The following is a 57,671-nucleotide window of genomic DNA, read 5'->3' on the forward strand; positions in this document are numbered from 1 at the left end:
ACTATCCACTTCTTTGAGCCAAACAAGCTCTTTCTTCATGGCAGGTAGTTTGGCAGAGCATGTACCATAGGTCAAGCCTTTTCCTGTCTCTTTGTATGCTTGATCCCATAAGGATAGGAAATGATTGAATACAAAGCGAGAACACCCAATCGTTTTATTGATTAAAATTGCTTGTGCCTGATTTGGATAGATACGAAACTTATAGGCTTTATTCATCATTATTTGATTCACCTCCATTTCGGTATATGACTATTATATACCAAACGTACATTCGATAGGTAGTGGAGTAACACTTTCTGTATGTCGAACAATTAAGATGGCTTCCTGCCATCCCTTGTTCGAAGCCAATTCATCTCCCACCTACTCACTGGGCTGTGCCCCTTCACGCTCCTTGAGGAAGGAGTCTTCTTGGCTAAAATGATAAATCCAGTTAAACAGTCCCACAAAGCATCTGCATTTTCCTGAAGCTACCCCTATAGGGGTTCAGCCGAGATACGTGTAAAAATGGGTCGCAGATACAATATTTACCAAACGGTGGTTATTGAGGGCTTTTGTAGCATCACCCGAAGTCACTCTGGCTCCAGCATCGAAATAGGTTAGATTGCTAAAGGTACCTCTATTGTTTCTCGTAGACGAAGCATACACTTCTCAAACATGCCCTTGTTGCCAAAGAAGAAAGTGCGGACACGTAACTACGTTTGTGTGTGCGGCTACGAAGAACACTGGGACATTCACGGTGCCCGCAACATTTTGGTAAAAGAACTGTACGGAAAGATGTGTCATATCCCGGAAGAAACGAAGAGAAAGTATTTGTGGATTGCGTAAGCAAAAAGTAGTAGACGGTGTGGTCCCACCCTTCTGCATGTGCAGAAGTTGCTTAGTCAAATGAAGAAAAGGAGTCCCTGCATAGGTGCAGAGAGGAGATGGAAAATCCGCTTCTCATGGGACCTTGTCTTTGTTGATGCTAAGAAATCCCCACTTCAAGCGGAAGCGAGTAAGTGGGGGAGGTTCATAGTGAATTATTTTTGTACTTAAATTACTTAATCTCTAAAATCATTGCTAGATCGATTGCATAATTCGTGCGAGTTCTTTTTCTAAAGCAGCGGGCTCGTTTGCATAATTGTAAATCCCTAAAAACTTCTCTATAGCCTCTGGATGGGAACTGATTAGCTTGTTGACAGCATCCTGTTGTTCAGATATGCGTTCATTCTTCGAAATTTGGCATCCCATGTGAAACCGAACCATAAACTCATCTTCTATTGCCTTTTGATATTCTTCAGACATTTGATTTGATTGATCGGATTGTCCCTTATATTTTGATAGAATATTGGATAATATACGTGCTCCACATATAGCATCATGGATACCCTGCGCCATGCCAGGATCTTTAAAACAAACTGCATCTCCAACCAACGCCCATCCTTTTCCCATTCCTTTATACCAGTAATTATCATATCCGAGAATGCCTTTGACCGGTTCTACTAGTTCTGCATTTTTCAAGCGCGCCCCAATTGTTGTATTCGGAAAGTTATCTGTAAAGAAATTGCGTAGACAGCTTTCCGGATTTAATTTCAACCGTTCTATCAATTCCTTATTTTCTAATGGGAAAATGCCGACAATTACATATAAATCATCATTCGTCGGAAAGAGAATGGCTGTGTTATCTTTTATCTTGTATACTTCAAATTTAGGGACATTATCGTGGCGAAATCCAGAGAAATACCCGAAATAGATGCCGACTGTTGCCGGAATACTTATTTTGAGTTCACTTTTTACCAGCTTGCGAATAATAGAGGATCGGCCGTCTGCCCCGACTACCAGGCGAGCTAAAAATTCTTGTTTCTCGTTGTCGCCGTCTAAACCTCTCACGCCTATCACTGTTTCGTCATCACGGATGACATCCGTCACACGAAATCCTTCTAAAACAGTTACATTCATTTGGGATTTGGCTTGTTCAAGTAGAATATGATCGAGATAAGTTCTTCTAATACAATAACAACTTTCCTCTCCGTAAACCTCAGGGATGAGACCTTCTATCACGGTATCCTCAAATTGAAATTTAATATCCCGTACCGGCGGTGCTTTTGTTTCCAATAACTTGTCCAGGACACCGGTTTCTCGAAGAAGAGCGACAGTATTATTGAAAAAGGTATGGGTTGATAATGTGTCCCTTGGAAAATTCGCTCGGTCCACTAACAACACATGGAAACCTGCCTTAGCAAGATAAATTGCAAGGGTAGAGCCAGCACATCTTGCACCGGTAATGATGACATCATACGTCCTATTCATCGTATCACTCCATTTTCAAGTATAATTATTAACTTGCTTATCCATTAGTAGAGTTCTAAAGTTAATGCCCCTACGAGTTAAAGTAATGGGGAAAATTGATAAGAATGCACTACATACATAAAGTATGGAAGCTAAAACGAAATAAGTACAGAAAATTCTCACCTGCTATACAATTAAAAAGAATTTGTGGTAAAAATCGGAATGATAATTTAAGTATTAAACAAAGGTCCGTTTACTTGTCTCGTGAAGAGTTAATAGATGTATATTCACAAAAATGGTTGTTAAAACATCGACTCCAAACTCCTTGTATAAAGTTATGGAAATCAAGTCCATTTGCTATGTTAAATGCGCTATAATTTTTGGGTAGTCGTCCTTATCATATGTTGAATGAATTATATCCAAATCGTTTTAAAGAGTGGGAATTTAAAAAAAACGTCTACAGGATTCTGGACAAAAGAGAAGGGACTCCATTTAGCAGATGAGTTCAACATAAGATTCAATGTAGACTATTGATTATGTATCTTGTTTTTTATTAAATATCAAGGTACGTGAAATTTTAAATATCTTTACTAAAAAAGCCCCTTGAAAGGAGCACTTATTTTACAAGATACTTTTCTATTTCTTTTATTAATAGTTCTGCACCTTCTGGGCTTAATGTGATCTTACCATTTGCTAATGCTATGTTACGATTTGACACTTCTCCTGTTAATACACAAACAGCACCAGGCTGATACTTCTGTAAAATGATGTCTTCCCCTTCTACAAAAATCTCTAATGGTGATTTTTCTTTAATCCCAAGCGTATTTCTAAGTTCCTTTGGAATTACTATACGCCCTAATTCATCCACTTTTCTAGTTACTCCGGTTGCTTTCATCCAGCATATTTCCCCATTTCATTATCAATTTGTAACCAAGTTATTCTTTACTATTGTAACAGGCTTTCACCATACATGAGAAACATAATGAATCAAAAACAGAGCATCATTATAAGAAATTCTTTAAACCCTTGCCGAAAGGAAATACGACCTTCTTCCATTTAATGTGCATTCTTTTTTATTAGGCGTACGGCCAACATTTTAAAGAAAACGTACGCAACAAAAGGTGCACTTTTAGATATAGTATATTCTATGCAGCTTAAACTACTTCAAAAGGTATCAAAATGTACTTAAGACACACTTCATAAGTACACACACTTTTTGAGATGTGTTTGTTGAATGATTTTATGCTTATTGGATGTCCCTATCAGTTGGATACACCACAGAGAATCCCCTTGTTGTGCTGTTTATTGTTTTTAATATGTAATATGGTACATGAAATTTTACGATTAAGTTGTTCCTTTGTTTTTCTTTTAAAACTCTTATAGCATTCTATATAAATATTATGGTATTATATAGATAGAAAATTTGTTTCCATTGTTTATACTCTATTGTACGTAGCGTGAAGGACAAACCTTACGCCCTGTTAACTCGGGCGAGGTTTGTCCTTTTTTATTTTAAGGAGGAATTTACTATGAAAAAAGTCTATAAAATCGGAGCCGTTATCACAACTTTATGTGTTGCTTGTATTGCGATTTTTACTTTAACTAAGAATGAATCAGTCCAAACAGAAACTATAACACCAGAAAAAACAATTGTATATGCTGCAGACGCAAAAGTATCACCTGAGATTATAAAAGATATTTCAAAAGATGAATTAAAGCAAAAAATACAATCCCATGAAGAATTCATTGCGTATTACTATCAACCAACCTGTCATTATTGTAAAAAGGCTGCGCCAGACATCAATAGTATGTCGAAAAAGCATGATAGAACCATTTATCGTATTGATATCTCTACACCAGAAAATCAAAGTGCCTTTCAAGAGTTCGACATTCCAGGTACTCCAGTTGTTGTAGCTTATAACAGAGGTGAAGAAGTTGAACGTCTAGAAGGAGCCGTTTCAGCTGCTACATATGATGGATTCTTTGCAAGACGTAATTCGAGCGCTAGCTAGTATAGTGCTCGTTTTTCTTTGTAAGAAAGGAGAATTAACATGCAACAAAACGCCCGTATTCATTCTTTAGACATAATAAGAGGTATCGCCATACTATGTATCCTATTTGCGAATCTACCAACTATGACGGGACTAGATCCCTTTAATCAGGCAGGTTACACCGGTACAGATAAAACGATTCGTTTTTTAGTAGATTTGTTTATACAAGCAAAGTTCTACACTATTTTCGCATTCTTATTTGGAGTAGGATTTTATATCTTTATGAAAAATACAGAAGCAAAAGGATATCCTATGTATAAGCTATTTACCCGGAGACTATGTATTTTACTAGTCTTCGGTTTACTCCACTTCACCTTTCTATGGTATGGAGATATTCTACATGCGTATGCTATAGCTGGATTTATTCTATTGTTCTTTTATAAGCGATCTACTAAGCTTATTTTTATAGCTGGTTGTAGTTTCCTAACGGTTAGTTATGTATTACATATTATTGTATTTTTACGAGCAAGTTCTTCTATTACTGAAGTACCAAATTACTATCAATATATGTTTACAGGTAACACTACCAATCACACTGTAAATCTATTTATACATTATTCTCATCAAGTAAAAGCACGTCTTTTCTTTCTAATGACTCAGGAATTCCAGCAACTACTAATAGGAATTCCTGAATATATAGGCTTATTTTTAATAGGGTTATGGGCTGGTAAGAAAAAGATTTTTAAAAGGGTACCGGAATTAATAAAAAAAATTAGATTTTTACAGTGGAGTTCGTTATGTATCTCATGCCTTCTCTCTTGTCCTATTCTCTACTACTTTATAAAAACAGATGTCTATTACTCTCAGGATGTACAACTATGGATTCTATTTGGAGGGAAAATGCTAGCTATATTCTATATTTGTACTCTACTGAGAGTTTGTGAGAATAAAAAATATATAGAATGCCTGCACCCCTTTATGAACGTTGGCCAGTATGCTTTAACGAATTACATCACTCAAAGCATAATTACGCTTGTCATTCTTTCGTGGTGCTTTAAAGATGTCTCACACGTATATTACTGGCAACTATGTATCTTTGGGCTTGTAATTATTTTTGTACAAATCATATTCAGCAAGATTTGGAGTAAATATTTCCGTTATGGTCCTATTGAGTGGGTATGGAGAAAAGGAGTTTACAAGAAATAGACTGTTTTTTACCAGTTACATGCAATTAACTGAAAAAAATGTTAAAATATTATATGAAAGATTAAAGATATATTTGTGGTTGTAAAATGGTGTTATTAAAATTAAAGTGGTTCAAGTCAGAGAAAGGCACCTTGTGGTGTCTTTTCTTTATGCATAAAAAAGCCTTATCTTCCTATAAAAAAGATAAGACCTTTATATACTACCTATTATCCGATTCATCAATTTTATTATAAACACATTTAGCTTCTCCAAAAAGACCGCCAGTGTCCCATTCGCCACCATAATGAGCACATCCTAAAGGATCACGATCGTCTCGTATACTTGGATGTGTATTTGGTTCATTGTCATTATTTATAATACTACCAACAATAAATACCCCTCCGATTATAAATACCACAGCAATGATTAAGAGTGTTTTCCCATTAGGACCGGTAATAATGTCATTTACAACTTCTTTTGCTTCTTGCTGAGTTTCACCTTTTGAAAATAATGAAAGAATAATAGAGATTATAAATATGAAAAATAACACTATTATAAATACCATTACTTATGTACCTCCCTAATGCGTGCTATTAATTTCCTTATACGTTTTAAGCTAAGATATCTGAAATCATAATGATAATAAATATATCCCCCCGATTAAAAGTGCCGCAGCAACGATTAATATTATTATTCCATCAGGACTATTAAGAATTTCTTTTATATGTTTTTTTGCTATTTGCTTAGTTTCTCCACTTGAAAAGAGATAAACAATGGAATGGATAATTAGTAAGAAAAATGCCGTAACTAACTCTATCATGGTTTATGTACCTCCTAATATATATGAACTATTAATTAACCAATAATTTCCTTATACATTATATCAGCTAGGGTACACGGAAGTATAACAAATTATTTTTATAATTTAATGTATTAATCGATACGGCATTAATACAGGATAGTTCAAGTCAGAGAAAGGCACCCTAGGGTGTTTTTTTTATTTCATTTCGACATAACATGACAAAATAGTTGTGATTATATTTGTTATGATAGTTCAGGTAAATCTTACATTTTAAACGCTGGGGGATACATACTATGGACAAAAAACTATTAACAACACTTACTTGTTTCGCTTTATTTATGGGATTAGCAGCATGTTCATCTAACGAGACAGCAAGTACTTCCAAAGAATCTAAAGCTGAGCAAGAAGCACAAAAGGAAGCTGAGAAAGCGAAGAAAGCTGAAGAAAAAGGGACTTTTAAAAAGGAGAATGCAGAAAAAGAGACGGCTGAAAAGCAACGCAAACAGCAAGAAGAGGCTACAAAAAAGGAACAACCAACAACTACTTCTGGTAACACTATTAAAGGCTTAAAAGACGAACTATCCATTGGTATGCCATTTAAAGATTATCTTGCTAAAAAGAAATCATTAAATGTAGAGAATCCCTTCAGTATTTCACTCGGAAAAGGTAATGTAGGTAGTGTTCTTCAAGCTCAAGATGGAGTATTAGTTGTATGTATTGATGGAGAAAAGATATTCGATTTAAAAACATTTAAAAATGTTGATGAAGCTAAAGAATACGAAAAGAGCTTAAAAGTAAAACAATAGATTCAATTCATATTTCTCAATCACCAATATCACTTAATATTGTAAAATATTATTTGGATGAAAGTCCAAATGCATATTATTAAAAGTAAAGTGGTTCGAGTCGGAGGAAGGCACCTTAGGATGTCTTTTCTTCTGTACATTATATCCATTACGTGCTCATTGATTTTTTATGTACGTTTGATATAATTAGTGTAATAGTATTACATTAATACCTTGTGTATATAATAAAAGAAGAGATGCGCTAACATCTCTTCAAGTAACTGCTACCGCAAGGTGGTCGGTTGCTTAAACTTATTTTTTGCGTTTAGAACCGCCCTTTCGCTTGCCGGCATTTGGGGCGGTTCTTTTATTTCGTTTACTGCTAATCTTTTTCGCTAGCTCATTCGCATAAGCTGTTGCAAATACTGTAAGGAATACCTTAGCAGCGTCATACAATAAATTAAATAAAGAATCCATTCGGTCACCTCCTTTCTCTCTAGAATCAGAGAAAGGATAGCAACCTCCCGCCCTCACAATATACAGTTACATACAGTCTATCACACAATTTTATTAGAGGAAATATCATCGGGATAATCTCAAATTATATCGAGCTAAAAATAGAATATAGATTTGAACCATATTTATCAATGTGCGAAACAACTTAACATGGCAAAATTAATATTTGGATGGGAGTCCAATACATAGTATTAAAATTAAAGTGGTTCAAGTTGGAGGAAGGCACCTTAGGGTGTCTTTTCTTTATGCATAAAAAAGCCTCATCTTCCTATGGAAAAGATAAGGTCTATATATTATTTATTATCCGATTCATCAATTAACATATTTGGCTCCTCCAAAAAGACCACCTGTGTCCCATTCTCCACCATAATACGCATACTTCCTAGATGAACCATTGTCTCGTATACTTGGATATGATTTTAGTTTATAGTCATAAACCGAAACCATAAAAAGATAAATATATCCCCCCGATTAAAAGTGCCGCAGCAACGATTAATATTATTACTCCATCAGGACTATTAAAAATTTCTTTTATATTTTTTTTTGCTATTTGCTTAGTTTCTCCACTTGAAAAGAGATAAACAATGGAATAGAGAATTAATAAGAAAAATGCCGAAACTACCTCTAACATGGCTTATGTACCTCCTAATATATATGTACCTTTAATTATCCAGTAATTTTCTTGCACCTTGTATCAGCCTGAGTAACTGGAATGCTTAATTTAATAGAAGCCAAATGACAAAAATTACTCCTGTAACTGCTGCAGATCCAAAAAAACCTACCAACATTTTCCCCTCAGGACCATTAATAAGCTCTTTTAAAACTTCTTTTGCTATTCGCTGACCTTTACCACTTAAAACTATCGAAAGAATAAAGAATATTACCACTAATACAAATGAAGAAATTATTAGCTCCATGAATTATGTACCTCCCTAATATATGTGTGCTATTAATTAACCAATAATTGCCTTATATATTATATCAGCTAGGGTACACGGAAGTATAACAAATTATCTTTATAATTTAATGTATTAATCGATATGTTAAAAAAAGACACCGAATAATCCCTTAGCGTACGAAATTCGCGTTTTGTTTGCAAGACCCCTTATAGAACTAATTGGGTTAAAGATGAAAGAAATGAAAGTAAACTTTAATTTTGCTAGTTACAGTATTTTTATTATGTGATTTACGCTTTTTCTATTCTAAAACCAAATACTCCATCTTTTACTTTTACTAAATGTTTTCCAGACCAAAAAGTATGTACTTTAAAATAGTACCAATCTCCATTTTTTCTTAAATATTCTTTAATCTCATAACCTTCTTGTATAAGGTATTCTTTAATTTCATTTTCTTTATTCCCAATCACACTAATTTCCCCCTTTCAAATAATTAAATTAAACCTATTAAACAATAAATAAAAAAGTGCAAAATCCATCAACAGATTTCGCACCAAAAACAGATAAAAAATACAATCACTAGAAACATAGGAGAGTGTTTCACCACCATTATAAACCATATCCTCACATTTTTGATTGGTATTTTAAAAATTTGTAAATATTTATCATTTTATTTTGAACTTTCTTTTCATTTAAGTTATATGCAGAATGACAATAAAGTTGTTTAATTCACAACATAGTCATTAAAAAAATAATAAAGTTATTTGAAAATCTTTCTATCAAGTGGTCAAAAGGTATTTTCAACTTAGTACAGAACTATATCCTAATAGGTAGACATAAAATAGGTTGGATAAAATTGATATGAATAGGGAGAAAAATTCTAATGAATTGCTTAGTTGCAAAGGGTAGTATTTATTATGAAATCATAGGTAATGGCTTTCCGATATTAATAATGCATTCAATGGGTACAGACCATAAATCTATGAAAACTTGGATAGAGCCAATATTTGATAAGATTCAGGGTTTTCAGAGGATATATATAGATTTACCTGCTCACGGTCGAAGTTTAATTGACGAAAATTTCAACTCTTCAGATGATATGCTTTTAAATATTTTGAACTTTATTGATATGACAATTCCTAACCAAGCATTTTCCCTTATCGGTTTTTCATATGGAGGATATTTGGCACAAGGTGTTTTGCACCATAGGCATAAAAATATAAAGAGCATTTGTTTGCTGGCTACTTCACTTCATTTGAAAGATAGGAATCTTCCTAAAAAAATAGTTATTACAAAAGATGAAGATTTATTAACAGAATTGGATTCTGATATAAGAATAGCTTTTGAAACATTAATGAATTATCAAAATAAAGAGAACCTTAATTACTTTTTAAACGAAATCCAACCTGGACGATTATTAGCTAATAAAAATTTTTTAATGTCAAATTGGAGAGAAAAAGGGTATTTTCTTTCTGAAGAACCGCTTAATGATGTAGGTACACTTACACAACCTGTACTCATCATTCTAGGGAAACAAGATTCAATCTGTGGTTATAAAGATCACTTTTTTCTTCTAGAAAAATTTCCGAATGCTACGTTTTCCATTTTAGATGGTGCTGGTCATATGCTTCAAATAGAAAAACGTAAAATAGTACAAGAACTAATCAAAGACTGGCTAATTAGGAGCAATTCGGTTTGCAAATCAAGCAAGTAAATACAATCGATATCTTTTTCAACCCAATTTCCATATCTGTTTCCTGTCAGTTCATTTTGTTATTCTTCAACTAACAGGTGCTTTAGTTCAATAAGGATTAAATAACTTTATTATGAATTTTTGAGTGCAAATACAACTAAATGGATAGAAATTAAACAACTTTAAAGAGCCTTAGTACAATAAAATGTGCAAATCTTATATATTTCATAACAAAATTCAATAACTTTATTATCTCTTTACATTATACTAAACTACAAAGAAACAACTCTCCTTTAGGCTGTCAATAATTATGCTAACAAAACACACACCAAAAAAACCAATTCCCGTGTAATAGAATTGGTTTTTTTGTGTAATTCAGTCAATACAGCAACTTGAACCCACATTTTCAAATGAAGTCTTATTAAGACTACCATAATTTTAAAATTCATAAACAAAAAAACAAACCACTAGTAAGTTGGCGAATCCACTGCATTTTCATCAAGAAATCTGGAGTATAACAACAATTAAGTTCATACTAGTATGAACAACAAATGATACTAGTAACTTATTAGTACGCACATATACTACAGCAAGTACAAGCCCAATTAGAAAATATCCAAATATAAATGGAAAGTCAAAATGTATAATAGAAAAGAAAAATGAGCTTATTAGTATACCCCAGGTTTGTTTAAACCTTCGAGTTAAGATATTTATGGCCGCATAACGAAAAATAAATTCTTCTACTAAAGGTGCAAGAAGAATAATTGAAATAAGTGCCACAGGGAATATTGCTGCAGCAGAAACTGTACTAGACGTATGTGCTGATGGTGTAGTTAACTGAAATAAACTCTTATCTAGCAAACTACTAACCATCTGCGTAACAAATACTAATATAATCCCAACTAAAATCCATACGAATGAATTTCTTGATAATTTAGTCGATAACTTTGGATCTTTCATTAATTATACATTATATATAAGAAAAATGATTATCAATGTAAGTGAAAATTCAATTAGTTCCCAATACACTAGAAGTTGTTGGATTGCTTGCTGTTGGTGTCCCTGAATATCATACCAGCCTGTCTTCGCTAGCAATTGTACCTACAAATTGTGCCATTATAAAATCAATCAAAATGATGAAACCCGATTTATATCTGGTATCACTACTCATATTCTGATTTCCATCCTTCACTTTCTTTATGCTATTTTTATACGCTACCCAAACAACATTTTTAATATTTATTTCTCAATATCTAGCACCTAGAATTAAGTCACCTTCATTGATACTATATTAGTAGACATTGTTTTCCTCTTATGCATTTTTGTAAAAGGGCCTGTTCTCTATTTTAGGTCCTCTTATTTTTTACTAGTAGACCATATTTCAAACACAAGGTATTTCAGTTTTATATTTAGTTATAAGAAATTTTAAGAACTATTATAAATTCTTTATGAATAGAGCAATCTGTAATTAAAACTGAATTTGGACACAAATTAACCAGTTCCCAATACGTTAAGGAACTGGTTTTTTAGTTTAATTTGTCTTATCAAATGGTTTATATTGAGTGGTTTTTGTCTATTCCCTTGAAAAGGGGAATAAGGAGTTGATCCAATGCCGAGCGAAACCCTCAGCGGATGGATAAGGAAATCCTAAAAGAGAACCTACATTGTCTATTCCTTTTGTCAAAAATTACTCATTGAAATAATTAGGAATGCATTATTTTTATTTAATAATTCTTAACTAATTTTCTTGAAGTACGAGTTCATTCTTATACCACTTAGCTTGAGTATTAAATAGTTCTGCATATTCACCTTTTAAATTTAATAATTCATTATGTGTCCCTTTTTCAATAAGTTTTCCATCTTTTAGTACTAAGACTAAATCAGCATTTACACAACTTCCTAAGCGATGCGTGACAAAAATTGCAGTTTTCCCTTCAGATATTTCATAAAATTTATCAATAACTTTTGCTTCACTAAGAGGATCTAAAGCTGCAGTAGGTTCATCCATAATAATAATCTCGCTCTCTTTATACATAGCCCTACTTAATGCTATTTTTTGCCACTCTCCTCCCGAAAGTTCTTTTCCATATAAAGTTGATCCAATTAAAGAATCGTATTCTATTTTATGTTTTTGTAATATAGAGTTAGCATTTGATAAATGAGTAACTTCTTGCAATTTATTTAGTTTTGTATTTTGTATATTAGTAAAAGAAATGTTTTCTAAGAAAGACATTTCATATTTATGGAAATCTTGAAATATTGCACTAACTGTTTTTAATCTTGCTTCATTGGTAACTGGCATATCATTATATAAAACTTCCCCCTCTGAAACATCGTATAGTCCAGTTAAACATTTAATTAATGTACTTTTTCCAGCACCATTTCTTCCAACTACAGCCACTTTACTCCCTGGTTTAATTTCAAAAGAAATATCATTAATTACATAAAAGTCTTGATGAGGATACTTGAAAGAAATATTGTTTACACTAATTTTAATATCTTTATATACATTAGAATTTTGATCTATATTATATTTTTTACTTTGCATTTCAAAATTCTTTTCTTTGAACTTAAAATACTCTGATATAAAAAGGGACTCACTATAGACACCGCTAACACCTGTTACTAATTGATTTGTAACACCTACTGATGTATTAAACATTTGTGTTAAAGCAACAAATTGCCCGATGTTAATTTTTTTATATATAACGTAAAAAATAAGCATACCAATAAATAAAGTATTACAAGTAAGTTGAAATACTGTCGATCCATACAGCCTATAATTTGATTTTTTTTCAAGTTTATACTGCTCGTTTGCACATTCCCAATAAAGCTTTTTCCATTCTTTTATAAGGTATGTACCATGATTGAAAATTTTGATTTCCTTTTGCACTTCTTTTGTTTTAAATAATCGTTCTAGGTACTCTAATTTCCGTATTTTTTGGATTTGCTGAAGAAATTGGTTATAACTTTTTTTGGCTACGTTTGTATTTACTGCAATTAATAATATTATAATTCCTAACATACATAAAACGAGAATCCAATGGAAATAAAGTAGTGATATCAAAAAACCTATAATTGTTACGCTAGACTGTACAACTTGTAATAAATTTCTAATCAGTTCACAACTCCGTTTTCCCATATGTAAAGTGGATTTCATCAATGTATTATAATTCTCAGAATCATCAAAGAAAATTAAGGATAGCTTAATTATCTTTTCAAAGTTGATATTATTAAAGTAATATTCAACTTGCTGTAACATGCGATAATTATATATCTTTTCAAAATGAAATATAGTTTTTTCAAGAAAAAAATACATGAGTTGTATACCTAAATATACAAATGGTTCTATAGGGAATCTTTCACCTTGAATACTATTAACTATGGAGTTAATTAAATTTTGCGAAATATAAATGTAAATTACTGGGGAAATCCCTGCGAAGATTGTAAAAGATACTATAGTGAATAAATATAGAGGGGCAATTTTATAAATTATTTTCACTATCTCTTTACAAATGAAAACTATTCTTGAAAATTTTTTGTAGGTTTTTAGAAACATTTTAATTCCCCCGTATTTCAAATCTTTATGTGCTAGCTATATCATTTATTTGGTGTATAATGGTTAATATTATTTATCGTTTTCCGACAGAAAACTCCTTCCTCAAAAATGTGAAGGTGTGAAACACCAATTTTAGGTGGGAGATGAATGTCGGTTGGCATAAGCCAACATATTTGCTATCATTTACTTGTACAGATTGCTCTTCGAAAACTGAAGATATGAGGTTGGTTGCAGAAAAACGTTGCAACCGTAAAATCTTCAACGTTCTATCGCCCCACGCTTCTCAAAATTGCGAAAACCAAGCTAAAGTAGGTAGTGTGTTGAGTTAGCGTACAAGATACTTATGTTCTCACCGTAGGGACTGCGGGTAGAGCCTGCTAAGATAACTGATGGATACATCGGTGTTCGCAGGAATCTCCCACTTCAAACAGTCCGTTAGGACGTTAAGTGGTGAGTAGTTCAAATAAAACTACTTCCCTATCAATAAAAATTGATAGGGAAGTAAATAATTAGCAACATCCTACATAAACATCTTTATTTCCATCATCACACACATACTTTTTCCACTTTAACTGTCTTCCATTACCACAATCACCAGCACAAAACTCGAAAAGATATTGACATGGTGCCATCTTTTTCACCTCCTTTCAAAATTTAGTTTTTCATTTTCTGCAAACTACTGAATTATAAAATTACTAAATGTATTTTTCCTTATAATGACTGTTTACATTACACTTACCAGTAAAATCTATGGAAGTAAACTATTAACAACATCCTACATAAACATCTTTATTTCCATTATCACACGCATACTTTTTCCACTTTAACTGTTTTCCATTACCACAATCACCAGCACAAAACTCGAAAAGGTATTGACATGGCGCCATCTTTTTCACCTCCTTTCATAATTAAGTTTGTTATTTTCTGTAAAATAACAAACTATAAAAATACTAAGTATATTTTCCCTTATAATTAATGTTTAATTTGCACTTCCCGTTACAATCTATGGAAATAACCATTAACAACATCCTACTTGAACATCTTTATTTCCATCATCACACACATACTTTTTCCATTTTAATTGTCTTCCATTACCACAATCACCAGCACAAAACTCGAAAAGGTATTGACATGGCGCCATCTTTTTCACCTCCTTTCATAATTAAGTTTGTTATTTTCTGCAAACTACTGAATTATAAAACTACTAAATGTATTTTTCCTTGTAATCAATTTTTACATTACACATATTATTACAATCTATTTTTTATATAATTCCATGTCCTTCTCTTCTATTTGAATAACATCAATAAAAAGTGGATATGTAAAAATCTTTTGATTATTGCTATAGACCACATATTCGTATTTGCCACTCTCCATAACTGGAAATCTTATTTCTATTACGCCATCAATACCAGGAGTCATTCTGCTATCTCGAAGATTTTTTAATTTTGGTAGTTGACCACTATAAACAATTTCCTCGTTAGAATTATATACAAGGATTTTGTTATTAATTTCCTCCAATCCATCTTCTTCAGAAAATTGAAATTTGAATAAAACTGATGTAATAACAGAAGCCGGAAGTATAGGAACAGTAATTTTATTTAGGATATTATAAGCAGTATGCTTTTTTTCCTTTGGATCAAACATTATATTTTCTGCTATTAAAATTTGACATGAAATATTATTCTTCATACTTTTCTCTCCTTATTCATACAAACTATCGAAAAGTAAGCGCTATCATTTTTGGATAATTTTTTACTATCTTTCTGATAATGTACATATTCATACTTTTTAAAATAACCTATACTGCTTTTCACATCTGTACTATCGCTTACCATATGATTTCTCCAGTGCTTAACTTTTCTTTTGTATAGCCAAATCGGTGCTGTTAATATAACAACATATTTTTCATCAATTATTTCTAGAAGTTTATCGATATTCTTAAAGTAATAATTATCATAGCTCAAAAAAAGAATATGATATTCCTCCATCTCGGGTATGTGCAAACTATCAATTAAATTATCTATTTCAGATTTTTCTTGCACATGTAGCCGTTTGTTATAATAATGTGCATAAACAATAAGTATACATGCTATTAAACCACTAATTACTAACATCAGATTTATAGCCATAGTTTAATCTTTCCCTATCATTATTTTTTAAAGATATGAGATTGTACAATAGCACAGTATATACAATAAGTAGCCCTAAGAATAAACTTATTTCTAATGTTCGAAAAGAGAAAGGTAACAACACCTTTATTATTAATAATATTACGATGATTGAATTCCTTACAATTGGAGACCTATTCATAAACTGCATCTTACCAAAACAGCTACAACTTGTTTTCTCTAACTTATATAAATATTTTTTTCTGAGAATTAACAATATAAAACCGATCATTAAAGCAATAGTACCTAATTCCTTATATGGATAATATATATTTAATACAAACATGATAAAAATACAAAATTCTAAAATTAGTACCATATAACTAAAAAATAGTATGGATTTTAATGGTAAAATATTATATAAAATTAAATCACATTTTAAACCATGGATAGAATAACTTTTCATGTAGAAAGATGCAAAAAATATAAATGCTAAACTCAAGTCGATACACGACGATAGAATATTAATTTGACTCACCTTCTAGGATAGAAAGAAATTCAACTGCATTTTCTATATCATCAATTACTCTCATAGCAGTTATCCTGTTATTTTCATCTATTAGACAAAAACTTGGCGTTTCCTGAAAGCCACCTTCATCAATCAATTCATCACCATAGGAGATTATATTAAATGCAAACCCAAAGTAATCTTTTATCTCTTCAATATCTTCAATAGATCCATCAGTTACTAATACAAACTCTCCTTTGTATGAATTTGCTATCTCTGATATTTTCGGAAGTAAATCAATACATTTCATACAACTTAAAGAAATTGCCCCTAGTAGCCAAGGACTCTTATTTGAAATATTCATTAAATTCTCAGGTAATATTTTACCCACTGTTAAATAATTCGTATTAGATTGAGGTGGCACTCTATGTTTTTGAAACATTTCTTTAAATCCCTTTATCATTCTGGAGTCCTCCTTAATATCATATAATACATTTAAATTTAGTTATAATATCTTCAAACATATTATCTTGATAGCCTATTTCTGCATATAACACTTGTCCTAGTTCATTGACAAAATACGTTCTAGGGACACCACTGACTTTAAATTCTTTCTTCATCTTATCTTTATTACATAAAGATACTAAAGCCCTACCTTCAAATATAGATTTGATATATTCAAAGTTTTCTAGGCTTGTATCGATTAAAATAAGAACATTTAATGATGAATCTTTAGTTAAGAATTTATTAAGCGCTTCCATTGAAGGTAAGCATCCTTCACATGACGTACTATAAAATAGAATTAAGAGATGTTTTTTCAGAATATCATGTAATTTGCACGTATTCATTGTATCTATATAAACATTTTCTATATATTCTCCTACATCTAAACTTTTAGGAAACCTAAAAAATTTCCTATGCCCTTCTAGAATTGAATCCATAATATCCTCCTTGTTTTTTATTTTCCATACAATTATTAAGCCCTTAAATTTCTGCTCTTTTCTACAATAATCCTTAAAATTTTTATCATATCTAACTAAGAAAAACTTTAACATATATTGCTTTTAATTGGAATATTTGTAAATTTTATAAAGTTTTTATGGAATATTCAGGGAATTGATCTATTTTTAAAGCTATACATTTTTAATAGCTGATACTGAGTACCTTATGGTTAATTCTGGGTTTTACTAACAAAAACCATTTAAATAATGATTTCCAAATAATAACAACAAAAAAGAATGCCTTTCTATTTAAAGAAAATGGCATTCTTTTTTAATTTTTGTTAAGAATATAAATCTATCATCTATTATTTTCTCAAGATATATCTCATTACAAAAATACTATATAGTAGATCAAAATCATACTTGCATAATATGAATCATCAATACAATAAAATTCATCATAGCATGTACTATATAAGAAACTAATAATTGTTTTGATTGTTTATATACAAAGGCCAATACACAACCAATAAAAAAATAACCAAATATAAATGGGAAGTCAAAATGCATTATTGCAAAAAACAATGCACTAATTACAATACTCCCTACTTCTTTAAATTTCTTCATTAAAATATTCATAGTAGCATATCGGAATACCAGTTCCTCTACCAATGGAGCAAGAATTACAATTGATATAATTGCAATAGGTGAAATTGATGCAGCTACAACTGTACTAGATGTGTTTTCTGATTGCGTAGAAATTTGAAATAAACTTTTATCTAAAAAACTACCAATTATCTGTGCAAGGAAAACTAAAACAATTCCAACTAGAATCCATCCACATGAGGTTTTTGATAATTTAATTGATAACATAGATTTATAAACCCATTCCTTCTTATATATGGTAAAAATGATAATCAATATAAGTAGAAACCCAATTAGCTCCCAATGTACTAAAATCTGTTGAATCGCCTGCTCTTGATTCCCCTGAATATCATACCAACCAGTCTTAGCCAATAACTGCACACCTATTATTCCTATAAATTGATTCATAATAAAATAAATAAGAATAACATAAGCTGATTTATATATATTAGTAGCATTCAAATTATTATATTCATCCTTCTTCTTTTAGACATTTACCATCACCTAGAAATTCTTTTTCAAATTTGTACAATTATAAAGACATATATACAATATCATGTGGACCTTTTTAAATTATGAAAGCATCATATTTTTTATTACACTTCGAAAAGGTTTCTTTACGCTAAAGTAATTCTTTCCTTCACAGGAATTATCTCACAATCTACTTTTACTAATTTTCTACTAACAAATATCCATTACCCAAACAAAAACAAAACTTCTTTAAATTTTATAAAGGGTTGTGCTTTACATCCACAACCCTCGCTTTTCTCTTAATCCACAGGCACTTCTTCTTGACCATGTGGAATTTGTGCAATTGGTGTTACAATTTGTGCATATTTGTTTACCTGCACTTTAAATTGTCGTGGTTCTAAGAAGTTTACCTGTTGAATTAAAACTTCAATATGAAACGTATCTACTTTTTTCCCACGATCAATTTTGGTAATACGTGCATTGTAAAACTGATCCCCATTTAGGAAGTATCGTTGTACAGCTTCTGTAGCCAGCATACGCTCATTACTTGTCATTTTCATTGGTTCAATACCAAATCCATCCTTTGTAAACAAATACGGGACATCATAACTACTATTAGATATTTTTCGTAGTAAGTCCTCTACTGTTTTTGTTTTCGCGATATATTCCTCTTCTTTTGTATCAAATCCCTTTGGCTTATCTCCAAATATCTCTATTTCATCTTGGTTTACTTGCTCTTCCTCCTGTACTTGTAATTTCATCATATAACGATGAATAGTATTATAGGTAGCAACACCTACTACTATTACGATAATTCCTAATATGACCAAGTACTTACGAGGCATATTGGATAAAATCCTGATTATCTTCTTCATCTACTCTCATCCCTTATCAGTCTATAACATTACGTATTTGCGTCATATGTTGTCCTCTAGCAGTATAGTTTAGACCTGTAATTTGTACACCTTTATTATCACCAATATGAATCATTTTCTGATTTCCTAAATAAATTGATACATGGTTCGGATTTTCATAGAAAATTAAATCTCCTGGTTGTGCACGAACGATATCTGGCACCTGTTTTCCTTGACCAATTTGAGCACCTGTCCAATCTCCTAGCTGGACACCTATACTGGTTTTAAATACATATTGTGTGAATCCAGAACAATCTGCACTACCTACAGCTGGATTTCTAGCACCGGATACATAGCTCACTTTCCCTTGCCCAAGCCATTTTTTTGCTTCTTCTAATACTTTTTGTCGTTTAGCATTTGTCATTGTAGGAGCACCACCTGATGATAACCCTGGATCATCATTTTTCTTAAAGAATTTCATTGGATCCGTTGGCTGGTCATTAATACGAATTTGGAAATCTAAATGGACAGCGTATCCAAACATATTAAGAATACCACCGACATAGTTAGATCCCCCCATTTCCCCAATAATCTGTCCTTTTGTTACCATAGTTCCTGGTGCAACTAAGATTTTACTCAAATGTAAGTAACGAGATACAATGCCATTTCCATGGTCAACATAGACTCCTAAACCACCGTTGTTTACATTTCCTGTTTTATCCGTAACCATACCAGCTTCCATCGACCATACGGGGTCTCCTGGTTTTCCGGCGGTCATGGCCCCAATATCTACAGCATTATGCGGTTTGCTAGCATGAATTTCATCAAATGTACCTGTAATACGCCCGCTTTTCGTTGGCCATTTCCAACCTTTATCAGATATCCATTCGCCAGATACATCTGCTACACAACCTAAATCTTTGTAATATTTCAAAACTTTAGAAACGTAAGTGTAGAGTAAACATCCAGCGCCTTATTACATTCCTGTGATCGGTTTCCAAATGTTCCTCCCCGAACCGGACTTACATCTCTCAATGTATCCGGCTCTCCATCTGTCTTCTGCATTTTATATCTCGCCCTTGTGTCTTTTCATATGACACTCTTTACAGAGTGCGATAGTCTTTCGATTTCTCGCTATCATTTGTTGTTCAAGATATGATTTATTTGACTTTGCTCGTAGATTCTTTAATCTCTTAATGTGATGCATATGTATCACAACATTGCTAGCTCCGCATAGTTCACATGTTTCCGCCTTGATTCTATCTGACAATTTAGTCGTACTCATTACATGCCGAGTATTTGGTAAGATATCTGTTCCCTCTAGCGATAAATTTCTTGTCATTGGAAACTTTCTTTCAATGAAATGAACTTTATTAATTCCCTTCTTTGTCTCATACTGTACAGTGAATTGTCCGTATTTTTCGTATTTCTTTCGAATTTGTTTCGTACGTGTTCTGTATTTTGACGCAAAAGTTTTTAACATTGAATAATACATGAAATATGCAAAGCGGTGCATGTGATTGCTCACATTTTCAGCTAGTCGATAGTAATTATATAACCCTCGAATTTCACTATTATATTGCGTGATAATCTCTAAATCTTCGTTGTGTTGGAAATATCCTCTTGGCTGAGGTTTCCAAGTGCCATCGGCACACATTTTAATGGCTTGATACTTTTGAAGTTTCTTTACCCATGCCTCATGTGGCATTTTTAATTGAATTTTACCGTTAAGAACCCTAGAAGCTCTTCCAAGACTGTTAATACGTGTTGCTTCACTTTTAAACACTTTAATTTCAAATCCCAGAAATTTAGCGTGTTTCTTGAAGGCATTTGTTATCAGAGTCTTTTCCATAGATAATTCTAGTTTTAGCTCTTCTTTCAAAAATGAAGCTATCTCATTTTTAATAAGAGTTGCATCCTCTTTAGAACCTATTACTCCAATAAGAAAGTCATCCGCATATCTTACATATTTGAGCCTTCTATAATTTTCATCCATTGGATTATTATAAGGTGTTTGTAACAACTTCCTTTTCAAAACTTTTTGTTGTTCTTTTAGTTCCGTAATTCGTGTTACTTCTCCATTTAGATGGGCAGTATCGATTTTCTCTTGAATCTTTCGCACTTTATACTGTAAATTTCTATACTCTTTATTTATTTGTCGCTTTTTCCCTGATTCAAATCTATCCTGATACTTTTTCATATAAGCATCTAATTCGTTTAGATAAATATTAGAAAGTATGGGACTAATGATTCCACCTTGAGGTGCTCCACTATAGGTATTATGAAATTTCCATTCTTCTAAATATCCAGCTCGTAAGAATTTCCAGATCAACTCTATAAATGCCTCATCCTTTATTCTTCTTTTAAGAATTGTAATTAGAGTATGATGTTCAATGTTGTCGAAAAATCCTTTAATATCTCCTTCGATAAACCATTTACTACCTGTAAATGTGCGCTTTATCTCTAATAACGCACTATGGCATCCCTTGCCTTTTCGGTATCCATGTGATGAATTAGAAAAGCTTGAATCGTATATTGCTTCTAGTATCATACGTATAACTTCTTGGACTAATTTATCATAAAAGCTAGGAATTCCTAATGGTCTTTTCTTACCATTTTTCTTTTCAATATAGGTTCTTCTAGATGGATATGGTTGATAGCTTTTGCTTTTTAAAATACTTATTAAACCTTCCACTTCCTTCATAGAAAAACCATCAATAGACCTTTGGTCTACTCCTATTGTTAATGCGCCATCATTTTTACTTAGATTATCGTATGCTAATAAAAAGAAATCTGGGTTATATAAATTACGATAAAGTCTTGTATATTGATATTCCTTATTAAGACTCTTCGTTCGCAGATTGCTTAGTACTATTTTTGGACATTGCATAGTGCCTTTCGCACCTCCCCAATTTTGTATTAAGCTAACAGACTGCCTTCCTTCGCCTTGTACTAGGCTTTCCCTAGCTCTAACTACTACGAAGGCTCCGTTGTCATATTAGATATTCATGAGCCATACTTCTTGATTTCTATATCTTGAAGTTATCCTCAATAGCCCAATGGGCGTTCTAACTTAGACAATCCCCATTTAGTAAACAAAGAACTTGCACGTATAGTTTCGGATGCGACGTTCACACGTTTCTTCCATATAGAAGTGGGCAACAGATAACCCTACTCATATAGGATGACTACTACTACCCTTATGATATCTGTTGAGTCTCGTCTGTAAGCATCTTCCGAGTCCAGTTACGGTGGCCTCCCTTGTGCTATCGTTCAAGCAGTTTAGCCTTCGTCCTTATCTATACTTTATATCTTGCCGTTCAGTCTTGACTCGATGCTTAGTCAACTTACGGCTTTCTTGGCATGCTGTTGTCCCCCTTCAGTTTCCCTCCAAGGTTAGCCAAGTGATACTAGGTCTTTTAGGGTTGACCTAACAGTTTGCAATCACTGTGTTTCTTTGCTCCCTTATGGGCGCACATAATCCCCATAGCACGCTCCGACTTTAGTTCTAAAATTGTTTGGATCTTTGCACCCAGCTCTATTTTCATCAGCATGCTCCCTAGAAAACGCAATAGCTGTTTCTTCTGAATATCCACCTCTTGCTAATGCATAACTAATAAATCCAGGACCGTAATTATAACTCTGTAAGGCAAGTGCTATATCTCCATTTGCCTTTCCTAACACATCTTTAAATTCTTGTACGCCTGCTTCAATGGAAATATTCGGGTCTTTAATACACCCTATACGGGCACTTCCTTTTAGACCTACACAATATGAACTTAAGTTTCCATGACTCCCTTCTGCCGCTTGCATCGGGTCATTTCCCTCTCCTTGTGACTCCTGCATCATTTGAGCAGCCAAAATACCAACATATTGAGCAACACCATGTTTTTCTGCCATTTCTTTAATCTTAGGAAGATATCCTGTAACTTTTGCATTAAGGTTAACAGGCTCTCCGCCAGGACTCACATTACCTACACACATACCACCAATAAATCCACCAGTAGTAGGAGCAAGATGTCCATACATACCTTCTAACATCCCGGCTTCTAATATCTCACGCGCACGCTCTTTTTGACTTTTACTAAACTTTGCGAGTTCCATCGCTTTCTCTAGCCCATGAGAAGATGTTGTCACTTTTTTACTTCCACTCGCATTAATCTCATCTATTTTTTTCTTAAAATCTGTATCTCCTAATATCTTTTTTACATCTGGTCCGGAGTAATTTTCAGATTTTGTTTTTTGCATCTCCTTTTTCTTTTTTTCGCAAGGACCATTCGGTCCTGCCTCGCATACCTCTTTTTCCGTATATTCTTCATATTGGATATCCAAGAAATATGATATAGCATCGTGCGGATCTTTACCAGTCAAATCATTATCGTATCGCGCCATATCAAATGCGACAACCTCTTTCCAATCCACATTCAATGCCATTGAAACTTCCATATATTTTTTTACTTGTTCCTCTGTCTTACCTTCATCATCGGTAAAAGGTACAAAAGAGACTAAAATCACACACACAGCAATAATTACTCCCATAATTAAAGCGGCAGGTACTCCAACCGCTGCCACAACAGCACCCACAATTTTTAATATACCTGCTTTTAGCATTTTGGCAGCAGCTTTCGCTGCCGCCCTTCCTGCTTTTCCTGCCAATTTTGCCATCTTCCCGCGCGCTTGCATCCCTTTTTTCTTAATAAAGTGGGAAGCTACATCTTTTAAAGGATTACTTTTTTTCTGTTCATTTGGATCGTTAGGATTTTGACTCATAGACTTATCACACCATATTTTCCATTTTGAGAATTTCTTCCTCTTCGCTGTGCTAAGCGAGGGTTTGGCGCAAATGGAATCAGATTTTGTGGGTCATGTTCTGATAAATTTAAATGCGTCTCTGTACGAACAACTTCGTCCTGTTTATGTGTTACTAGGATTTCTTCTCTTGGCTTAATACTACTGTCCTTCACTTCACAGACTCTTTCAATCCTTTGGTTTGCTTGTAAGCGCGTATCTCCTTTTCCGAACGGCGAAATACGTGACACTGTACCGTCTGTTGTTGTCGCAACCATGTAACTACGATCTCTTTCTACAACCATTTGTACATTCTTATAGCCACCTTGGTCTAAATCAGACATATAGAAGTGACCATTGTCTACTTTGTGATTGACCGTAAGTGGTGGTTCATTAAATACCGGTTTCTGTTGTAACGGTCTTTGATTTTGGTTTCCTACTAATTGATTTGGATTTACATTGATTGAGCGATTGATATTGATTTTTCCACCACTTGAATCTTGTATATAAGCCGGAGATGCTTTCGCACCATTACGATACTGCGTTAATTGTCCATCTGAAATATTTAAGTCCTGATATACGACTTGTCCAGATCGTATACTGCTATCTCCACTACCATAACGAGATACAACTTGCGTCATACCACTAGCGTCTTTTGCTTCAATCCAAGATTTATTATTTGTCGTCACAAGACGTACGGCACCTTTTACAATCGATTGCGCGCCTGTATGATCTGTTGTTGTCGGTACCATCTGTTGAATTTCCTGAATCTCTTTTGCTTCTGTACGGACTGCACTGTTATACGGATTATGTTTACTTACCATACGTGCAGTTGCTTGATAAGCGCCCGCACCACCAATCACACCTGCAGCGTAACTTAAGCCTTTTGTCACATTATAGTGACGCTCTGCTGCATTCCCACCTAATGATGTATTAACAGCAGCAGTAGTCCCACTTATCACTCTTTGTACTGCATTCCCTCCGGATTGTTGTACAGCACTCGCGGCACTTAAGTATGCATTTGATACTGTATCAATGCGATCCGCAAGCATAAGGTGTTTCGCACCTTCCATTACACTCATGCCGAGTTTTGTACTTTGCTGTGTCATACGTCCCACTGCGGAAGTTGGGATAGACATTTTACCAGCACTTTGTGCAATGTTCGCTACACTTGTTGATGCATCTGCATAAGAGCGTTCAATTTCCGCAACGGAAAAACCTCCTGCACGTGCTATACTCGCTTGCGTTTGTGTCGCTGCATATACAGCTTTATTGATTGCGCCACCTGTCTCAACACCATGTGAACGAACACCTTGAATCGCACTAGTAATTCCAGAACCTACTTGTTGGCTTACCTTTCCAAGACTTGCATGGCTTTGTAAACCTTTTGTTAATTGCGAAGTAAAGGCATCTTTATTAATATAGGATTGATTATGTAGACTCTTACCACTCGTATCTTTTGCCTGTACGGGCATCGCTCCCGCTTGTACTGCCGCTTGTTGTGCAACTGCTTTAAATTCATTTCCTTTTTCATTTAGGTGCGACTGCCAAGCTTGCTCTTTTTGTGGTTGAGACATAGTTGGAGACAACTTTTTCATAAAGCTTGCCTGTTGTTCTGCTGCATAGCCCTGTTTAAAGGATTCTGTAGAGGCTTGTACTAGGTTCCCAACATTACTTACTTGTTTTGCTTGCTGACTTCCATTTCCACTTGTCAAACCGTGTGTTTTCACACCATTAACTGCCTTCTGAATACCTGCCGAACTGGATATACCCATAGCATTTAAACCAGGATCTTTTTGTAACTGTTGTGATAAATGAGAAGCGAAAGCTTCTTTATTCGCATAGTTTGTACCGTCTTTTTGCTGTACAATACCAGCTGATTCCGCCGCTTGTTGTGCATAATTTTTGAAGCCTTGTACTTTTTGATCTAAATGCTTATTCCATGCTGCTTCTTTTTCTTGTTGCGGCATATCTGCAGGGAATTGTTTCATAAATCCAGCCTTATGGTCTGCACTATACGCTTTCTTAAATGCAGCAGTAGAAGCACCGACAAGAGCACCGACTTGTCCCATATTTTGATGGCCACTTTCCAACGTTTCTCCTTTTACATCCTCGACTGCTTTTCCGACTTTTCCTAATGCAAGTCGGGAAGCAAACGCATCTTTATTCACATAGGACTTATCAAACAGATTATTTCCTTGTTTGTCCTTCGCATCAACTGGCATGGCTCCTGCTTTTGTTGCAGCTTGTTCTGCGTGGTTTCTAAATCCTTGTACTTTTGTGTTCAGATGGTCGTTCCAATGGTTCTCTTTCTCTTCTGCTGACATATTTTCTGGTAACTGACTCATAAACGTATCTTTATGGTCTGCCTCATACCCCTTTTGGAATGCATTCGTTGCAGCCTTTACTAAATCTCTAGCATTTCCATATGGTGTAGCGGCTTTCTTCATATTTTGTAAATCCTGTTTCCGCTGATTTGAGAAACGAGACATTTGATCACTATTTGTTTTCGCTACTTTTTTAGCAATCTCCGCATCGGACGCACCAGGGAATGCTTGTTTCAAGCGACTTGCCACTGCAGAATCCGGATTATCTGCTTTCCAATTTTCAAAGTCTTTTGTAGCTAAATCCTGTGCGATATCTTCATCGGTTAGTTCCGGATAAGATTTGCCATTTAGATTTGAATACGTGTCCGCACCCTTCTTTACACTGGAACCAATATGTTTTCCTAAGGCTACAGCCCCTTCGCCAACTGCAGCAGCAGATCTTCCAGTAACTGCACCAGTAAATCCGCCCGCTTTACTGCCAGCGAATGTCCCTATTGCCATTCCTTCTGGTCCAAGACCAGCTCCTGCTGTCATACCTGCAAGTCCACCAGCCGCTTTACCAATTGAACTTCCAATTTGACCAGCTTTTAACATACGAGCTGCACGAGATGTTGTACCAACATCTGTCCCTAAATTCGCTCCTAATGCATCTTTCGGGTTATCAGCATCTTCTTTTGTCTTTTCTTTATCCCCTTTATCATCAGGTTTTGCTTTTGAATTACGATAGTCATCACGAACACCTTTAACCAGTCCAGCCACACTTGCTAAAGCACCCATACCCATCATCGTACCTGCTCTATGAATACCACCTGATGCATTGGTACTAAGGCCAATAAAACTTTTCACAATCTCACCTATTGGGATAAACATAGCAAGTAAAATTAATTTGATTAACGGACTATTTGCTGCTCCAATTAAAGAAATAATGAGCCATAAGGTAATCGCATGAATTGCTTGTATGAACACCGCTCCTATAAATTCACGTATCCAATATAATGTCTGTTGTTTCTTTTGTGGAAATAGCCACATACCTACCATTAACGGACCAATTAACATTAAAACGTATAGTGACACCGCTCGCATTAAGTAGTAAAAGTTTGCCCAGACGATGAGACCAGCTTCTATAAACAAACCAAATATAATAAACATATAGTCATTTTCATGACCTTTCAAACCCAGCTCAGTAATGGTAAGTCCAGCCCCACCAAATCCAGGTTGTAGAAATTTAGTACCCTTATCTGGATCAAAATTCCCCCCACTTGCTACATTAACAGCGTCTCTAAACTCTATTATTATCCAAGAATTGATTTCAAATATGAGTGTATAGAAGTAATCGAGGTGCCAAAGAAAAATTGAAATGATCATCAAATCCTTCGCATACTCTATTAATGCTGTTCTATTATTAGGATTAATAGCTGTTGCCGAATATTTTGCCGCCGTAATAACTACACTGACAAGGACACAAAAAGCAACAAGCTTGAACATGACAGGCATGCCTGTGTCTAATACTTTGGTTAAAGAATTACCTGAAAATAAGAAATCTAAGTTTGTCCCCTTTCCTTCTGTTCCCTCTCCTCCAAACACTAAAACTGGCAGCGGATCCAAAGTTGCATACACCGGACTAAGAAAAGCCTTTACTATAGCAATAATTAAGCCTCCGACCCACTCTACTATTTTCTCAAGCATAATTTCACCTTCCTTTTTAAGAGTACGCTATTATCCTGCGTACCCTTGTACTTTCTTCATATTGTTTAAAAGCTCTTGTAGTACCGCTTCATTCGATTCAATGAACATCATTTCTTTGTCAGATGGATCAGTTTGAATCCAAACCGAACTATCTCCTACTCGGAAAATCCCTTCTCCTTTTCCAGGGTTGTTGAGAATAATATCAAGCTCCCCAGCAGTTAAGTTAAAGTTCTCCTGGATCTTTTTCTTATCTATCTTATTTTGTTCTAAGAAGAAATAGGAGAAAGTAGATTGCAAGATACCACGAGCTTTTACATTTTCTAAAATACGAACGAAGTCCTGACTCGCCCAACACATACCAGCATTTCTTTTACGTGAACGACGTGCTACTTTTTCCAAGAAGTTAACCGTTTGTTCATAGTCGATAAACTGCCACATCTCATCCACATATAATACTTTTCGCTTGATAGCGTGTTCTGGACTCTTAATCCAATGCTCCCAAATATAGTTCAAGATAACGTGGAAAGCGATTGGTTTTAAGAATCCTTCTTCTAAATGACTAATATTAAAATTAACAACACGAGATTCATTTAACTGTGTTTCTACACCACGGCCAAAATGACTTTGTCCATCAAATAATGGTTTTGAACCATCGCGTAAGAATGGACGAATCGCAGCAATTAACTCTTCTGCTTTCACATCGTCTCCATGATGTTCTACTATGACATCGTAGATTTCTTTTAACTCTGGTTCTGGCTTTCTCACTTGAGACTGAATTAATTGTCCATCCACCTTCTTCACTTCATCCATATATAAAGATGAAGGGTGTGAGGTAATACCATGTTTATCAAACACTTCACGAATTGCATCTTCTAGCATTGTACGCTGGAATACATTTAATCCTGGTTGATCAAAGTCTTGTCCGCGAATAATAATGTCAAAGAATCCAAGTATTTCATTGATTTTCTCTAAAATCGGTACAAACCTTACATACTTCACGCCATCACGCTCTACAAGTTCTTTCTTATCATATTGTTCAAGTGCTTCTAGCTCTTCATCTTTATCCGTAATCTGAAGTTCTGTTACAGCAATTGCACAAGGGTTGATAATGATATTACTTTCAGGTGAAATATTTAAATTAATGCCACCTAGACGTTTTGTAATTTTTACGAATTCTCCTTCTGGATCGATAATCATTGCATGTGTATCTGCAAGTGACGTTTCACGGGCTAACTTCATTTTTAAAAGTAAACTTTTTCCGGAACCTGAGATCCCTGTTACACCAATGTTATAGTTTGGAGGACGATAATCTGCATTCCCGAATGAATTTAAAAATTCTACTTGCCCAGTAATTTTGTTCTTTCCTATTGGTATCCCACCATTAAACCTTCCAGAACCTGACACAAAAGGTGCAAATGTACATAACGCACGTCTATCGATATTTCGATAGGTATCTTGTAACGTATTTAGTGCTCCTAGCGGCATAACAGCTTTCAAACCACTCTTCACACGATTCCAAGTACTTGCTATCTTAAAGTGAGATGCTTGCATTTCATCTTCAATATACTCACATAAAACGTCCAATTCTTTCTTTGATTCTGCGTAAGCAACACCCATTGTACTCACCATATAGGAGTCGTTTTCATTGAACTGGATTTCATCCATTAAATTGTTTGTATCTTGAATTTTTGCATCTAAGTCTTTTTCTTGGTCAATGTTTCCTCGTGTACGTTGGAAAGAAAGATTGGAACGTAACATCGTCAGCTGCATATCTAATGATCGCATTGCTTTAGCTTTTGGTTCTTTATGAATATCGATCATGACATCCACTTCCCCAGCCGAAGTTAACATGTTGAGCCAATTGGTTTGCATCATACGCGGGTACCCATCACGTGGAATATAAAACGGACGAAAGAACGTATTACTTCCTAAAGATTGTTTAATGACCCCATAATCTTCTGCATCAATTTTCATTCCTTCTGGAGCAATAACATCAAACACTGTTGTTTGATTGTCTAATTGCGTCGGTATTTCCTCTTCTTCCAACTCTTCCTCCTCTAGCTCCAATTCGTCCCTCTCTTCTGCTTCTATTTTTTTCTTTTCCTTTTTCTTTTTTCCGAACAACTTCATGTTTACGCCACCCCGTTATTTGATTTTTCTGCCTTTTCTTCCGCTAGCACTTTCTTCATTAACTCTAGTTTTCTTTCATTCGTTTCCCCTGTTGAATAGAGGGAGAAATTCTCGTTTTCAATTAAATCCTGGAAACGAGCTTTTATAGCTTTACGACGGTTAAATGCTACATATAAAAGTTCTATTAATTTATCTTTCGTTAACATTTCTACATTAATTTTTGCTTTCGATAGTAGATTTCGAGATGCATTATAACGACGATATAGTTCGTTAAATGCCTTATCTACAATCTTTTCTTCTAACTCGTCCTCTGTATCAGCCGTAATCGTACTAATATCAACCTTGTATGGATAAATTAAATAACGTTTTTGTTCATATCGAGGTTGCGAACGTTGCCAGTACTCTAAATTATCAATAACTTCTTGACCATATAGAACCGTCTCTGGTGTAAGGTCCTTCGCACCTTTCATCGTTTCTGTCATTTTTCGTACAGGATCTGTTAAATCTACAAACTTACTTTGAATATATACTTTCGTATTAAACTCTAATGTGGTTAACCATGATTCAATTTTGATATCAATCGCTTCTTGTTCCATATTGGAAAGTAAATAATAGTTAACTGGATGTGCTTCCGCAATCAGGACAAATGTGTCATCATGATACCGAATCATATGATTATCAATTTCCTTAATGTCTTCTACAAAAATACGAAAGAAGTCAACATTATCCTCATCAATTTCCGATTCAGCAGACATATTTTTTTTATTTTTCTTTCCAGCTTTTTCAGTAGTGTGTTTCTCTACTCCACCTTGCTTTTTCCCTTTTTTCTTAGAACCAAACAGCGGTTTTCCATTCATTTTCCGATAAAAGAAAAATCCTACAATGGCTATCGCCGCAAAATATATCATTTCTAACATTTACAGATTCTCCTTTGCCCATGTAGTTGGCTCGTACCCTTTTCTCCACTTACCTTTTTCGGAGCGGCTACGCATTTTAATAATTAAATACTTATCTAGATACATGTGTTGTTTTTCTTTATATATAAACGCAAACGCTATTACACTTACTACCGTTGGTAATGCTAAAATTAAGCAAATAAAAAATGCTACTACTGCATCAATAGGTGCAAATAGTCGCCATAAAAATGGTACATATAAATAAAGGGATGCTCCGCCACCCAATAGATAAATCAATTGGCGCTTGCTCAGCACACCTAGTAGTGTTTTTTGTTCCGAAGTCATATCAACAGGAACGGTTACTTTTCTCATTCTTTTTCCTCCCTTGTATAAGAGAAGCTCTCCCCAAATCGAGGAGAGCTTGTACAAACTCTTATGTTAGATTGTCGTAACCCAAGCAGCGATATCGTACGCTTTGATCATTACAAAGCCTCCAATTGCTGCGCAAGCTAAACCAATCATAGCTTGTGTACGGTTTTCAGGATTCTTCCCTTGTGCACCAGATAGTTTAATAGCTGCAAATACAACGCAAGCTGCCACCCAAATTCCCCCAAAACCAATTAAGGTTTTCACCAAAGTGTTCATGCTTTTTTGAACGGTTTCAGCATTGGCACCACTACCACTACCACCAAGACCCTTCGTAAAGCTACTTTTTGCCAATAGGAAATCTCCTACTGATGTTGTCATAAGTTTTGCAGACAACCAATTCAACATAATTCCTGCACCTCCAGGTGTGTTTTTGCTCGCAAAACGCAAAAAGACCTCAATACACGCACACGTCCCCTAAGGACATGGCGCATATTGAGGTCTTCTCTTATATGCGAACTGATTAATTTTATATTTTTATTGTAAAATCTTATTACCTTTATATTATAGCAATACGATTTTAAAAAAACAAGTCCTTGTTTACACCTTTATTTCTACCCTCTTTGTTAGGATCGTACCATACTATAAGAATTTTAAAAATATTACCGTCCTTAAGACCTAGAGCATTCATTTCTTCTTTCAGTGAGCAACATAATTCTATTTTATCCATTTTGGAATTTTATCTCTAAGGGTATGCGCTTCTTTTTTCTTATTCATTTTAATCTCTCCAACAACTTATTATGCTCCTTAATAAGAGTATACTACCTATTAAGGAGTGTCTAAGCCTTGTGTTTATCAAACTATTCATTAGAAACAAAAAACAGGTAATTGTGCGTTTTTCACAAGTACCTGTTTTTCACTACTTCTATCTACTCTTTGTTTCTTAAAATTTCATTAACCTTTTCGACACTTAATTCAGTGGCTTCCGCTATCTTCTCTATAGGTACACCTACTTTAATTAAATTATGAATCATTTCTATTCTAGCTTCTTTTGCAGCTTTTTCTTCTGCCGTCTCTATTTCTGATATTCTATCTTTTATTGCCTTCTCTCTCGCCTCATATAAGCGTAAAAAGTCCTTATCACTACTTAAACGCTCCCAATCCTCTATTGCCTTTTTCAAAACTGGATCTTTTTCCATCGCGATTCCCTCCAGGATTGTAGTTAAATTCTCATCTTCATATGCAGGAAATAATAATAGCCAACGTGCTAATATATCCTCCCATGGATCCATTCGATCTTCTTGCCATTCTCGAATAACCTTTGGAATCTCAAGAAAGTGCAATTGCATATTCTCTGAAATTATGTGCACCGATTTTTTGTTCATGACTACACCGACATTATGAAAGTCCTCTTCTCCTGGAAACAGAATGAAATCCACTATATTAATACAAATAGTTGGTCTTAATTCTGTATACTTCATCCCCTGAGTCATTTGAGAATAATACATGCCAGCCCAGTAGAACAAAGATCGCTCGATCATGTCTTTTTTGTCGCGAACCTGTATCTCTATATTTAATTTTATACCACTATTAAGGGTAGCTCGCAAATCTAAAATAGACAATTTATCATCCTTTTGTTCCCTTGGAAGATGTGGATCATCTAAATGCAAAGAAATAATTTCCTCATCTAAAGAGGATTGTAATACCGCATTAAGAAAACCAATGAGTATATCCTCGTTTCCTTCTACTCCAAACAAGCGCTTGAAAGCAAAATCAACTCGTAAATTTACTAGACTTTTTTTCATAGATGTATTCATATTCTCTTCTACCTTTCTTTTAGTGAATTTTTATCCTTTGTGGTAATTGGATATAAGAAAAAGATAGAATTAAAAATTCTATCTTTTTCAATCTACCTATTTATGAAAATACCAACCTACTTTTTTGTTTAATTACAACAAACCCTTGTACTAATATGCTTTTAAAACATTATATTTAAGGCCCTTAAGAGAAAATAATTACAAGAAAGTTTTACACTAATGTATTTCCTTTAGGAATGCATACTATCTTAATTATTACAAGAAAGTTATGGACTATCCTACTAAAATAAATTATTAAAAATTTATACACTCCCACTTAATACTTGAGCATAAATAAAGAGTGTATTCTGAAAAAGATCAAAACACACTCTTTATATTTTTTTTGTAAAACAAAAGTTCAGAACAAAATGGGTTAACTTTCTATCTATATCCCTTTGTTTGTTTATAAATTCGATATTAATTTTCTTCTTTTCTTATTTATTCATCATGCTCACTATATCTCAATAAAAAAGCCGAAATCATAGATAGATTTCAGTTTATCCTTTTTATAAAAGAGTTATATTTATTTTAAACTCACGAATGAATTTTTTTGTTTTAAAAACGATGATTTATAATCCTTAGCCCACACTATCTTTTAGTTTGTTTGATTATGAGCATTGATCAATTTTTCAACGTATTCTTTTATATCCCCTTCGCCTTCCCTTACAGCCACCTTTATACTTGCAGCCTCTTTTATTTTAGATAAAGTAACTACTTTATCTTTGAATTTTGTATTTAATAAATATCGAACTCTTCTTTTTTGAAAATCTTGTAAAGATTCTTCAACTGTGACAATGTAACTTTGTAATAAAGAATGATTTTTCTTTTTTTGACATTTCTGGTATACACCTAATATTTTCGTAACAGCTGCATACGTTTTTCTAATTAACTTGCCTCTATTTTTTTCATATCCATCCCAGTTATTAACTATTTTTTTTGCTTCTTCGATTAATATCAAATCTTCTCTATTGTAGCTTTCTACACTCTTTTTTTTTGAATACTTCCCCAAAACCTTAGGTGGTGAATGTTCCTCTAACCACGCTCTCTCATAATTGCTTAGCCACGCATATGCTGCTCTATTTAAATCACTTAATTTCGCTCTCGTATACGCTGGATATTTATTTCGTAATTGTATCCAATTATGCTTGTACTGAGCTGTTTTCTTTTCTCGAGCGACCTTCAAACTGTCTTCTCTCAATTTTTTAATTGAGACATTTTTACGATCCTTTAATATTTTTCGTATAGTCCGTGGTGTAAAACCCGTTTTCATAGCTATTTCTTTTTGTGTTAATCCACTAGATAGAAGTTTGCTAAACTCTACTTCCCATACGTGACCTTTTTGAATAATCCTATTATTAAAGAATGCAACTTCTAGGGGGTTTTGTTCCCATCCCCTAAGTCTATATATATAACCACAATCACACTCAAAATCCCCTTGAATTTCTCGATTCAATCCGTGAACACTGATTTTCACCTTATCTACACATTTTTGTAAATAATGATTCGATAGGGAATTCATGCATAACCATGGACCTTTTCCAAAGGGTTCATACAAATATTCATTTTCAAAAAAATTTTTTACTGAGCCACACAAACATCGCATAACCAAAATATGCCTAATGGGATGACAAAATTGTATACTACCCTTCCCCAGAATATAATTTCCCCATGATGATCTTTCATCTATGTCAAATGAAGATTCTAACATCCTTAATAGGGTTTGCGAATAATGATCTTGAAGTAACTCCCTTAAGCGCTGATGTCTTTTTAAAGCGGGGTATCCAATCCCTTTAACCTTCAAAAGTGTCTCATATTTCTCAACGTAATAATCTTTTGAAAAAGACGAAAAATTTTTATCCAGCAAATATTTTACATCTTCTGCAATTCCTATTAATTCATCCACAAGTTCACTTTCCATGAATACTTCAATGCTGTTACTATCCTTTAGATTTGGATAGATAAAATTATGAGACCGAAAAGTCGTAATATTAACCGGATGTTTCTTTAGAGGTAATTGATGTTTAATGCATACAAAAACTCCTGGAACCTGATGTACTCTATTCCAATAACCTTCACCATAAAGTTGATATTGTTCCTTTACGCATACAGAGCAATAATATAAATGCTCTTTTGACTTTATATTCCCTTTTTTCAAACTAAATAAACTCTGATAAACTTTTGAAGAGATTCCTATGCTTAATTGTTCGTACCATTCTTTTGTTTTAAATGGTCTTATAAGTGGAATCAGTGAATGCCTTTCTATAAAATACTTTTCAGTAAACACATCTGAAAACACCTGTAAATTATCAACTAAATATTTTAATTCACCAATGGATTCAATCCCGAGGAAACAGCCACTTTTATTAAACAACTTCTTCATAGTATGCTTTTTTGATAAATCTGGACTTCGAATATGATATCTAGAGACTATACTATAAAACAATTCATCCTCATACGGTACAGGAAAATAATCAAGCATTTTACATCACCTTGATTCTTTATAATTAAATTCTTTTAAAGGGTCCTTAATATATCCTTCACCATTGAGAGCCTCATACGTAGACTTTCTATTCTTTTTACCTTCATCAATGATACACTTTAATTTATTTCTATCCTCTACTACAACTTGTTTCTTTTTGTTCTCTTTATCCTTAATATATTGTAAAGCTTCTTTCATCAACTCACTAATTTTAGAGTTAGGTGATTTATTTAATACATATTTCATTGCTCTTTCTGCATCCTTCTCGTTTATATCTAAGTTTATAAGGGAAATAATCAATTTCTCTACCTTTGTTGGTTCTATTTTCTGGCGCTCTTGTGCGATTTTTTCTTTTTTATCTTGGAGTTTAGCTCTCATATCAATTACTGGAAGTTTATTAAATATATAATCTTGTATATCTAACGATACAATATCTTCATATTTTGCAATCTCTGTTTCACAACCAGATTTAAGAGCTTGAAGCATAGGTTGAACAAGTCTTAAATCTTCTTTACCAACTTTTCTGATTAGTTCTGATGAAATTTTTTCAATGCCCGTTTCAATCGCTCGCCCCTGTGCTAGTAAAAACAACTTTATAGCTATATCAGTAATACCCTCGCTTTCCTCGTAAATAACATCTAATAAACCTTGATTTAGTTCCACATGTTGCTTTGTCCACTGATAATCCCACATACTTGTAATTAAAACTTCCCAATCTTCTTTATTACTCATTTGTTGCCAGACCATGTCTCCTTGTCCACTACCACGACGTGCTTGTCTAAAATCTTTTTGTAAAAGGCTCCTAGCTCTCATGGTTCCAATTATCATTACCGGAATTCCAATTTCATTAATAAGAGTAACAAAAAAATTCATCATTTTCTCTGAGGCATCCCCTGTCGCTGCCAACAGATGTTGAATTTCATCTATGATCAATGCACCAACACAATGTAATCTAGAAATTTGCCCCATCCTAGTTACCATTGAACTTATAGAATTAGAGGATTTCCCATAACTTTCGAGATAGTTTGTACCAATTAATTGATCTATCTTGTCAAAGAAGTTTTGACATAATGACTTTAACGACCCATCATGTGGGCAATTTAATTTTAACCAAACAATTTGAAGCGTATTGAGGGGATATCTATGAATAATAAGTTGAGGATATAATGAAAGTATTCGTTCTATAGCTGTTGATTTTCCAATTCCAGAGAAACCCATTAATGTGAAACTAGATGCAGTAGCCCGTATATCCGCCGGCAGACTTAAATTATTTCTTTCTACTAATTGATGATGTAATTCATTTAGTACTTGAACATGTTGCTTTTGAAGAGGATTCCGATTCACATATCCATAGCGTAAAAATCTTGAAAAACGTCTTTCCAAGTCTAATGTTTGAGAGATTGGTTGAAAAAAACGAGTTAAACGTAATAAAGCATGAAATCGATGATGATCTGATAAATTTCTTTCTTTTTCATGATAATTGGGTAAAAAGCTAAGTTGATCAAAAGCTTCTTCATATGACAATATGCCAGGTAAAGCTTCTATCAACGGATTCCCCTGATAATCAACTAATTGCTGTTGTTGATAATGAGCTAGAACAGCGTATGTCCCATTATCTAACTGTATTTCTCTTAGATTGTCACTCATGCTTATGCCCCCTCCTTTTATTGAATAATTCTTTAACTGAGCGACGCTTGAATTCATCTTCTTGTTGTTTGTCCAAATGAATAACCTCTGGTAGAGCCTCTTCTTCATTGTTATCAAGTTTAAATACTTCCTTAGTTCTTCGCATTTTTCTCTCCAATTGGGTATGATGCTTAATGTCTTTAATTTTCTTTTTCTTTGTTACATGCTTTGTTTGTTTTTTGCTTGCTTCCTTAACAGCTTCTTTAACAATAGATTGAATATTATCAAAAAAGTTAATTTCATTTTGTAGTAATATATGTTCTTCTTCTTTGTAACCTTTACTTTCTAAGCTATTTAACTGTCTAACCTCCTCTAAGGCTTTATCTTGATACCGCTCTTGATGTTTTAATAAATAGCAGTTTTCAAATATCTTTTCATCCTTTGTATGAATATAAATATTATTCATATTTCGAGGATCATAAGAAACATCCACTTTCCAACTTTTCTTTGTTCTTGCTGTAGCAAACCATGATTGTTGTATTGCCGTGTCACAGCTATACAACATTTTTTCAAATCTGATTCCTTTTGCAGTGACTGTAGCAACACCTCTCGGCATTAAATAAAATTTCATGATATCAGGATGAATGACTCGTAATTTCCCAGAGCGATTTTTTATTCCCCATTTCCACAATTCAATTGGTGTTGGTTTTACATTATCAACTATCATATCTTTGTCCCGTATATAATTCTTCATATAAAAATTTTTATTGTAATGCAGAATAAAATTGATAATAATTTTTGTATATTGTTCTATATCGAGTTTCGCCTCTAAACGTGGATCTTTTGCCCCCCTTTCACCCCAATCTTTTGAAACATATCCAGGTAAAAAGGGGCGTATTGTTTCTTGAGATGTATCAAATAATTTTTCTACAATACCTTTCCAGTCTGGACGAAAAGATGGATTATTTTCCACTGTAATATTAAGCCCTTGTATCAAATGATTTACATTATATCCTTCTAATTCTCCGCGGTCTCCTAAAATAATCTCTGGTAGATGTGCTGCTGGCCAACAATTATCTGTAATATTAATACCATAATCCGCACAAAAGTCCTTTTTATAAACTGTAGAATTCAAAAGTGCCATCATCATTCCAGTCCATGAGGGACCTTCAATCCCAATATAAAAACCAGTAATTAAATGGGTAAAGACATCCGTTACATAGTATATAGTTGGTCTCTTCAATACCCAATCAGAATTATAACGAGAAACTATATATACGTTAGCGATTGTCGCATCAATTTGATATCTGGACCCTGGTCCAAAAACTTCAAAAGAAGACGAACCTAAAACGGCTCTATGATCTCTTTCAAATTTCTTCCTCCCATGCTTAGCTGACGTAATTTCTTCAACTCCATATTCTTTATGAAACCAATAATAGAATTGTCGAAAAGTAGGAACGGTATCTGCGTCTTCAATCACAATATACTTTCTTCCATCTTGATAACGAATGCTTGCTTGAAAAGCATCCCTAATCATCATTTTGTATGTAAATGTCAGTGTATTTTCTGGATTTGTAAAATAATAATTTTGTATAGATTTCTTGAATATTTCTTTTAATTCCGATGTAATATTGATTCCTGTGCTATTTGTCATTCTCGGTCTACCCGTCTTTTTTCCGCTCCAATTCTTCGACTTCCCCTTATTACCGCAATTTTTAAAATCAGGAAGTAAGCTATCTCTGACCTTTCCTCTTTGCCAATACCGCTTTAAATATTTGTAAATCGTTTGCTTTGAGCAACCAAAATTCCCTCTCGTTTGTCTAATTAACGTACCTCTTTTATCTCTTTTATAAATGTTAGGTTCTTGAATTGTTAAATCTTGTATAATATTCCATGCCTTATCTCTCATAAGGATATCTTTTTCTGTCAATTCTTGATGAATTACAACTGGAAATACCTCATCATTGCTTACTTTCATATATTGTCCATTCGAAAAGCCTTCTTGAAGACTTTTCAGTGTATCCACAAAAGGCATAGCTTTTTCATCATATACATCGATTAAATACGTAATAACATTACTTTCATCTATCCAGAGTAGTCTGTATATCTTTGAATCATCAATTGATTTAAAGATTTCATTAACTGATAGCGTAATCAAAATTCTCATCGCCTCTTTCACTAAAAGCTAGTTCGCTTATACTTAAACCTCGCATATTTAATTTTTGCTTATTGATATCTACAAAAATTAACTTTCTAGCCACTAAATATTTAAAATAATTAATTGACGAACCTTGTTCCAAATTATACTGTTCTTCAAACTCATTGCAGATTTCTATAAGGCTCTTATCCACATTTTGAAACGTGATTAAGTAACTAAAAAAGAATTTCGCAAAAGTTTCATCTTCAATTCCCTCGAGATAATAGTGCTTATGAATCCACGAAATATTCCGACATATCATGTCAGGAATATCCTTTTCTGTTACAACTCCCCAATCGATTCCTTTCCTTTCCCAATATTCTCTTTCTATCTCAAACTTTTCAATTACTCTTTCATTTTCTAATTCACTACTAGGTTTTATAGTCCTAGCAATATATTTAATTTCTTTTCCGTCTCGAACCGTCAGGAAAAAATCTGTTGTCAGAACTATTAACGTTTCAGTTCCTTTACAAATAGGATGATGTATCCCTTTCTCTTCAGTAATTTTATATGTCAATTCTCGATTTAATGGAAATTGTTCACGAATATCAATAACTTCTTCTATCCATTCTAATATAAAAAAATAATCCCTCTCTAAATCTGACAAAAACTCATGTCTCCTATTAGTTTTCCATCCCATTAAACGAGAGCTATTCCCCGTTGAAGATACATTTTGTATCGTTAACCAGGGTTTATAGTTATTTAATTCACCTTGTCCTCTGCCTTCTTTTATATACTTCTCTATTTTCTTGTCCGTCCAATCATTTTTACGCTTTGGCATTTATATATCCCCCCTTAAAAAAATTTTATCATTTACATTATCGGATGTTTTTATGCGTACAATACATATTCTTATTTATAAAAAAACGGATATCTTTTATAAAATATCCGTTTCACTCTTAGCTTTGATATAGGTTTTGTAATACTTGTTTTAACTCTGGTTTAATTGCAATAATTGAACGAATCGCCTTTACTTGCTGTTCCGCATCTTCAACATTAGAAGCATGACCTAATTCTAGCAATAAGCCCGTAGCAACTGTACCTGTACGATTACGTCCACCAGAACAATGGAAAAATACTTTTTTATCTTGTTCAACAGCTTCCTTGACCGCTGCAATTGCATTTCTTACTGATTCATCTTGCCCTTCTACACCTTCTACGATTGGATAAGCATGACGTTTAGTTCCAGCCGGAAACCCTTCTGGTTCTTCTCCACCAGCACGTAAATCAAACACCTCTGTGATCCCGTGCTTGTTTACTGCGTCTTGTATAGCTTCTACTCCACCAATATATACTTTTCCTTTTACTAGTTCGTGATAGTTAGTCATGTTTGTTAGTCTCCTTCAATTATTAGTTAGCAGCAGTTAGATCCGCCACTGATAACAAGTCCTGCGCCTTGTTGATCTTCTACATAGTCTAATGTTAAAGTATTAACGATTTCTGCTACCTTTGGATCCATTGCGACTTGAATACCGTTTACTGTTTCTGTGATGTCACTTTCTTCTGCTTCGCCTAAATTAATACCGTAACTAGGACCACAGCATCCAGCACCATCAAATGTAAAACGTAATGTTGTAACACCATTTTCTTTCATAGCAGTTTCAATAAACTCTTTTGCTTTATCTGTAATATTCATTATTATTTCTCCCCTTCACAGTAACTAATTAGAATTTTTTATTTTACTAACTCTTTAAGCTTCTCATATCCTACAATATCTTCCGATTGCCAAGGGATGATAACACAGTTATTTTGTGATTCCTTTTGTACTTCTTGAATCCACTGTATTTCGGACTGTGCTCTTCCTCTTAACACGAAATCACTTGTATGTGTTGCGTAAAAACTTTGATTGATAACACACCATTTCGGATTAATGTCCGCACGTTTTAAGTCTTCTTGTAGACGGCTCGCTTCATGAACTGGTGTTGCTTCTGCAAGTGTTACAATTACAACGCTTGTTTCTTCTGGATTACGCAAACGTGGTAATAAGTTTTTCACAGACTGTGGTACTTCACCCGTAGAACGTGCAATTTCCTTATGATACGTTTGTGCTGCATCTAGTAACAATAATGTATGACCTGTTGGTGCTGTATCAATTACTACAATTTCATCATTAGCTCTTTCAACAATATCGGCCAAAGCACGAAAGACTGCAATCTCTTCCGTACAAGGAGAACGTAAGTCCTCTTCAAGATACGCTAAACCTTCTTCATCAACTGTATCTTTTGCTTGCTCTATGACTTCCTTACGATAGTTTTCAACTTCTACTTTTGGATCAATTCGACTTATCGTAATGTTTCCTTGTTCTCCATGCATGACATAATCAATATGTGCTGCGGGATCAGTTGTAGTTAGGTGTACATGGTGTCCTTTTTCCGCCAGACCTACTGCAATTGCTGAAGCTACCGTAGTCTTTCCGACACCACCTTTTCCCATTGTAAAAATTACTCGTTTTCCTGATTCTGAAAGATTAGTAATCAATGTCTGAAGTGAAGGAATAGAGACGGTATTTGTTTCTTCATCTGAAATCGAGAGATTTTCCATTGGTTGAACCAGTTTTCTCATATTCTCTATCCCAGTAACATTAAACGGTACTAATGGAATTTCATAAGTAGGAAGATCTTTTAATTCTTTTGCCATGTTTTCTAACGCGCGTGATTGTCTCTTAAACAGTGCATTTGAGACATTATCACTTTGCATATAGTCTTTCAAAATCCCATTTACAAGTAGAAATTGATTACTAACACCAATTTCTTTTAATTCATGCGCTGCTCGTTCTGCTTCTTGTAATGGAGAACTATCTGGTCGTGTAACAAGCAATAACATCGTTTGGTTCGGATTAGATAGTGCCTGGACCGTTTGACTATATAACTCTTTTTTATCACCAAGTCCTGCTAATGGTCCTAAACAAGAAGCTCCATGAGTACTTTCTTCTAGGAAACCACTCCAAGCCGTAGGAAGTTGAAGAAGACGTAGCGTATGACCTGTTGGTGCTGTATCAAATATAATGTGATCGAATTTTGCTGTTAATTCTTTATTTGTAAGTAACGTAGAGAATTCATCAAATGCGGCCATTTCTACTGTGCAAGCTCCAGATAATTGCTCTTCCATCGTTGCAATAACAGCATCAGGGAGCTTTCCACGGTATGGACTAACAACACGTTCTTTATATTCATGTGCTGCTGTTTCAGGATCTAAGTTTGCTACTTGTAGATTTGGAACACTTGGAATTTCTTTCGGTTTATTCGTAAGTTCTATTTCGAACACATCTTGTAAATTAGAAGCTGGGTCAGTACTTATTAATAAAACTTGTTTCCCCATATCAGCTAACGTAATAGCTGTTGCACATGCAGTAGATGTTTTTCCTACTCCGCCTTTACCAGTAAAGAACAAAAATGGTGTGAATGCTATTGTGTTTGGGTTATATAAGTTTATCATTGCCTTTCACTTCTTTCTCTATTTTTTCACGTTTAACTTTAAACGTACGACTGGCTTTTGACTCAACTCTTCTACTGTTATATCTGTTAATTGTGTAAGTTCTTCATTTGTCAGGTGACTTTTTTCTTTTACTACTTTTCCATCTACCAAGGTTACAGGCAACACGTCTGGTCCTTTATCTGTTAATAGTTGACTAATAACAACATTATTGGCAAATGCATCTGGTTCACTTGCCAAATTATAACGAGTCACATCAATTCCTTTATTCTTCAAGTTGTTAACAGCAACTGAAATACGAATTAACTCTGGATCAACACTTGGACCGCAAACTCCAGTAGAACAACACATTGCAGGATCAAAAATTTCAATCTTTTTCATCTCTGATTTCTCCCCTTCTTTATAAAAAAGCCGAGAAAGAATTCTCGGCCTATTTTATTTTCAATTATTCTCCTGTTTCAGCATAATTTTTAATGCGTGCGCCAATTTCATCACGGACTCTTTGGAATACAGACCATTCCTGACCCGCTGGATCATCAAATCCCCAGTGAACTCGTTTTACATGTGGTGGTGTTGTCGGACATACATCATTTGCGTGACCACAAAGTGTTACAACTAAATCTGCTTTGTCTAAAATATCACGGTCAATGATATCAGATGTTTGGTCCGTAATATCGATGTCTACTTCTTTCATTGCTTTAATTGCATTCGGATTTACTCCGTGTGCCTCAATACCAGCAGAAAGTACATTCCATTTGTCACCTAAATATTTTTTACCCCAAGCTTCTGCCATTTGGCTACGACATGAGTTTCCTGTGCATAAAAAGTAAATTGTTTTCTTGTTTTCCATGATAATTCCACCTTTATTTATGAATGTTTATTTTTATTGTGTTTGAAAGTATTTACGTTGGAACCAAAGTGCTACATTTACAAGTGCTATCATAACTGGCACCTCAACTAAAGGTCCGATTACTGCTGCAAACGCTGCGCCTGACTGAATCCCAAATACACCTACAGCTACCGCAATCGCTAATTCAAAGTTATTACTTCCAGCCGTAAACGCTAATGTTGTTGATACCCCGTAACTCGCACCGATTTTTTTGCCCATAAAGAAAGAGACAAAGAACATGATTACAAAGTAAATGAGTAATGGAATTGCAATACGTACAACATCAAATGGTACGCTAACAATCACTTCTCCTTTTAGAGAGAACATTACAATGATTGTAAATAGTAATGCGATTAAAGTAATTGGACTAATCTTTGGAATGAATACTTTTTCATACCATTCTCGTCCTTTCGTTTTTACAAAAATTAAGCGTGTTAGCATTCCTGCGATGAATGGGATTCCTAAATATATAAACACTGATTTTGCAACCTCTGCCATTGTTATATCTACAACAGCACCTTCAATTCCTAACCATTCTGGAATAACTGTTACAAACACATAAGCATATACTGAGAAAAATAACATTTGGAATACAGAGTTAAATGCTACTAATCCAGCCGCATATTCTGTATCACCTTTTGCTAAGTCATTCCATACGATAACCATCGCAATACAACGAGCTAAACCTATCATGATTAAGCCCACCATATATTCTGGCTTATCTGGTAAGAATATAACAGCCAAAGCAAACATTAAAACCGGACCGATAATCCAGTTTTGTACCAGTGATAATACTAATACTTTTACATCTTTAAAAACGCGCCCCATCTCTTCGTAGCGAACTTTTGCAAGCGGTGCGTACATCATTAAAATTAGGCCAATCGCAAGTGGAATAGACGTTGTTCCTACCTGTAAACTATTCATTCCATCAACGAATCCAGGCGATAGATATCCAACTCCAATCCCTACTGCCATCGCAAGAAAAATCCATAGGGTTAGATATCGATCTAGGAAAGACAGACGTTTTTTCCCCGTGTTGCTCATCCTTCTCACTTCCCTTTCTAACTATTTATTAACAACCACACCGGAGTGTAGGGTTGCTCTTCACAATTTGTTTAATTTTCTCTGTTTGATCTGGTACATGTGCTAAAATATCTTCTAAAAGCGTGTATAAATCACTTGCTTGATTTAAAGAATAATAAATCCACTGACCTCTACGCTCTTCCTGCACTAAACCTAAATCCTTTAACTTTCGAAGATGCTGACTGATAGAAGGTTGACTCATATCAAATACTTCGAGAAGTTCACAAACACAGCATTCACGTTGTTTAAGGATTGATACAATTGTTAATCTTGTTTTATCTCCTAATAGTTTCAATAATTGAGATGCTCTTGTTACTTCTACAACTGTTTTTTCCATATCTACACCTACCTCATTATAATTACATAAGCATATGCTTATATGTTGTGTAAAAATAAAATGTATTATTCCTTCAAGTTACCTTATTCTCACTTTCAAAATAAGTATATAACTATTTGCTTATATGTTCAACTGAAAAATCTCACCTTTACAGAATCTTTACATTCGATTTCCTTATTTAAAATTTGTACTCTTTTTCTTATCCCAAAAGATATACACGATAAATCCTATAGGTCCTGTTAAAAAGATAAATATCAACCATATCAGAAAATGTTGCTTACTAATTTTATTTTTCCTATATTCGAGCGTAACATATGAACACATGTAAATAATCAAAAGATATATACCTAAAATTAGCAATTGATCTAACAATCCTATCCCCCCATTTTTTAATAGATAATTCTTAGGTGTTTTTTTAAATCATATCATAAGTAAATAATTATATGTCTATATAAAGGGTGATAAACTTTATAAAACCCCTACTAATTTAAATGAGGATTTACTTATCTGAACTATGCTTAAGGATTCGAGGTATATGTAAATAATTACGTTATAAAGGTATTCACATACCCTGCAAATGTGTAAATACCTTTACCATTTATATTTCAGATACAACTTTATTTATTCTGCAGTTAACAATTTTCCCATGATCATCACATCTACATGCTCGCCGTCCATTATTCCCTGCTTTTCAAACACTCCTACTTCACGATAACCCATTTTACGATATAGCCCTTGCCCTAGATTATTAAAAGAAAAGGTAAATAAAACAAATTTATAGAATTCATTTTGCTGTCCGGTCTTTTCTAAAGCTAAAAGTAATTTCTGTCCCAAACCTTTACCACGATATTCTCTCTTTATATATATAGATAGTTCACCTACCCCTCGATAAGCATATCGATGACTATATGGATTGATGGAAGCCCAACCGACAATATGTGAATTCTCTTCCATAACAATTACCGAATATCTATTTTCTCTTTTAAACAGCGATTCCATCACATATGTATCTGTTTTTATTTCTGTCTCTAAAGTTGCAATACGATCCTCAATACCCTCATTATAAATAGTCATAATTTCTTGTACATCTTGTTCGGTTGCTTTTCTAATCCCCATATTTATCTCTCCCTTATTCACCTCATATTTTTAAGTAGTTTATTAGCTTCCTCACAACAAATTTAGCATCCGCCCCAACTCCCCTTAATGTCGCAGAAGAAAACGAACGTTGACCTTCCAAACCAACATAATATACCCCTTGAACTTCTGTACTTACACCAGCTATTTGCATAGGTCTTCCTTCTGAGTCCAGTGCTCCAATAGAATTGAAATAAGAGAGATTAGGATGATAGCCCGTTGCAAAAATGACCGTATCGATTGGCTCCTTCTTCCCATCAGGCCAAACTACACCATCAGTGTAAAAAGATGTAAACATAGGTCTTTGATCTGGATTCCCCCTAGCTAATCGTTCCTTGTAATCACCTAAATCGATGACTCCACCTGAACTCGGTGCTGTTTTTCCAAATCGCCAAAACGGAAAGGTATCTATGCCTAATACCTTAAGCCAAAAATGTAAGTCATTCCCCCACACTTTTTGTTTCATAAGTTGAACAGGCTTTCGTACAGCTAAAGATACTTTACTTACATCGGCCAGTTCGAGCGCAATTTGGACAGCTGAATTTCTCCGCCCCACCACCACTACTCTTTGATTAATATAATGATTCGGACTCCGATACATAGCGGAATGTATAATATTTCCCTTGAATTTCTCTTGATCCTTTATTATCGGATTAGACGGACTGTGAAAAGAACCAGTTGCATTTATAATAGTTCTAGTCAAAAATGTCTTTCCAGAGACTGTTTGAACTTTAAATATTCCATCTTCTTTTTCTACAGATTCTACTCGCTGATTTAACATAATTGGTAGCTGAAAATTGTCCACATATTTTTGCAAGTAATCAATCACTTCGTTCCTCGTGGGATAATCATCAGGATGCCCTGGGAATTGCATTCCAGGTAACGATGAAAAACGTGCGGGAGAAAACAATTTCAGACTGTCATAATAGTAAGCCCAAGACCCAGCTGTCCGCTCACTCGCTTCTAATATTAAAAACTGTAATCCTTTTTTTTGAAGGTGATAACCAGACGCAAGACCAGCTTGCCCTCCTCCAATTACAATGGAATCTAATATTTCTTTCATCTTTATCCCACCTTTGCTTTACTTATTTAATTAGATTCTTTTAATTCTCGATACGCTTCAAGGAAACTCTGATAAGTTTTCTTTCCTAAACTGTTTTTTTCGAGTCTGAACATACTTTGAAAAACATAATCCTTTGCATTTTCAACATTACATTGGTGGGCATTCATTATTAATCTTATATAGGATACAAAATAGTCTTTCTTTAAATTACCCGCATGATTAATAACCATTTCATTGTGTTCTCCTTTCAAACTTAATTATTCTGTAAGGAGGAGTAATATAAATTACTCCTCCTTACAGTTATTCTCCTTAACAACAAGATTCTGTACCACAACATGAATCATCTACTTTATTAGGCTTTAAATTCACACTACAAACACCAGTCTCTGGCAAATCAAGTTCTACTTTTTCAGCTGCCTCATAATCACCAGTAAGGTAAGCAACTATAGATCTAACTTGTTCATAGCCTGTCGCCATAAGGAAAGTAGGCGCTCTTCCATAACTTTTTGAACCTACAATATAGAAACCTTTCTCTGGGTGTCGAAGCTCTTTTTCACCATGGGGGCGAACAGTGCCACAACTATGAAGGTTAGGATCGATTAGTGGTGCTAAAGCCCCTACACTTTCAGTAGCAGTATCAATAGAAGTACGTATTTCACTTATCATAGATAAGTTAGGGCGATTCCCTGTATTTACAATCATCTCATGGATATCAGTAATTTTTATTTCTTTCTCATCTTGATGACCTACAATGTCCATTCCGTTTTTTGTACTAACTACGTATTGAATTTTATATGGTGTCATTACTTCCACGATTCCTTCATCAACCAATTGATGAATGCGGCTACCTAAGGTTCCTCGTGCTTCAAGAGCATCTTTTTCCTCTCCTCCGTATGCTTCTTCCACACGTTGCTTTCTCATAATCCATACAATCTTAGTCCCTGGATAGGATTCCTTTAATTTTGCCAACTCTAATAAAGCATTGATTGCAGAATGACCACTTCCAACAACAGCTACATGCTTATTGGCATATCGCTTTTGTTCGTTTCCTAAAATATCTGGAATACCATAAAAAATATGCTCGTTAAGGGATTTCTCTTCTTTCAACCAGATACCATTAGAATTTGCCGGATTTGGATTTCCCCACGTACCTGAAGCATCTAATATCGTTCTAGCTTCATAAACTTGAAGTTTACCTTCTTTTTCTGTATAGATCATGAATGGCATTTTTTCACGATTCGTTGTTTTCATTTTATCTGTATCTTTCTTACCTATAGATAGTACTTTAGTATTCAAATGGATAAATGGTTTAATTTCTGGAAGGTTCGCAAGCGGTTGTAAGTATTGTTCTACAATTTCTCTTCCTGTTGGTAATGCGTTTATGTCTGGTGATTCCCAACCGTGTTGTTCAAGAAGAGCTAGAGTTACTTTATCTATGTTATATTGCCAAGGTGAGAATAACCGCACATGGCCCCATGTAAGAATGTTTGATCCTATTTTTTCTCCAGCTTCTAATAAGATAAATGATACACCCTGTTTTGCTAAGTGTGCTGCAGCTGCCAAACCTACGGGTCCGCCCCCAATAATTGCTATTGGTAACTGTTTTATTCTCTGCATACCAGTATTGTTTTGTAATGTTTGATTTTCTGTTCCGCAACACTCTTGTACTTTGAATGAAAGTTGAATAGGTTTCATGAAAAAACCTCCTTATTTTATCTAATATAGTAAGTGTAGTTCCTTAATTGGATTCTTTAAATCAAAAAAAATTGATTTAAAAGCCAGAGTGATTATTCAAGTTTAATCACTTATCAAAATGTTATGTTAATCAAAAAAAATTGATTTAAGATATATTAAAATGCTATTTCGTCCCAACCAAAGTTATGACATAGGACGAAATATACAGCATAATTGCTCAGATAATAGTGCATCTACTTCTTTTTTATTAATATTATAGTAACTCCATGTTCCTTTTGTTTCTTTCGTAATAAGGTTCGCATCAAGTAAAAGTTTTAAATGATATGAAAGTTTTGATTGTGGTAATTCAAGAACACCTGTTAAATCACATACACAAGTTTCTCCACGCTGACACAATTCGTACAAAATGTGTAACCTTTTTCGATCTGCCAATGCTTTAAACTTCTTTTCATACGTTTCAAAGGTTTGGGTAGTTGATTGAGTGTACAATTTAATTTCTTTCATGGTAATTTCCTTTCATCAATTTTTTTTGATATTTATAATATATACGCATTTCATTACTTTTACAACTAATAAATCAAAAAAAATTGATTTATTAGTTGTAAAAAGCATTTAGTTTATAAAGGTATACGTTGATAAACAGTATAAGAAAGATGGTATAAACGTTACTCCAACACCGATGCCAATCTCTTAATAGGCACAATGCTATCTATTACTAAATAAAGGCTCCTAACATATTTTTAATATCACGAATGATTTTATGAGCATTTCATACTAGTATTATCTACTTGATTAAGTCTGTTTTTTAAAGCGACATATCAGCGATAATTTATGTCTATTCTGTCCATGTGTTAGCAAGTTCGTTTGCAAACTTGTTAGCACTGTAAGTACATCCCAAATGTACTTATCTATATCACATTGTAAGTTCGTATATTTTTCTAACGATACTCCCCTAATCTATAGTGGTTTCTTGCCCTTAAATTTGTAAAAAATATTCTACACCAATAAGGGCTTCAACAATTCCGTTAATAATATTAACTCTTTACTCATATATAAATAATAGGGGCTGTAGCAATGAAATTTTTTAAGTAATAAGGGCATAAATTACTAATCTTTACAGCTCTGATGTCCACTAGTATTACTTAGAGAATATTCTAAAACTGAAAATTACTCCTGAGATATGATTGGAAAATCCGTACGATTTGAGTTTTTCCCATTATGTTTGATATCTGGTTTAATTACGTAATTTGGTACCGTTGCTAAATAAGATCCATAATTTACTTTTTATAGGGAGTGGAATATATGGGATCAACACAGTTAACAGGACGAGTAATCTTCAAAGGAGATCCAGGTTATTTAGAAGCAGTTAAAAATTGGAATCCTTATGTTGATGTCTTTCCTCTCGTCTTTGTTTTTGCACAAGATTCAGGCGATGTAAGTATTGCTATTAAATGGGCTCGTGAGAATAAAGTTCCCTTACGTGTCAGAAGTGGTCGACATGCTCTAGATAAAAACCTTTCAGTAGTAAATGGAGGACTTGTTATTGATGTGAGTGACATGAATAAAGTTTCTTTAGATAAAAAAAATGCGATTGCAACCGTTCAAACAGGAATTCACGTTGGCCCATTAGTAAAAGGATTAGCTCGTGAAGGTTTTATGGCTCCTTTTGGAGATAGCCCAACGGTTGGAATCGGAGGAATTACGATGGGTGGTGGATTTGGAGTACTTTCACGATCGATTGGTCTTATAAGTGATAACCTTCTTGCATTGGAAATGGTAGATGCGAAAGGCGAAATTCTTCAAGCGGATCATTGTAACAACGAAGATTTACTATGGGCTTCTAGAGGTGGTGGAGGCGGTAATTTTGGATATAATACTGAATACACTTTTAAAGTTCGTCGTGCCCCTAAAACAGCAACCGTCTTCAATATTATTTGGCCGTGGGAACAATTTGAATCGGTGTTTAGAGCTTGGCAAGAATGGGCGCCGTTTGTAGATTCACGATTAGGATGCTTACTCGAGATTTATAGCAAAGTAAATGGATTATGTCATGCTGAAGGTATTTTCTTAGGTTCAAAAGATGAAGCAATCGAATTATTAGAACCTTTAACTAGTATTGGAACCCCAACACAAATAGTTATAGAAACTTTACCTTATCCAGATGCTATAGATTTTTTAGATCCAGATGAACCAATACCTGGTAGATCTGATCAGAGTGTTAAGTTTTCTTCGGCTTGGGCACTTGATCTTTGGTCAGAAGAACCTATTTCGATAATGAGAAAATTTTTAGAAGAAGCTACTGGGACAGAAGCCAATTTCTTTTTTATAAATTGGGGTGGTGCTATAAGTAAAGTACCTAGCAGTAAAACAGCTTTCTTTTGGCGAAGTCCATTGTTTTATACGGAATGGACTGCTAGTTGGAAAAACAAATCAGAAGAAGCTTCAAATCTGGCATCAGTTGAAAGGGTACGCCAGCTGATACGACCATATGTAACAGGTTCTTATGTGAATGTTCCGGATCAAAATATTGAAGATTTCGGAAAAGCATATTATGGATCGAACTTTGAAAAACTTCGAAAAGTAAAAGCGAAGTATGACCCTGAAAACTTATTTCGTTTCCCTCAAAGCATACCACCATCTTCATCTTGTTAAATAGTTTATTTGTTTTACAAAATAAACTCCCTAGATTTTAAAATGCACCTCAATCGTTAATACCCTCTAACAATTGAGGTGCATTTTTCACATAAGAAAGTCTTCATTCTTATTGGCGTAAAAGCAAACATATATGAAATCCCCGTGATTTATATTGAAAATTTCGCATAATTTATTTTCACTTTAACTGGTGATTCACCAAATACCTTTTCATAAAACTCAATAGACTTCTCTAAATCAGTAACATTTATACCAACATGAACATACTTCATTGCTAATTCCACCTTTTTTTAAAAAATGATGGTCGTTTTGACAATTTTTTAATGTGTTTTTATTACTTTAAAATTGTTTTCATTTAATACTCTGAGCATAATAAAAAGCATGACAATTATATATCATGCTTTTTATTATGTATTATTTTCTCTTAACTTCACAATAAGTGTACAACTTTGTTTTGAATTGTATAACTTTGTTTTGAATTGTACAACTTTCTTTTAAGTTAACAAAAAATTGATTTATTATATTTAATTCATAAAAATAAAAAAGCACGGTCTAAAAATAGCCATGCTTTTTATCTATATAATTTGTAGAGCCATTATATTCATTAATGTACAACTTTGTTGTAAAGTCCATAACTTTGTTGTAAAGTCTACAACTTTCTTGTATAGTCCACGACTTTGTTGTAATTATACATTTTTAAATTTCACAATATCTGAAATACAGGTTTAAATCCCGCTTGCATTGCATCATCCAGCCCCTTACCTTGTGCTGGGTTCCATGCAGCTACGATTACGTTATAGCCCTCTGTCTTTAACTTTGTCGCAAAGTCTATAAGAGCTTTTCTTACTTTTTGATTCTCTACTAAATCGGCATCAAACGCTAAATAGACATTTTCTACACCCATATCCTTTAATACAGGCATAGTAATTCGCCAAGCATTTACACCAGGAATCGCAAGAACGGTTGTTCCTATTTCAGAAAGCTCCTCTTTATTAAATCTCTCTGAAAGCAAATCAGCAACCAGATCTGCTTTCATAGCTCCCTCTGTAATCATTACTGATTTAGTTTGATGAAGTGTACCAGAATTCCAATGTTTTAAATGAGAACTTGGTACCGCCACATGCACAGGAAGTGGATTTTCACTACCGCCTGCCCCAGTTCCATGATTTTTGTTTGCTGATGAGAGCCAGAGATATTTTTGCCCTTTATGTATCTTTACAACAATTTGTCCCTCTTGAAATGGAATCTCTACCTTTTTGCTCACTTCTAGTTCGCCTTCAAAGATACAATTACCATTTTTAGTTATCTTCACAACATTAGGCTGTTCGATTAATTCTGTTTGAACTCCAGTAGGTGCAGATTTCACATGAACGGAGTTTTTCACTTCATCCACACGAACTTGCCATCCAACAATTTGATTGTACTGATTCCGAAAAGGAATCAACATACCAGGAGAGCCTGACATCAAACGAAGAGAAAGTTGACCTTTCTTCATCTCATAGAAACCCGGGATCCCCTGCCAGCAATTTTTATTCCCCATCTGTTTAAATAGCTGCTCCCAAACAGTCGTATACGTATTATCATCCTCTAACACAATTTGTTGTTTTAAGAAAGAACGATAATGACGTACTTGTATTTGTTCCTCGCTCATTTTTCTATCTCTTAATAAATGTGCATGATGATGCTCTTTTAATGATATGAACTCCATTAATTTACGATTAAACACATTTAATTCCTCATTACTTTTCTTATCATGAATCTGAATTTCATCCACCTCAGGCAATTGATATTTATCTTTTCCTTTTATGTAGTGAATGTAGCTTGGATTACCCGTGTTTTTTCCATAAATCCATTTACTTTCTACACGTGTACATGCTACCTTATCTTGCGAAACGTGCAGCATACAATTACCTGTATCATAACAAACTGGACAAGGTATACGATAAAACTCCCACCAGCTACCTCTCGGATAAGCACTTGTTAAACGAAACTGTCCTTTTTGAATGTTATAATTCATTTTTCCCCACTCCTTATATACTGTTTATTATATATGGGACTATTACTTCCGTTAAACTTTTTATAATTACATTAGGATATTACGTATAATCACCTAATGGATATACAAAAGGATACGCATTACAAACTAAATAATCATTTCTATGTTCTTGATCTTGCAAATCCGATTCTACGTATGCTTCAAATGCTCTAGCAAACATCTTGTGATTTGTAGACTAATACTTTTTGCTTCTCTTCTTATCTAACTAAATTGTTGTATCACAAAGTACACAGACACTTTCGCTCGATAAGACATTCCATCAAATTTTCCACCTATTTTTCATAAAAATAAGCCAACATTTGTGTAAATCTCTTGAATTCTTTGTCAATCTTACGTTCCATACGTGTCTTTATTGCTCCTGATAAAATAAAAGATAGAAATTCATAGTAATTCTTCACTACGGATTTCTGTCATTCCCTCTGACTACATATTTCCATATGGTTCTGTAAATTATTCATTACGATACGCTGACACCTGTTAAAGAGAATACACCCTCTTTTATCGGATTAAGTGCTTGTAATGCACGTAAACTTTGAATAGGACCATCTGGATGTGCAGAATAAAATAATGATACTTCATAACAGATAATCATAATTAAGTCCCCTAAATAAAAATTTTTTCCCAATGTGATAATGGGTTCTCCAATCAAACAGATTTGGAAACAACACAAAAAGGACTTCTTAAAGTCGATTAAAAATGTATATAGCAAAATAAGCTATATATACACTAATCGGCTCAAAGAAGCCCTTTCAGAATTAAAACAAGACTCAGCTTGCTTCTACAGCTCAACCACAACTCATAAAGTGTGAGAATAAACAGAATCAAATAAACAATAAATACAATTACATATTAATGAATTCACATAAAAATTTCAACAACTTTATATTTCCTTAAGATTTTTCGCTCCATTCTACTTTCCAGTGAATATTTTTGTAGAACCATAAGTTTCTCCCGTGTTAAATTGCAATTCTAAATCTTGCTCTCTTATACTAGCTCGTACATATCACACTAATTTCATCAGTCATCCCCTAATATTATTTAAAATTTATCATTGTTTTATATACTCTATTTCAGACTAACTCTTAGATAAATATAAGGTATGATTTCAATAATTTTTCACAGCATTTTCCCACATCATCTAAAAGCATCAACTTTTAGACAGTTGAAATTTATTTTCGTTCTTTGTGTTCGTTTGTTTTGTAAAATGTTAAATAAAATCGAAACTGCATCCTTCTAGTTAATAATTAGTAATTAAAAAAATAATAAAAAAGAGTGCTATTAAAATATGCACTCTTTCAAAAGACTTTACCAATCTCGATGGTCACCATGATCATGCTCACGATCGCGGTCATGATTACGTCTACGACGACACTCATCACAATCGCAGTCACGTCTACAATGACAGTCGTTAAAATCGTTTCTTCTTCGTCTACGGCCGCAACCGCAAAATACTAAATCATCCCAAAATCTATTACAATCTCGAGAATGTCCAAAATTATTATCCCATCCCATAGATATGATTCCCTCCTCTAAAATAGAATTCATCATATTCTATGACTAAAAGGTAGAAATAGTTTGTTTATTAGCCCATGTTTTAAACTAATAATATTTCAATTTGCAAGTCTATCTCACGCCTTATCTTTCCTTAACAGCAAACAAGACGCCACCCAGATCACGGCAGCGCCTACGATAATTGCTATACACTTAATCAAAATCATTATATCCTCACATTATTTATTTCTTTGTTTCCATACCCCATTCTCTTTACGATAAGTATTCTTCCCATTCATGAATCCAGCTGTATTACCAGGGATGCTATATTTCTTATTCTTAGTCTTTTTCTTCATCCTCTTTTCTTCTTGAACAGCCTGCAAATCTACCTTCCATTGTTTCAACAAATCCTTTTTACGTCGCATCGAATTTGTACCCCTCAGATTAAAATGAAAATCCATTAATCATATTATATATATTTATGTTTTATTTTCAATATAAAGAGAGCACCCTCGCTATTGGCGCTCTCAATGTGAATTGGGGTTTATTCTGAGCATTGAATAGGACACGAAGAACTCGTCCTATTACATTATATGCTTGTCCTTATCAGAATGTGCAAAAAAAGCACCCTCGCCCAGGCGCCAAAAGATACATATACTTTGAGGTAACTAACACGTTAGAAAAGACCCTTCCATATCATTGTATGATTATCGATTATCTTTATACCTAGATGACTCATTAAATACGTTTAATGTGTAATTTCTATATAACTATGAAAAAAGCAACCGTTATGGACGTTTTCCTCATCTTACCTACTCAACTACATAAAATGGCTATTTTGTTCACATTTTTGATACATTTATGAAACATTCATGTGTTATCTTCAGTAAGTTCTTTTCTTTTCATAAACCGTGTGGGTTATACCAACACAAGAAGCTCTAGATCCCTAAATCTAGAGCTTCTTCGTTTTAATAACTATTTTGTTCAACTGTGTATAGACAACTATATATTTAGGTTTTAAAATATTATTGTGATTCCCACGTGGTTTCACATACGACTTTTTTCTTCGATTATGGGGTTCTTACGTAATTTAAGGACCATTTTTTATTCAAATAAGGACTTTTTTAAAATTTATATGTACATATTTTTCAGCATATAATTAAATTATCAATATATTAGAGACAATAATGATTTTGTAATATATTTGTTTCGGAATGAGTGCTGTTTTTAGCATACTAAAGAAATTTCGAAAGCCTCAGATAAACCGGTTCTTGGTTTTAGTTGATTCTTTAATTTTGCTTGGAGCTTTATTCCTAGTAGGTAGCATCTGCATCCCTCGTTTAACCCTTGAGTAAAAAGTAACGTTCTTACTGCCTTTCTTTCTCACTAATTCCAAATGCACTGCGTACACTTTTCCCTTCTTTGCTGTTTCATATGAATTCATACCATTTTTGACCTGTTTGAAGAAGGCCGACTGGCTTATTCCATTCCGTTCAGCTGGTGTTATCATCCTAGAATTAATGTCAGCTTTTATCTTTACATATTAAATAATATTCGGATAGGAGTCCTAATAAATATTATTAATATTAAGCGGGTTCACGTCAGAGGAAGGTACCTTAGGTTGTCTTTTTTTTATTTTCATTCGACATAATATGACAATATACGAATTAATAATTTGCTATTATTATCTAGAAATCTTACATTTATCTACAAATTATTATTGTATTTTTAATTTTTTAAATGTAAAATATTTCAATGTAAATACATACCATTTAGGGAGATGGAGAAAATTATGAAAAAATTATTAGCTTCAGCAACAGCGGTAACACTATTAACAGTGGGGTACAGTTCTTCTGCATTTGCAGCTAAGAGTCCTAATGATACAAAAAACTGTGGACATTTTAAAAGTCAACAAGATGCTCAAGCATTCTGGGATCAAAATGGATATGGTGTTGGGAATGATCCACATCGTTTAGATAATGATAAAGACGGCATTCCATGTGAAGATTATAAATATCCAAAGAGCACAAATACTACAACAGAAAATAAAGAAACTACTAATCCTCAAGAACAACCTAAACAAGAAAACAATAAACAAGAGAATTCAAAACAAAATAACCAAACAACAAATAATAAACAAGAACAAACTAAGCCTCAAACAACTGTAAAAGAAACAAAGAAAAATACTAATACAACTGTGAAAAAAGAAACGAAAAAACAAGGTGAGAAATTACCTAATACAGCATCAAACGGTGTTACAATG

The 57,671-nt window shown here is 33.9% G+C and carries 53 protein-coding genes and 7 pseudogenes (1 of these 60 running past the window's edge); 7 read left to right on the top strand and 53 right to left on the bottom strand.

The window, feature by feature from the left end; translation table 11 throughout:
• Positions 1-219: helix-turn-helix domain-containing protein (locus ACUN13_RS26085; protein WP_242281307.1), on the bottom strand; the 219-nt coding region annotated here is incomplete at its 3' end.
• Between the two features lie 400 nt (positions 220-619).
• Between ACUN13_RS26085 and ACUN13_RS26090 the strand changes: the two genes are divergently transcribed.
• A complete protein-coding gene (locus ACUN13_RS26090; protein ID WP_198284614.1) occupies positions 620-757 on the top strand; it encodes a zinc ribbon domain-containing protein in 138 nt (45 codons plus the stop codon).
• A gap of 302 nt (positions 758-1,059) precedes the next feature.
• On the opposite strand, the gene ACUN13_RS26095 is transcribed toward ACUN13_RS26090, so the two are convergent.
• Positions 1,060-2,289: an NAD(P)/FAD-dependent oxidoreductase gene (locus ACUN13_RS26095; RefSeq protein ID WP_044585206.1), complete on the bottom strand. Its 1,230-nt coding sequence runs from the start codon at positions 2,287-2,289 to the stop codon at positions 1,060-1,062.
• 595 nt (positions 2,290-2,884) lie between these two features.
• Positions 2,885-3,163, bottom strand: coding sequence for an AbrB/MazE/SpoVT family DNA-binding domain-containing protein (locus ACUN13_RS26100; RefSeq protein WP_000648341.1), 279 nt, complete (start codon positions 3,161-3,163; stop codon positions 2,885-2,887).
• Positions 3,164-3,797: 634 nt separating this feature from the next.
• Between ACUN13_RS26100 and ACUN13_RS26105 the strand changes: the two genes are divergently transcribed.
• Positions 3,798-4,280, top strand: a complete 483-nt coding sequence (locus ACUN13_RS26105; RefSeq protein ID WP_000758638.1) for a thioredoxin family protein — start codon at positions 3,798-3,800, stop codon at positions 4,278-4,280.
• Between the two features lie 39 nt (positions 4,281-4,319).
• The gene (locus ACUN13_RS26110) at positions 4,320-5,465 is read left to right on the top strand and encodes a DUF418 domain-containing protein (protein ID WP_409532550.1); all 1,146 of its coding nucleotides are present in this window, start codon (positions 4,320-4,322) and stop codon (positions 5,463-5,465) included.
• Positions 5,466-5,664: 199 nt separating this feature from the next.
• On the opposite strand, the gene ACUN13_RS26115 is transcribed toward ACUN13_RS26110, so the two are convergent.
• Both ACUN13_RS26115 and ACUN13_RS26120 read right to left on the bottom strand, forming a co-directional pair.
• A complete protein-coding gene (locus tag ACUN13_RS26115) occupies positions 5,665-6,009 on the bottom strand; it encodes a hypothetical protein (protein WP_409532549.1) in 345 nt (114 codons plus the stop codon).
• Positions 6,010-6,075: 66 nt separating this feature from the next.
• Positions 6,076-6,264 carry a hypothetical protein gene (locus ACUN13_RS26120; RefSeq protein WP_000571720.1) on the bottom strand — a complete coding sequence of 63 codons (189 nt, stop codon included), beginning with the start codon at positions 6,262-6,264 and terminating at the stop codon, positions 6,076-6,078.
• A 275-nt stretch (positions 6,265-6,539) separates the two neighbouring features.
• Here ACUN13_RS26120 and ACUN13_RS26125 point away from each other — a divergent pair, with 275 nt between their 5' ends.
• The gene (locus ACUN13_RS26125) at positions 6,540-7,052 is read left to right on the top strand and encodes a hypothetical protein (RefSeq protein ID WP_409532548.1); all 513 of its coding nucleotides are present in this window, start codon (positions 6,540-6,542) and stop codon (positions 7,050-7,052) included.
• 291 nt (positions 7,053-7,343) lie between these two features.
• On the opposite strand, the gene ACUN13_RS26130 is transcribed toward ACUN13_RS26125, so the two are convergent.
• The 4 genes from ACUN13_RS26130 to ACUN13_RS26145 form a co-directional block, all read right to left on the bottom strand.
• Positions 7,344-7,508 carry a hypothetical protein gene (locus ACUN13_RS26130; protein WP_000377658.1) on the bottom strand — a complete coding sequence of 55 codons (165 nt, stop codon included), beginning with the start codon at positions 7,506-7,508 and terminating at the stop codon, positions 7,344-7,346.
• A 469-nt stretch (positions 7,509-7,977) separates the two neighbouring features.
• Positions 7,978-8,178, bottom strand: a complete 201-nt coding sequence (locus tag ACUN13_RS26135) for a hypothetical protein (protein ID WP_002006305.1) — start codon at positions 8,176-8,178, stop codon at positions 7,978-7,980.
• 85 nt (positions 8,179-8,263) lie between these two features.
• Positions 8,264-8,464, bottom strand: a complete 201-nt coding sequence (locus ACUN13_RS26140; RefSeq protein ID WP_000420168.1) for a hypothetical protein — start codon at positions 8,462-8,464, stop codon at positions 8,264-8,266.
• A 269-nt stretch (positions 8,465-8,733) separates the two neighbouring features.
• A complete protein-coding gene (locus ACUN13_RS26145; RefSeq protein WP_000579979.1) occupies positions 8,734-8,913 on the bottom strand; it encodes a hypothetical protein in 180 nt (59 codons plus the stop codon).
• A gap of 413 nt (positions 8,914-9,326) precedes the next feature.
• Between ACUN13_RS26145 and ACUN13_RS26150 the strand changes: the two genes are divergently transcribed.
• Positions 9,327-10,157: an alpha/beta fold hydrolase gene (locus ACUN13_RS26150; protein ID WP_000995736.1), complete on the top strand. Its 831-nt coding sequence runs from the start codon at positions 9,327-9,329 to the stop codon at positions 10,155-10,157.
• Between the two features lie 477 nt (positions 10,158-10,634).
• Here the strand turns inward: ACUN13_RS26150 and ACUN13_RS26155 are convergent.
• From ACUN13_RS26155 to ACUN13_RS26340, 38 genes and pseudogenes are all read right to left on the bottom strand, one after another.
• Positions 10,635-11,307: pseudogene (locus tag ACUN13_RS26155) on the bottom strand (lysostaphin resistance A-like protein).
• Positions 11,308-11,874: 567 nt separating this feature from the next.
• Complete coding sequence (locus ACUN13_RS26160; RefSeq protein WP_445424019.1) at positions 11,875-13,695, bottom strand: ABC transporter ATP-binding protein; 1,821 nt, start codon at positions 13,693-13,695, stop codon at positions 11,875-11,877.
• 509 nt (positions 13,696-14,204) lie between these two features.
• Positions 14,205-14,327 (bottom strand): hypothetical protein, encoded by a 123-nt coding sequence (locus tag ACUN13_RS26165; protein ID WP_000035098.1) that lies wholly within the window; start codon positions 14,325-14,327, stop codon positions 14,205-14,207.
• Between the two features lie 132 nt (positions 14,328-14,459).
• A complete protein-coding gene (locus ACUN13_RS26170; RefSeq protein ID WP_000035096.1) occupies positions 14,460-14,582 on the bottom strand; it encodes a hypothetical protein in 123 nt (40 codons plus the stop codon).
• A 131-nt stretch (positions 14,583-14,713) separates the two neighbouring features.
• Complete coding sequence (locus tag ACUN13_RS26175; protein ID WP_000035097.1) at positions 14,714-14,836, bottom strand: hypothetical protein; 123 nt, start codon at positions 14,834-14,836, stop codon at positions 14,714-14,716.
• 116 nt (positions 14,837-14,952) lie between these two features.
• Positions 14,953-15,387, bottom strand: coding sequence for a hypothetical protein (locus ACUN13_RS26180; RefSeq protein WP_016078532.1), 435 nt, complete (start codon positions 15,385-15,387; stop codon positions 14,953-14,955).
• Complete coding sequence (locus tag ACUN13_RS26185; protein WP_445424020.1) at positions 15,384-15,827, bottom strand: hypothetical protein; 444 nt, start codon at positions 15,825-15,827, stop codon at positions 15,384-15,386. The genes ACUN13_RS26180 and ACUN13_RS26185 overlap by 4 nt, the downstream gene beginning before the upstream one ends.
• Complete coding sequence (locus ACUN13_RS26190; RefSeq protein ID WP_325761320.1) at positions 15,799-16,344, bottom strand: MauE/DoxX family redox-associated membrane protein; 546 nt, start codon at positions 16,342-16,344, stop codon at positions 15,799-15,801. Before ACUN13_RS26190 ends, ACUN13_RS26185 begins: the two co-directional genes overlap by 29 nt.
• Positions 16,331-16,777: a TlpA family protein disulfide reductase gene (locus tag ACUN13_RS26195; RefSeq protein ID WP_025690462.1), complete on the bottom strand. Its 447-nt coding sequence runs from the start codon at positions 16,775-16,777 to the stop codon at positions 16,331-16,333. The genes ACUN13_RS26190 and ACUN13_RS26195 overlap by 14 nt, the downstream gene beginning before the upstream one ends.
• A gap of 19 nt (positions 16,778-16,796) precedes the next feature.
• On the bottom strand, positions 16,797-17,255 hold the full coding sequence (locus ACUN13_RS26200; RefSeq protein ID WP_000377270.1) for a TlpA family protein disulfide reductase: 459 nt from the start codon (positions 17,253-17,255) through the stop codon (positions 16,797-16,799).
• A gap of 417 nt (positions 17,256-17,672) precedes the next feature.
• Positions 17,673-18,362: a CPBP family intramembrane glutamic endopeptidase gene (locus ACUN13_RS26205; protein ID WP_076775702.1), complete on the bottom strand. Its 690-nt coding sequence runs from the start codon at positions 18,360-18,362 to the stop codon at positions 17,673-17,675.
• 308 nt (positions 18,363-18,670) lie between these two features.
• Entirely contained in the window at positions 18,671-19,246 is a 576-nt protein-coding gene (locus ACUN13_RS26210; protein ID WP_025690460.1) for a hypothetical protein, read from the bottom strand.
• Between the two features lie 16 nt (positions 19,247-19,262).
• Positions 19,263-20,180, bottom strand: a pseudogene (locus tag ACUN13_RS26215) (NlpC/P60 family protein); the annotation flags it as partial.
• 111 nt (positions 20,181-20,291) lie between these two features.
• Positions 20,292-22,115 (bottom strand): reverse transcriptase/maturase family protein, encoded by a 1,824-nt coding sequence (locus ACUN13_RS26220; protein WP_324656756.1) that lies wholly within the window; start codon positions 22,113-22,115, stop codon positions 20,292-20,294.
• Between the two features lie 587 nt (positions 22,116-22,702).
• Positions 22,703-23,995 (bottom strand): annotated as a pseudogene (locus ACUN13_RS26225) (lysozyme family protein); the annotation flags it as partial.
• Positions 23,992-28,026 carry a hypothetical protein gene (locus ACUN13_RS26230; RefSeq protein WP_409532544.1) on the bottom strand — a complete coding sequence of 1,345 codons (4,035 nt, stop codon included), beginning with the start codon at positions 28,024-28,026 and terminating at the stop codon, positions 23,992-23,994. The gene ACUN13_RS26230 and the pseudogene ACUN13_RS26225, both read right to left, overlap by 4 nt.
• Before the next feature lie 30 nt (positions 28,027-28,056).
• Positions 28,057-30,156 (bottom strand): VirB4 family type IV secretion system protein, encoded by a 2,100-nt coding sequence (locus ACUN13_RS26235; RefSeq protein ID WP_088344572.1) that lies wholly within the window; start codon positions 30,154-30,156, stop codon positions 28,057-28,059.
• 2 nt (positions 30,157-30,158) lie between these two features.
• A complete protein-coding gene (locus ACUN13_RS26240) occupies positions 30,159-31,073 on the bottom strand; it encodes a hypothetical protein (RefSeq protein ID WP_000892006.1) in 915 nt (304 codons plus the stop codon).
• Positions 31,074-31,424, bottom strand: coding sequence for a PrgI family protein (locus ACUN13_RS26245; RefSeq protein WP_001233534.1), 351 nt, complete (start codon positions 31,422-31,424; stop codon positions 31,074-31,076). It abuts the gene before it with no gap.
• Between the two features lie 66 nt (positions 31,425-31,490).
• Positions 31,491-31,912, bottom strand: a pseudogene (locus tag ACUN13_RS26250) (hypothetical protein).
• A gap of 86 nt (positions 31,913-31,998) precedes the next feature.
• Positions 31,999-32,195 (bottom strand): annotated as a pseudogene (locus tag ACUN13_RS26255) (hypothetical protein).
• A 152-nt stretch (positions 32,196-32,347) separates the two neighbouring features.
• Positions 32,348-33,235 carry an Rpn family recombination-promoting nuclease/putative transposase gene (locus ACUN13_RS26260; protein WP_001098040.1) on the bottom strand — a complete coding sequence of 296 codons (888 nt, stop codon included), beginning with the start codon at positions 33,233-33,235 and terminating at the stop codon, positions 32,348-32,350.
• A 634-nt stretch (positions 33,236-33,869) separates the two neighbouring features.
• Positions 33,870-35,753 (bottom strand): TnsD family Tn7-like transposition protein, encoded by a 1,884-nt coding sequence (locus ACUN13_RS26265; protein WP_409532543.1) that lies wholly within the window; start codon positions 35,751-35,753, stop codon positions 33,870-33,872.
• A gap of 6 nt (positions 35,754-35,759) precedes the next feature.
• Complete coding sequence (locus ACUN13_RS26270; RefSeq protein WP_445424021.1) at positions 35,760-37,400, bottom strand: AAA family ATPase; 1,641 nt, start codon at positions 37,398-37,400, stop codon at positions 35,760-35,762.
• Positions 37,393-39,537 carry a Mu transposase C-terminal domain-containing protein gene (locus ACUN13_RS26275; protein WP_409532541.1) on the bottom strand — a complete coding sequence of 715 codons (2,145 nt, stop codon included), beginning with the start codon at positions 39,535-39,537 and terminating at the stop codon, positions 37,393-37,395. The genes ACUN13_RS26270 and ACUN13_RS26275 overlap by 8 nt, the downstream gene beginning before the upstream one ends.
• On the bottom strand, positions 39,518-40,357 hold the full coding sequence (locus tag ACUN13_RS26280; RefSeq protein ID WP_409536216.1) for a TnsA endonuclease N-terminal domain-containing protein: 840 nt from the start codon (positions 40,355-40,357) through the stop codon (positions 39,518-39,520). The genes ACUN13_RS26275 and ACUN13_RS26280 overlap by 20 nt, the downstream gene beginning before the upstream one ends.
• Positions 40,358-40,475: 118 nt before the next feature.
• On the bottom strand, positions 40,476-40,904 hold the full coding sequence (locus ACUN13_RS26285; RefSeq protein ID WP_409532540.1) for a protein-tyrosine phosphatase family protein: 429 nt from the start codon (positions 40,902-40,904) through the stop codon (positions 40,476-40,478).
• Between the two features lie 26 nt (positions 40,905-40,930).
• Positions 40,931-41,212: a HesB/IscA family protein gene (locus tag ACUN13_RS26290; protein ID WP_001027745.1), complete on the bottom strand. Its 282-nt coding sequence runs from the start codon at positions 41,210-41,212 to the stop codon at positions 40,931-40,933.
• Between the two features lie 38 nt (positions 41,213-41,250).
• Positions 41,251-43,011 carry an arsenical pump-driving ATPase gene (gene arsA, locus ACUN13_RS26295; protein WP_409532539.1) on the bottom strand — a complete coding sequence of 587 codons (1,761 nt, stop codon included), beginning with the start codon at positions 43,009-43,011 and terminating at the stop codon, positions 41,251-41,253.
• Positions 43,012-43,029: 18 nt separating this feature from the next.
• Positions 43,030-43,389: an arsenite efflux transporter metallochaperone ArsD gene (gene arsD, locus ACUN13_RS26300; RefSeq protein ID WP_000717836.1), complete on the bottom strand. Its 360-nt coding sequence runs from the start codon at positions 43,387-43,389 to the stop codon at positions 43,030-43,032.
• 64 nt (positions 43,390-43,453) lie between these two features.
• Positions 43,454-43,858 carry an arsenate reductase (thioredoxin) gene (gene arsC, locus ACUN13_RS26305; RefSeq protein WP_409532538.1) on the bottom strand — a complete coding sequence of 135 codons (405 nt, stop codon included), beginning with the start codon at positions 43,856-43,858 and terminating at the stop codon, positions 43,454-43,456.
• A gap of 33 nt (positions 43,859-43,891) precedes the next feature.
• Positions 43,892-44,941, bottom strand: coding sequence for an ACR3 family arsenite efflux transporter (gene arsB / locus ACUN13_RS26310; RefSeq protein WP_409532537.1), 1,050 nt, complete (start codon positions 44,939-44,941; stop codon positions 43,892-43,894).
• A gap of 28 nt (positions 44,942-44,969) precedes the next feature.
• Positions 44,970-45,317 (bottom strand): ArsR/SmtB family transcription factor, encoded by a 348-nt coding sequence (locus tag ACUN13_RS26315; protein ID WP_000416313.1) that lies wholly within the window; start codon positions 45,315-45,317, stop codon positions 44,970-44,972.
• A gap of 621 nt (positions 45,318-45,938) precedes the next feature.
• Positions 45,939-46,433, bottom strand: a complete 495-nt coding sequence (locus ACUN13_RS26320) for an arsinothricin resistance N-acetyltransferase ArsN1 family A (RefSeq protein ID WP_445424022.1) — start codon at positions 46,431-46,433, stop codon at positions 45,939-45,941.
• A 22-nt stretch (positions 46,434-46,455) separates the two neighbouring features.
• Positions 46,456-47,514 carry a flavin-containing monooxygenase gene (locus ACUN13_RS26325; protein WP_336590192.1) on the bottom strand — a complete coding sequence of 353 codons (1,059 nt, stop codon included), beginning with the start codon at positions 47,512-47,514 and terminating at the stop codon, positions 46,456-46,458.
• 26 nt (positions 47,515-47,540) lie between these two features.
• Positions 47,541-47,744 (bottom strand): hypothetical protein, encoded by a 204-nt coding sequence (locus ACUN13_RS26330; protein WP_000236376.1) that lies wholly within the window; start codon positions 47,742-47,744, stop codon positions 47,541-47,543.
• A 79-nt stretch (positions 47,745-47,823) separates the two neighbouring features.
• Positions 47,824-49,209 (bottom strand): FAD-dependent oxidoreductase, encoded by a 1,386-nt coding sequence (locus ACUN13_RS26335; protein ID WP_336590193.1) that lies wholly within the window; start codon positions 49,207-49,209, stop codon positions 47,824-47,826.
• A gap of 183 nt (positions 49,210-49,392) precedes the next feature.
• Positions 49,393-49,713, bottom strand: a complete 321-nt coding sequence (locus ACUN13_RS26340; protein WP_336590194.1) for an ArsR/SmtB family transcription factor — start codon at positions 49,711-49,713, stop codon at positions 49,393-49,395.
• Positions 49,714-50,511: 798 nt separating this feature from the next.
• Between ACUN13_RS26340 and ACUN13_RS26345 the strand changes: the two genes are divergently transcribed.
• On the top strand, positions 50,512-51,861 hold the full coding sequence (locus ACUN13_RS26345) for an FAD-binding oxidoreductase (protein ID WP_002151906.1): 1,350 nt from the start codon (positions 50,512-50,514) through the stop codon (positions 51,859-51,861).
• A gap of 158 nt (positions 51,862-52,019) precedes the next feature.
• Here ACUN13_RS26345 and ACUN13_RS26350 read toward each other — a convergent pair.
• The 6 genes and pseudogenes from ACUN13_RS26350 to ACUN13_RS26375 form a co-directional block, all read right to left on the bottom strand.
• A pseudogene (locus tag ACUN13_RS26350) lies at positions 52,020-52,133 on the bottom strand (VOC family protein); the annotation flags it as partial.
• 431 nt (positions 52,134-52,564) lie between these two features.
• Positions 52,565-53,878, bottom strand: coding sequence for a DUF3854 domain-containing protein (locus tag ACUN13_RS26355; protein ID WP_088344568.1), 1,314 nt, complete (start codon positions 53,876-53,878; stop codon positions 52,565-52,567).
• Positions 53,879-53,891: 13 nt separating this feature from the next.
• Positions 53,892-54,282, bottom strand: a pseudogene (locus tag ACUN13_RS26360) (LPD1 domain-containing protein); the annotation flags it as partial.
• A gap of 92 nt (positions 54,283-54,374) precedes the next feature.
• A complete protein-coding gene (locus tag ACUN13_RS26365) occupies positions 54,375-54,509 on the bottom strand; it encodes a hypothetical protein (protein ID WP_000582546.1) in 135 nt (44 codons plus the stop codon).
• Positions 54,510-55,222: 713 nt separating this feature from the next.
• A complete protein-coding gene (locus ACUN13_RS26370; protein WP_002164663.1) occupies positions 55,223-55,429 on the bottom strand; it encodes a hypothetical protein in 207 nt (68 codons plus the stop codon).
• Between the two features lie 218 nt (positions 55,430-55,647).
• The gene (locus ACUN13_RS26375; protein WP_001253140.1) at positions 55,648-55,833 is read right to left on the bottom strand and encodes a hypothetical protein; all 186 of its coding nucleotides are present in this window, start codon (positions 55,831-55,833) and stop codon (positions 55,648-55,650) included.
• Positions 55,834-57,200: 1,367 nt separating this feature from the next.
• On the opposite strand from ACUN13_RS26375, the gene ACUN13_RS26380 reads away from it, so the two are divergent.
• Positions 57,201-57,671, top strand: partial view of an excalibur calcium-binding domain-containing protein gene (locus ACUN13_RS26380; protein ID WP_000734542.1) — the 5' portion only. 72 nt of this gene lie beyond the right edge of the window; 471 of the gene's 543 nt are visible here — the first part of the coding sequence; its start codon is at positions 57,201-57,203; its stop codon lies off the right edge, out of view.

The sequence above is a fragment of the Bacillus cereus group sp. Bce041 genome (assembly GCF_052646455.1).

What these genes read in the sequence shown, in the direction of transcription:
- ACUN13_RS26290 (WP_001027745.1), bottom strand. Translation starts at nt 41,212, where the DNA reads ATGAATATTACAGATAAAGCAAAAGAGTTTATTGAAACTGCTATGAAA.
- ACUN13_RS26315 (WP_000416313.1), bottom strand. Translation starts at nt 45,317, where the DNA reads ATGGAAAAAACAGTTGTAGAAGTAACAAGAGCATCTCAATTATTGAAA.
- ACUN13_RS26180 (WP_016078532.1), bottom strand. Translation starts at nt 15,387, where the DNA reads ATGAAGAATAATATTTCATGTCAAATTTTAATAGCAGAAAATATAATG.
- ACUN13_RS26130 (WP_000377658.1), bottom strand. Translation starts at nt 7,508, where the DNA reads ATGGATTCTTTATTTAATTTATTGTATGACGCTGCTAAGGTATTCCTT.
- ACUN13_RS26200 (WP_000377270.1), bottom strand. Translation starts at nt 17,255, where the DNA reads ATGGATTCAATTCTAGAAGGGCATAGGAAATTTTTTAGGTTTCCTAAA.
- ACUN13_RS26245 (WP_001233534.1), bottom strand. Translation starts at nt 31,424, where the DNA reads ATGAGAAAAGTAACCGTTCCTGTTGATATGACTTCGGAACAAAAAACA.
- arsD (WP_000717836.1), bottom strand. Translation starts at nt 43,389, where the DNA reads ATGAAAAAGATTGAAATTTTTGATCCTGCAATGTGTTGTTCTACTGGA.
- ACUN13_RS26220 (WP_324656756.1), bottom strand. Translation starts at nt 22,115, where the DNA reads ATGCAATGTCCAAAAATAGTACTAAGCAATCTGCGAACGAAGAGTCTT.
- ACUN13_RS26235 (WP_088344572.1), bottom strand. Translation starts at nt 30,156, where the DNA reads ATGAAGTTGTTCGGAAAAAAGAAAAAGGAAAAGAAAAAAATAGAAGCA.
- ACUN13_RS26105 (WP_000758638.1), top strand. Translation starts at nt 3,798, where the DNA reads ATGAAAAAAGTCTATAAAATCGGAGCCGTTATCACAACTTTATGTGTT.
- ACUN13_RS26285 (WP_409532540.1), bottom strand. Translation starts at nt 40,904, where the DNA reads ATGACTAACTATCACGAACTAGTAAAAGGAAAAGTATATATTGGTGGA.
- ACUN13_RS26185 (WP_445424020.1), bottom strand. Translation starts at nt 15,827, where the DNA reads ATGGCTATAAATCTGATGTTAGTAATTAGTGGTTTAATAGCATGTATA.
- arsB (WP_409532537.1), bottom strand. Translation starts at nt 44,941, where the DNA reads ATGAGCAACACGGGGAAAAAACGTCTGTCTTTCCTAGATCGATATCTA.
- ACUN13_RS26265 (WP_409532543.1), bottom strand. Translation starts at nt 35,753, where the DNA reads ATGCTTGATTATTTTCCTGTACCGTATGAGGATGAATTGTTTTATAGT.
- ACUN13_RS26100 (WP_000648341.1), bottom strand. Translation starts at nt 3,163, where the DNA reads ATGAAAGCAACCGGAGTAACTAGAAAAGTGGATGAATTAGGGCGTATA.
- ACUN13_RS26210 (WP_025690460.1), bottom strand. Translation starts at nt 19,246, where the DNA reads ATGAAGAAGATAATCAGGATTTTATCCAATATGCCTCGTAAGTACTTG.
- ACUN13_RS26165 (WP_000035098.1), bottom strand. Translation starts at nt 14,327, where the DNA reads ATGGCACCATGTCAATATCTTTTCGAGTTTTGTGCTGGTGATTGTGGT.
- ACUN13_RS26125 (WP_409532548.1), top strand. Translation starts at nt 6,540, where the DNA reads ATGGACAAAAAACTATTAACAACACTTACTTGTTTCGCTTTATTTATG.
- ACUN13_RS26160 (WP_445424019.1), bottom strand. Translation starts at nt 13,695, where the DNA reads ATGTTTCTAAAAACCTACAAAAAATTTTCAAGAATAGTTTTCATTTGT.
- ACUN13_RS26375 (WP_001253140.1), bottom strand. Translation starts at nt 55,833, where the DNA reads ATGCGACGTAAAAAGGATTTGTTGAAACAATGGAAGGTAGATTTGCAG.
- ACUN13_RS26120 (WP_000571720.1), bottom strand. Translation starts at nt 6,264, where the DNA reads ATGATAGAGTTAGTTACGGCATTTTTCTTACTAATTATCCATTCCATT.
- ACUN13_RS26270 (WP_445424021.1), bottom strand. Translation starts at nt 37,400, where the DNA reads ATGAGTGACAATCTAAGAGAAATACAGTTAGATAATGGGACATACGCT.
- ACUN13_RS26230 (WP_409532544.1), bottom strand. Translation starts at nt 28,026, where the DNA reads ATGCTTGAGAAAATAGTAGAGTGGGTCGGAGGCTTAATTATTGCTATA.
- ACUN13_RS26170 (WP_000035096.1), bottom strand. Translation starts at nt 14,582, where the DNA reads ATGGCGCCATGTCAATACCTTTTCGAGTTTTGTGCTGGTGATTGTGGT.
- ACUN13_RS26175 (WP_000035097.1), bottom strand. Translation starts at nt 14,836, where the DNA reads ATGGCGCCATGTCAATACCTTTTCGAGTTTTGTGCTGGTGATTGTGGT.
- ACUN13_RS26330 (WP_000236376.1), bottom strand. Translation starts at nt 47,744, where the DNA reads ATGGTTATTAATCATGCGGGTAATTTAAAGAAAGACTATTTTGTATCC.
- ACUN13_RS26110 (WP_409532550.1), top strand. Translation starts at nt 4,320, where the DNA reads ATGCAACAAAACGCCCGTATTCATTCTTTAGACATAATAAGAGGTATC.
- arsA (WP_409532539.1), bottom strand. Translation starts at nt 43,011, where the DNA reads ATGATAAACTTATATAACCCAAACACAATAGCATTCACACCATTTTTG.
- ACUN13_RS26095 (WP_044585206.1), bottom strand. Translation starts at nt 2,289, where the DNA reads ATGAATAGGACGTATGATGTCATCATTACCGGTGCAAGATGTGCTGGC.
- ACUN13_RS26115 (WP_409532549.1), bottom strand. Translation starts at nt 6,009, where the DNA reads ATGGTATTTATAATAGTGTTATTTTTCATATTTATAATCTCTATTATT.
- ACUN13_RS26355 (WP_088344568.1), bottom strand. Translation starts at nt 53,878, where the DNA reads ATGAATTATAACATTCAAAAAGGACAGTTTCGTTTAACAAGTGCTTAT.
- ACUN13_RS26365 (WP_000582546.1), bottom strand. Translation starts at nt 54,509, where the DNA reads ATGATTATCTGTTATGAAGTATCATTATTTTATTCTGCACATCCAGAT.
- ACUN13_RS26140 (WP_000420168.1), bottom strand. Translation starts at nt 8,464, where the DNA reads ATGGAGCTAATAATTTCTTCATTTGTATTAGTGGTAATATTCTTTATT.
- ACUN13_RS26340 (WP_336590194.1), bottom strand. Translation starts at nt 49,713, where the DNA reads ATGAAAGAAATTAAATTGTACACTCAATCAACTACCCAAACCTTTGAA.
- ACUN13_RS26280 (WP_409536216.1), bottom strand. Translation starts at nt 40,357, where the DNA reads ATGCCAAAGCGTAAAAATGATTGGACGGACAAGAAAATAGAGAAGTAT.
- ACUN13_RS26260 (WP_001098040.1), bottom strand. Translation starts at nt 33,235, where the DNA reads ATGAATACATCTATGAAAAAAAGTCTAGTAAATTTACGAGTTGATTTT.
- arsC (WP_409532538.1), bottom strand. Translation starts at nt 43,858, where the DNA reads ATGGAAAACAAGAAAACAATTTACTTTTTATGCACAGGAAACTCATGT.
- ACUN13_RS26325 (WP_336590192.1), bottom strand. Translation starts at nt 47,514, where the DNA reads ATGAAAGAAATATTAGATTCCATTGTAATTGGAGGAGGGCAAGCTGGT.
- ACUN13_RS26335 (WP_336590193.1), bottom strand. Translation starts at nt 49,209, where the DNA reads ATGAAACCTATTCAACTTTCATTCAAAGTACAAGAGTGTTGCGGAACA.
- ACUN13_RS26370 (WP_002164663.1), bottom strand. Translation starts at nt 55,429, where the DNA reads ATGGGATGGGATAATAATTTTGGACATTCTCGAGATTGTAATAGATTT.
- ACUN13_RS26135 (WP_002006305.1), bottom strand. Translation starts at nt 8,178, where the DNA reads ATGTTAGAGGTAGTTTCGGCATTTTTCTTATTAATTCTCTATTCCATT.
- ACUN13_RS26345 (WP_002151906.1), top strand. Translation starts at nt 50,512, where the DNA reads ATGGGATCAACACAGTTAACAGGACGAGTAATCTTCAAAGGAGATCCA.
- ACUN13_RS26240 (WP_000892006.1), bottom strand. Translation starts at nt 31,073, where the DNA reads ATGTTAGAAATGATATATTTTGCGGCGATAGCCATTGTAGGATTTTTC.
- ACUN13_RS26150 (WP_000995736.1), top strand. Translation starts at nt 9,327, where the DNA reads ATGAATTGCTTAGTTGCAAAGGGTAGTATTTATTATGAAATCATAGGT.
- ACUN13_RS26320 (WP_445424022.1), bottom strand. Translation starts at nt 46,433, where the DNA reads ATGGGGATTAGAAAAGCAACCGAACAAGATGTACAAGAAATTATGACT.
- ACUN13_RS26195 (WP_025690462.1), bottom strand. Translation starts at nt 16,777, where the DNA reads ATGATAAAGGGATTTAAAGAAATGTTTCAAAAACATAGAGTGCCACCT.